At 60.4% G+C, this 43,460-nt stretch carries 44 protein-coding genes and 1 tRNA gene; 16 read left to right on the top strand and 29 right to left on the bottom strand.

The window, feature by feature from the left end; all coding sequences use genetic code 11:
* From JO015_12600 to JO015_12625, 6 genes are all read right to left on the bottom strand, one after another.
* Positions 1-316: ISKra4 family transposase (locus JO015_12600; protein ID MBV9999937.1), on the bottom strand; the 316-nt coding region annotated here is incomplete at its 3' end.
* A gap of 838 nt (positions 317-1,154) precedes the next feature.
* Entirely contained in the window at positions 1,155-1,712 is a 558-nt protein-coding gene (locus JO015_12605; GenBank protein MBV9999938.1) for a hypothetical protein, read from the bottom strand.
* A 79-nt stretch (positions 1,713-1,791) separates the two neighbouring features.
* Entirely contained in the window at positions 1,792-2,160 is a 369-nt protein-coding gene (locus JO015_12610) for a hypothetical protein (GenBank protein ID MBV9999939.1), read from the bottom strand.
* A 403-nt stretch (positions 2,161-2,563) separates the two neighbouring features.
* Complete coding sequence (locus JO015_12615) at positions 2,564-2,824, bottom strand: helix-turn-helix transcriptional regulator (GenBank protein ID MBV9999940.1); 261 nt, start codon at positions 2,822-2,824, stop codon at positions 2,564-2,566.
* Between the two features lie 7 nt (positions 2,825-2,831).
* Entirely contained in the window at positions 2,832-3,071 is a 240-nt protein-coding gene (locus tag JO015_12620) for a helix-turn-helix transcriptional regulator (protein MBV9999941.1), read from the bottom strand.
* Between the two features lie 15 nt (positions 3,072-3,086).
* Positions 3,087-3,335 (bottom strand): helix-turn-helix transcriptional regulator, encoded by a 249-nt coding sequence (locus JO015_12625; GenBank protein MBV9999942.1) that lies wholly within the window; start codon positions 3,333-3,335, stop codon positions 3,087-3,089.
* Between the two features lie 796 nt (positions 3,336-4,131).
* Here JO015_12625 and JO015_12630 point away from each other — a divergent pair.
* From JO015_12630 to JO015_12650, 5 genes are all read left to right on the top strand, one after another.
* Positions 4,132-4,383, top strand: a complete 252-nt coding sequence (locus JO015_12630) for a hypothetical protein (protein ID MBV9999943.1) — start codon at positions 4,132-4,134, stop codon at positions 4,381-4,383.
* A gap of 54 nt (positions 4,384-4,437) precedes the next feature.
* Entirely contained in the window at positions 4,438-4,671 is a 234-nt protein-coding gene (locus tag JO015_12635; GenBank protein MBV9999944.1) for a hypothetical protein, read from the top strand.
* A 56-nt stretch (positions 4,672-4,727) separates the two neighbouring features.
* On the top strand, positions 4,728-4,970 hold the full coding sequence (locus JO015_12640; GenBank protein MBV9999945.1) for a hypothetical protein: 243 nt from the start codon (positions 4,728-4,730) through the stop codon (positions 4,968-4,970).
* A 488-nt stretch (positions 4,971-5,458) separates the two neighbouring features.
* The gene (locus JO015_12645; protein MBV9999946.1) at positions 5,459-5,911 is read left to right on the top strand and encodes a hypothetical protein; all 453 of its coding nucleotides are present in this window, start codon (positions 5,459-5,461) and stop codon (positions 5,909-5,911) included.
* A 372-nt stretch (positions 5,912-6,283) separates the two neighbouring features.
* Complete coding sequence (locus JO015_12650) at positions 6,284-6,571, top strand: hypothetical protein (GenBank protein ID MBV9999947.1); 288 nt, start codon at positions 6,284-6,286, stop codon at positions 6,569-6,571.
* Between the two features lie 353 nt (positions 6,572-6,924).
* On the opposite strand, the gene JO015_12655 is transcribed toward JO015_12650, so the two are convergent.
* Positions 6,925-7,012, bottom strand: a tRNA-Ser gene (locus tag JO015_12655).
* A gap of 214 nt (positions 7,013-7,226) precedes the next feature.
* On the opposite strand from JO015_12655, the gene JO015_12660 reads away from it, so the two are divergent.
* From JO015_12660 to JO015_12675, 4 genes are all read left to right on the top strand, one after another.
* A complete protein-coding gene (locus tag JO015_12660) occupies positions 7,227-8,330 on the top strand; it encodes an RDD family protein (protein MBV9999948.1) in 1,104 nt (367 codons plus the stop codon).
* A 252-nt stretch (positions 8,331-8,582) separates the two neighbouring features.
* The gene (gene glgX / locus JO015_12665; protein ID MBV9999949.1) at positions 8,583-10,655 is read left to right on the top strand and encodes a glycogen debranching protein GlgX; all 2,073 of its coding nucleotides are present in this window, start codon (positions 8,583-8,585) and stop codon (positions 10,653-10,655) included.
* A gap of 199 nt (positions 10,656-10,854) precedes the next feature.
* Positions 10,855-12,150, top strand: a complete 1,296-nt coding sequence (locus JO015_12670; GenBank protein MBV9999950.1) for a citrate synthase — start codon at positions 10,855-10,857, stop codon at positions 12,148-12,150.
* A gap of 827 nt (positions 12,151-12,977) precedes the next feature.
* Positions 12,978-13,649, top strand: coding sequence for an HAD family hydrolase (locus JO015_12675; GenBank protein MBV9999951.1), 672 nt, complete (start codon positions 12,978-12,980; stop codon positions 13,647-13,649).
* Positions 13,650-13,728: 79 nt separating this feature from the next.
* Here JO015_12675 and JO015_12680 read toward each other — a convergent pair whose 3' ends face one another.
* The 3 genes from JO015_12680 to msrB form a co-directional block, all read right to left on the bottom strand.
* The gene (locus tag JO015_12680; protein ID MBV9999952.1) at positions 13,729-15,582 is read right to left on the bottom strand and encodes an ATP-binding cassette domain-containing protein; all 1,854 of its coding nucleotides are present in this window, start codon (positions 15,580-15,582) and stop codon (positions 13,729-13,731) included.
* A gap of 186 nt (positions 15,583-15,768) precedes the next feature.
* On the bottom strand, positions 15,769-16,317 hold the full coding sequence (gene msrA, locus JO015_12685; GenBank protein MBV9999953.1) for a peptide-methionine (S)-S-oxide reductase MsrA: 549 nt from the start codon (positions 16,315-16,317) through the stop codon (positions 15,769-15,771).
* Between the two features lie 78 nt (positions 16,318-16,395).
* Positions 16,396-16,830, bottom strand: a complete 435-nt coding sequence (gene msrB / locus JO015_12690) for a peptide-methionine (R)-S-oxide reductase MsrB (GenBank protein ID MBV9999954.1) — start codon at positions 16,828-16,830, stop codon at positions 16,396-16,398.
* A 218-nt stretch (positions 16,831-17,048) separates the two neighbouring features.
* Here msrB and JO015_12695 point away from each other — a divergent pair, with 218 nt between their 5' ends.
* The gene (locus tag JO015_12695) at positions 17,049-17,489 is read left to right on the top strand and encodes a hypothetical protein (protein ID MBV9999955.1); all 441 of its coding nucleotides are present in this window, start codon (positions 17,049-17,051) and stop codon (positions 17,487-17,489) included.
* Positions 17,490-17,638: 149 nt separating this feature from the next.
* Here the strand turns inward: JO015_12695 and JO015_12700 are convergent, their stop codons facing one another.
* The 3 genes from JO015_12700 to JO015_12710 all read right to left on the bottom strand — a co-directional run bounded on the left by JO015_12700 (position 17,639) and on the right by JO015_12710 (position 20,689).
* A complete protein-coding gene (locus tag JO015_12700; GenBank protein ID MBV9999956.1) occupies positions 17,639-18,154 on the bottom strand; it encodes a DUF4142 domain-containing protein in 516 nt (171 codons plus the stop codon).
* Positions 18,155-18,405: 251 nt separating this feature from the next.
* Positions 18,406-19,149 (bottom strand): hypothetical protein, encoded by a 744-nt coding sequence (locus JO015_12705; GenBank protein MBV9999957.1) that lies wholly within the window; start codon positions 19,147-19,149, stop codon positions 18,406-18,408.
* Positions 19,150-19,672: 523 nt separating this feature from the next.
* Positions 19,673-20,689, bottom strand: a complete 1,017-nt coding sequence (locus JO015_12710; protein MBV9999958.1) for an ADP-heptose--LPS heptosyltransferase — start codon at positions 20,687-20,689, stop codon at positions 19,673-19,675.
* 138 nt (positions 20,690-20,827) lie between these two features.
* On the opposite strand from JO015_12710, the gene JO015_12715 reads away from it, so the two are divergent.
* The 4 genes from JO015_12715 to JO015_12730 are packed head-to-tail and all read left to right on the top strand — an operon-like array spanning position 20,828 to position 24,806.
* A complete protein-coding gene (locus JO015_12715) occupies positions 20,828-21,886 on the top strand; it encodes a glycosyltransferase (GenBank protein ID MBV9999959.1) in 1,059 nt (352 codons plus the stop codon).
* 16 nt (positions 21,887-21,902) lie between these two features.
* Positions 21,903-22,691: a nucleotidyltransferase family protein gene (locus JO015_12720; protein MBV9999960.1), complete on the top strand. Its 789-nt coding sequence runs from the start codon at positions 21,903-21,905 to the stop codon at positions 22,689-22,691.
* A gap of 28 nt (positions 22,692-22,719) precedes the next feature.
* Positions 22,720-23,784 carry a glycosyltransferase gene (locus JO015_12725; GenBank protein MBV9999961.1) on the top strand — a complete coding sequence of 355 codons (1,065 nt, stop codon included), beginning with the start codon at positions 22,720-22,722 and terminating at the stop codon, positions 23,782-23,784.
* The gene (locus JO015_12730) at positions 23,781-24,806 is read left to right on the top strand and encodes a GNAT family N-acetyltransferase (protein ID MBV9999962.1); all 1,026 of its coding nucleotides are present in this window, start codon (positions 23,781-23,783) and stop codon (positions 24,804-24,806) included. Before JO015_12725 ends, JO015_12730 begins: the two co-directional genes overlap by 4 nt.
* Positions 24,807-25,034: 228 nt before the next feature.
* On the opposite strand, the gene JO015_12735 is transcribed toward JO015_12730, so the two are convergent.
* The 8 genes from JO015_12735 to JO015_12770 form a co-directional block, all read right to left on the bottom strand.
* A complete protein-coding gene (locus JO015_12735) occupies positions 25,035-25,703 on the bottom strand; it encodes a UdgX family uracil-DNA binding protein (GenBank protein MBV9999963.1) in 669 nt (222 codons plus the stop codon).
* Between the two features lie 7 nt (positions 25,704-25,710).
* The gene (locus tag JO015_12740; GenBank protein ID MBV9999964.1) at positions 25,711-26,652 is read right to left on the bottom strand and encodes a beta-xylosidase; all 942 of its coding nucleotides are present in this window, start codon (positions 26,650-26,652) and stop codon (positions 25,711-25,713) included.
* Positions 26,618-27,385, bottom strand: coding sequence for a TIGR04290 family methyltransferase (locus JO015_12745; protein ID MBV9999965.1), 768 nt, complete (start codon positions 27,383-27,385; stop codon positions 26,618-26,620). Before JO015_12745 ends, JO015_12740 begins: the two co-directional genes overlap by 35 nt.
* Before the next feature lie 16 nt (positions 27,386-27,401).
* Positions 27,402-28,535 carry an inositol-3-phosphate synthase gene (locus JO015_12750; protein ID MBV9999966.1) on the bottom strand — a complete coding sequence of 378 codons (1,134 nt, stop codon included), beginning with the start codon at positions 28,533-28,535 and terminating at the stop codon, positions 27,402-27,404.
* A 32-nt stretch (positions 28,536-28,567) separates the two neighbouring features.
* Positions 28,568-29,659: a glycosyltransferase gene (locus JO015_12755; protein MBV9999967.1), complete on the bottom strand. Its 1,092-nt coding sequence runs from the start codon at positions 29,657-29,659 to the stop codon at positions 28,568-28,570.
* On the bottom strand, positions 29,656-30,660 hold the full coding sequence (locus tag JO015_12760; GenBank protein ID MBV9999968.1) for a glycosyltransferase: 1,005 nt from the start codon (positions 30,658-30,660) through the stop codon (positions 29,656-29,658). Before JO015_12760 ends, JO015_12755 begins: the two co-directional genes overlap by 4 nt.
* A gap of 68 nt (positions 30,661-30,728) precedes the next feature.
* On the bottom strand, positions 30,729-31,850 hold the full coding sequence (locus JO015_12765; protein MBV9999969.1) for a glycosyltransferase family 4 protein: 1,122 nt from the start codon (positions 31,848-31,850) through the stop codon (positions 30,729-30,731).
* Positions 31,851-31,920: 70 nt separating this feature from the next.
* Positions 31,921-33,039, bottom strand: a complete 1,119-nt coding sequence (locus JO015_12770) for an NAD-dependent epimerase/dehydratase family protein (protein ID MBV9999970.1) — start codon at positions 33,037-33,039, stop codon at positions 31,921-31,923.
* A 283-nt stretch (positions 33,040-33,322) separates the two neighbouring features.
* Between JO015_12770 and JO015_12775 the strand changes: the two genes are divergently transcribed.
* Positions 33,323-33,709, top strand: a complete 387-nt coding sequence (locus tag JO015_12775; GenBank protein ID MBV9999971.1) for a response regulator — start codon at positions 33,323-33,325, stop codon at positions 33,707-33,709.
* Between the two features lie 296 nt (positions 33,710-34,005).
* On the opposite strand, the gene JO015_12780 is transcribed toward JO015_12775, so the two are convergent.
* Both JO015_12780 and JO015_12785 read right to left on the bottom strand, forming a co-directional pair.
* Complete coding sequence (locus tag JO015_12780; protein ID MBV9999972.1) at positions 34,006-34,467, bottom strand: cyclic nucleotide-binding domain-containing protein; 462 nt, start codon at positions 34,465-34,467, stop codon at positions 34,006-34,008.
* A 110-nt stretch (positions 34,468-34,577) separates the two neighbouring features.
* Complete coding sequence (locus JO015_12785) at positions 34,578-35,672, bottom strand: alcohol dehydrogenase catalytic domain-containing protein (protein MBV9999973.1); 1,095 nt, start codon at positions 35,670-35,672, stop codon at positions 34,578-34,580.
* A 620-nt stretch (positions 35,673-36,292) separates the two neighbouring features.
* On the opposite strand from JO015_12785, the gene JO015_12790 reads away from it, so the two are divergent.
* Complete coding sequence (locus tag JO015_12790) at positions 36,293-37,375, top strand: sugar-binding transcriptional regulator (GenBank protein ID MBV9999974.1); 1,083 nt, start codon at positions 36,293-36,295, stop codon at positions 37,373-37,375.
* A gap of 262 nt (positions 37,376-37,637) precedes the next feature.
* Here the strand turns inward: JO015_12790 and JO015_12795 are convergent, their stop codons facing one another.
* The 6 genes from JO015_12795 to JO015_12820 form a co-directional block, all read right to left on the bottom strand.
* Positions 37,638-38,147: a hypothetical protein gene (locus JO015_12795; GenBank protein ID MBV9999975.1), complete on the bottom strand. Its 510-nt coding sequence runs from the start codon at positions 38,145-38,147 to the stop codon at positions 37,638-37,640.
* A gap of 687 nt (positions 38,148-38,834) precedes the next feature.
* Positions 38,835-41,285, bottom strand: a complete 2,451-nt coding sequence (locus JO015_12800; GenBank protein MBV9999976.1) for a PAS domain S-box protein — start codon at positions 41,283-41,285, stop codon at positions 38,835-38,837.
* A gap of 710 nt (positions 41,286-41,995) precedes the next feature.
* The gene (locus JO015_12805; protein ID MBV9999977.1) at positions 41,996-42,448 is read right to left on the bottom strand and encodes a hypothetical protein; all 453 of its coding nucleotides are present in this window, start codon (positions 42,446-42,448) and stop codon (positions 41,996-41,998) included.
* Positions 42,449-42,563: 115 nt separating this feature from the next.
* Positions 42,564-42,770 (bottom strand): carbon storage regulator CsrA, encoded by a 207-nt coding sequence (gene csrA / locus JO015_12810; GenBank protein MBV9999978.1) that lies wholly within the window; start codon positions 42,768-42,770, stop codon positions 42,564-42,566.
* A gap of 92 nt (positions 42,771-42,862) precedes the next feature.
* On the bottom strand, positions 42,863-43,267 hold the full coding sequence (locus JO015_12815; GenBank protein ID MBV9999979.1) for a hypothetical protein: 405 nt from the start codon (positions 43,265-43,267) through the stop codon (positions 42,863-42,865).
* A gap of 41 nt (positions 43,268-43,308) precedes the next feature.
* Positions 43,309-43,460 (bottom strand): FliA/WhiG family RNA polymerase sigma factor (locus tag JO015_12820; protein MBV9999980.1); only part of this gene is annotated, 152 nt, incomplete at its 5' end.

A 43,460-nucleotide genomic window follows, 5' to 3' on the forward strand; every position in this document is an offset into this window, starting at 1 on the left:
CTAAGCGCTCGAGCGCCTCTTCGGCGTTGCCGTGCCAGAGCAGGTGCTTCACGCTCTCGAGCTGTTTTGCCACCTTTTCGCCGACCTCTGGCTGTTCGGCCTGGAGCGCCTTCCTTTGCTGCAGCAGCACGGTGAGCCGCATCGTGAGGTGGAACCAATCGATCAGATGCTCGCTGAATGGATGAAGGTACTCTTGCACCCGGCGGACATTCTCGCCGCCATCCGACATGAACACCACCTGCTGGTTTTCTTGCATTCCTTGCGCCTTCATCAGCTCCCACAAGCGCCGGCGGGGCTTTTCGTCGTAGGTTTGCACGAATCCGAAGCACTTCGCCCTCATCCTGCCGCCGGAAAGCAACGACGCTTTTGCCCGCGATCACCTCAAACCATCCCTGCTTGTGCGCCCCCCGGACGTAACCGCCATCGATGCCCACCGTGATCGGACCATCGGGTAGCGGCTGTTGTTCCCCCTCCTCTTCCGAGCCCTCGAACAGACAAACGGCTTCGTCGCCCAGCGCCTGCTCAATCCGCTCCGCGGTCGCGTGCAGATGATTGCGCACGGTCTCTGGATTCAAGGTCTCAGCAACGGGCAGCACGTCTTTCAGAAGCTGGGCCACCTTGGCGTAGGGAATCAGCGAGGCCCACTTCGTCTCCAAATACCGCAGCTCTGGACTGGCCTGTGCATTGAGCCAGTTTGTGGTGGGCCGAAACGTGTGGGGGCCCATGGACTGGCATGCACACCGATGCCAGCGGGGACTGGGCACATCGACGGGACCAAACACCGTCTTCACCTCGATGCTGCCTTGGCCTTTGCTCGTGTGCCGCTTGCCGCAATGCGGACAGGGACGCCGTCGTTCAAGCTCATCGGCGACTTGCTCCACGACCACGAAGTCTTGCACTCCCCGTAACAGCGCTTTGCTTTCCTCGAGACTGAGCCCGAGCGTCTCCATCGCTAGTCTACTGTCTCTCAGTTAATTGTGATTTCTTCTGGGGTACGCAACGCTGCCTCCCACGCCCGCTGAATTTTGGCCAGCACCGCTGCGCCGTCCGCCCGCCACACGTAGCGTTTGGGTGCCAGATCTCGCGCGCGATTTCGAACACCTGCTGGCGCCGCTCGGCAGCTTCGGAGACACAGATCACCTGCACGAGGAACTTCATAGCCGGCTCCTCCCGCGCCGAGCGAGCATCGCCAAACGCTCGTTGGCTTCTTGCAGGCTGAAACGGCCTGGTTGCAATGGCCCGTGCTGCTCGAGTCGCCGATCGACGCTCTGCCACCCCTTCCCAACGGCGTCTCGAAGCAAATCCCACGTGCTGGCTGGTTGATCGGGATGAGTAGCCACCAGCAACTGTATCGTTGCCTCAACAAGCGCCGGATCATTAACGGCCGCGCCCTGTTGTCGACGTTTGAGCATCAGCCGATAACCCCGACGCCCGCCGCAACCTTCCGGGGGCGGCGCACCGCGGTCGCCGAGGCCAAGCGGTTCTGGGTCTTCTGCCACGCCTTCCTGAATGTCCAGGACGCGGAGGTCCCATTCCCACAGGTCCAGGAAATCGTAGCGGTAGAGAAACTTCTCTTGGCGATGCAGGCGAAAGGCTCGCAGTGGCTTAGAGCGTGAGCGACGCCGGAAGCTGTTGAACTCCTGGCCGTGGATCCGAAAGGCGTACCCAAGCTGGCCGCCCCAGCCCAATACCTGCTGGAGGACGTCGTGCAAATCGGTCAGTTCCGTGTCGTCGCTTACAGGCGCATGAATTGATAATCGGGCGGCAGCAAAAGTTCAGGCTCACGCGGCCTTAAAGGGCGCCTTCAGGGTCTGGCCCCTGCGCCCACCGGTTCCGTCGAAGCATGAACAGCCACCGGTAGTTGCCTTGTTGCTCGCCTTTGGTGAAGATTTCGGCCCACCCCTCCAGGGGGCCATCTATGGGGCACGCCTCGCCGGTCCAGAGGAAGAACAGCAGGGTGTTCTCTCGGCGCAGCTCGGCGAGCGCCCACTGCCTGATGAGACGATAACGCACGTGGAAAGCCGCAAAGATCGCCATGAGCGCGGCGCCGGAATTGCCGTTGAAATACTCGAGCAGCCGTTCGTGCAACTCGGGCGTGTAGTCCTCCAGGTTGCGTAGGGTGCGGAGTTCGAGAATGCCGGGGTCAGCAGGGGTGTTCATGGGTATGGATAAGCAGGGTGATGTACACTTGAAGGCCGATCAGCGTGAAGGAGGGAAAAGAGAATTCTTTTCCCGATCTATAGCCGCCCCCTGCCGCCCGAGGTCCCGGTCACGGCGCCAAGGGAGGAACCCGGCAAATGGAGGGGACCCGCCGAAGGCGGGGCGTAGGCCGTTTAAGGAGGGTAACGACCTTGCGCCTGTCGGGCCGAGGCGGCCTAAATCCCCAACCAGGGCTACCCTCACGGGTGGGGCGTGAAACTAGGGAAAAGCCCCGAGGTCGCGTCGTGACCGCACCCCCGGTGCGGGAACTCAGGGCGCCAGGCGGCCGGCGCGAAGCTCATGCCCAGCGCGAGGATCGAGGCCACCCTGGCTTTTTCTCTTTCCAAGCCGTTTCCGGGTGAGGTCAGGGTCGATCAGGTGATTCTGGCTTTTGGGATTGTCGCGCTTTGAGAAAGGCGATGAGTTTTAACCCAATGGCCAGGGACGGTTCAGTCCGCCCGTTCAGCCAGTCAGTGATTCGGGACGGCTTTACCCCAAGGGCGTTGGCGAGTTCGATTCGCCGCCCGTATTTTTCTTCGCACCACTCCCGGACTTCTCCCAAAAGCTTGGCGACTTTCGGATCTGGTTTTCTCGGGAGTTTCGGCGGCATGTTGATGGCTGCCATTTAGGGCTCACTCGGACGTTTCCGAACTTGGAGGTTGTTGCGCTCTCAAGAATTTCTGGATTCGAAGCGCGATTCCTAACGACGGCGCCGACCTCCCTGCGAGCCACTCGCTTACCCGGCGTTCGTCCACGCCGAGCGTATTCGCCAGTTTTCTTTGCCGTCCGTACTTTGCCTTACACCACGTCCGCAGCTCGTTGATGAACTGTTCTACCTCGGGGTCGTGGCCTCGGGGGAGCTTGCGCGGCATGTTGGTGGCTGCCGGTTAGGGCTGATCGGGGGTTTCCGGATTCTGGGCTTGCTGCGTTTGGAGAAACCTCAGGATACGCAAGCCCATGCCGAGTGACGGCTCCGTTCTTCGTGCGAGCCAGTCATTTATCCGTTTCCTGTCAACTCCCAGGAAGCGCGCAATCTCGCTTTGGCGTCCATATTCTTGGTCGCACCAAGCCTTCAAATCGTCGAGCAGGCGGGTTACTTCCGGGTCGGGTTCCCTCGGGAGTTTTTTGGGTGACACCGCGGGAGTGTACGGAAGATGAGGACGGTCTTTCAATCCTCGGGCGGGATCAGTTTGGGTCACCATTTTCCTGGATATTCTTGGTTTGCTAAGAAAAGTACTTGCATTTGTCCTTATTATAAGGACAGTATGCCGTAGAAGCAAAACGGCCCGAGCTGGCGCAGTCAACGCCAAACCCGGGCCTAAACCGACCCATGAGGATAATTCATGCATCGATCGGCAATTCTTTGTAACGCCGTCCGTGCGGATGGCAACTTTAACGGTTCGCTAAAGGCGAATAATCCTAACGGCTGCCGTTTCCCCATCGGGAGCATCGTCGTCAGCAAGAACTTGAATTTTCTCCAGGTGACCGGCCCCCACAACCGCCCGGCGCCTGGCCGAGCGGGAATACGACACGGTAAAGTTCCACGACTTGGGCAAAGGCGTGGTGGTCGACTTACCCAGGTCGAACGCACGCCCGTCCCCGGCCTTTTTTTGCCCGGTTCGAAGTCCAAAAAAATCCGGCGCACCTATACCCCTTGGAACGGTTGGCCCTTGCCGAGCGGGCGTTTTGTCCCCACGGTGGTGTCCGATTCCAATAAGGCGTTTCTGTTCTCGATCGGGAACGTTGCTGTGGGCGCATTTTCAGGTTCCGCGCGAGAGGCTTGGGAGGAGGGAGACGGGCGATGAATCCTGGTATTTCCCTTTATCAGCCCGTCTCTTCTCTGGAAGGGAAGTCCCCTGACCCCCTCCGGTATAAGGTTGGGACGTCCTAACCTCCCCCCACTCGACGTTTTACCAAGTCATTTCTCCGGGCGTGGCTCGGCGGCTGAGGACGTTGATCGATTTTGAGCCGAACGTGTTCGACCTGGGTCGGGGCTTGCGGTTTGTTTTTCGGGGCCACGAAAACCCCCTTCCCGGGCTTTTTGACCCAAGCCGCCGTCCGGTCAAGGTTCGGCCCTCCTATGCCTTGTGGGACGGGCGGGATGTGGTCCAGGAGGTATCCCGGGGCGTTGAACTGGTTCGGCAAGCCGTCGAACCCGTGCAGGGGCGCTACCAGGCGTTTTGAAAAGCGGGGCGCGGTTGGCTGATCGCCCTTATAGCGGCGGCGGTAGCCCTCCTGGTGGCCGGTGCCTTGCTGGGGTACCACGCGGCCACCGAACGGTTCGAGGCACGGGTGGTCGGGACGGCCGGGACGGATCGCCTGCAGTCCATGCTGGCTCAGGTGGGCGGCTCGGCGCGGTACGCGGGCGGTGGCCAAGTCGTGCTGGACCCCGGCCGGCTTGCGGTGAGCGGCGCGAGCGTTCGGGACGGGAAAGCCGTCATCGCCCTCTCGTCTCCGGGGTTGACCCGGTGATTTACGGTAAGGCACAAAAGGGGGATGTATCGGTATTGTCTGTGATGCTATACGTTGTGTGGAAACCTGTCATTCCCATGAAAGCCCTCGTGCAAGAGCTTCAGACCTACCGAGAAAAATTGCCCAGCTTGCTCCCGGAGGAAGGCAAATTCGCCCTCATCCGCGGCGACAAAGTGGTCGGGACGTTCGACACCTACGCCGACGCCCTTGGGGAAGGCTACCGGCTTTTCAAGCTCGAGCCGTTCCTGGTTAAACAAATCCAGGCTGTTGAGCAGGCGCACTTCATCGCCGCCGCCTGAGTGGCCCTTCTGCTCTAAGCGTGCCGCACTTTACGCTTCAATTCCAAGCCGGCGGTCCGCCGTTGCAGCTTTTCGTCGGGGCAAGCCAACCCCGGCAACAGGCCTTGCAACAATCGGGCCTTGTCATCCCGCAGCCTGGTTGACACGGGGGGCCTCATCAACGGCGGTTGACCCGACGATCATTCAACAATTAGGGCTGCAATCCACCGGATCCATACCGATCGTCACCCCCTCGACGGATGCAACGGCGGTTCAGGTTAACACGTACGACGTCAGTTTGATCATCCCCCCTTGGCGCGGTAGGATCGACGTTTACGCTTGGCGCCATCCAGGTGTTCGAGTCATCGCTCAACGTTCAAGGTTTCCAGGCCCTGATCGGACGCGACGTGCTCAAGCATTGACTGCTCGTTTACGACGGCCGCAATAGCCTCTTCAGCTTGGCTTTCTAACGCAGGGGTCAATGCATGTCACCTCGCGCGAGACAAAACATGCAAAATATCGGTGCTGCGCTGCTGGGAATCCAGCTGGTCGAACACCATTTGGACGTTTGCCTTCACCTTGCCTTCCGGGACAAGGATCACCTTTCAGCTCAGGAGATAGAGAATTTAGGTCGCTTGGAACGTCACGAGACGCTCAGGAACCTGCTTAAACAACTCCGGGCCAGGACCACGGTGCCGACCCAACTTGACCTCGTTTTGAGCAAATTCCTGGATGAGAGAAATAAATTCGTGCACCGCCTCTTTGAGACTGGATTTCACCTGGACGAAGATCCGGGCGCCGCGTGCCTGGGACAATTTCTTGAGGAGATGATCAAAGAGACGCGCAGGCTGATTGAGCTCTTCACGGCGGTTCTGGACCATAAAATGGTACGCTCTGGGGCGCCCCTCGAGCAATGGCCTCCGGACGTTAAATGGCTCTTTGATGGCCCGATCCGGGATTAAGACGTTTTGGGAGCGGTGGAGGGTTGATGGATTTCCATTTTTCCAGGGGCGGCGCGAGGATTGGTTGTGCCCTCCCGCGAGAAGGCCTTGAGGGTTTTGGCGGGCTTTTTGCTTTGGCGAAGGTAAGGACAGCGGGCAGTTCCGCAGAATGTGCCGGAACGGCGAGGGGTTCTCACGGGAAAAATTCCTGGGGGTGGGGAGCGAGGCGAGGTGCCCGGCCGTCTGGGGCTGCGCCTCCATCCATTTGTGGGCGGTGCCCCAAAAAGAAGGCTTAAGATGTCTTGAGTAATCGGGTGCCAAGCCACCGGCCACGGGTGACACGACGGGCTCACTCGTGTTAAGCTTCCCGGCGTGGGCACCGGGACAAGGCGCGTGATTTTGAAGCGTTGGAGGGACAGACCAACGGCCGACATCCTGGCGTGCGTCCGCGTGTTGCTGTTCTACCTGGGCGTGCCCGTGCCCCCACCCGACCGGCACGGTCCGGTGCGGCCGTTGACGTCCATGGCGATGAATCAGGCCAAGGTGCTGCTGAACGTGCGCGGCAGGGCGGGCGCGTGGACGCTCAACCCGAAGTGGCGCGAACGGCTTGAGCTTGCGGGCGTTGACCCGGACGGCTTGCGGGTTATCGATGAACGCCGGTGGGCCTGGGCTTGGGTTTAGTTAAAGCGCGCCCACTTTCGAATCGGTGAACAGCATCGCAACATTGCGTTCGGGAAGCTACCGCCCGAGCCGGTGCCGGACAGTTACGAACGCAGCGCCATGGTCACGATCGACCGGTCAGAACCCCAACCCGAACCGGCGTTTGGCAGCACGCACCTGGGGCTGGCCGAGCGCATGGCGGCATTGCGGGGAACCTGGTAGCCGGGAAGAAAAAAAGGCGCCTGCCTAACCCCATTCACCGGCATCCAAGGGTGGACTTCGGGAGACACGGTAGCCGATTTGTTAGCAGGTTGAGCCGGAGCCCGTCGCTTGGAATGCGCAATATGCTGGCGATGAAAAGGTTGCGATAACCACGGTGAGGGCGGGATTCGAACCCGCGGTACCCTTTTGGGGTACAACGCTTTAGCAAAGCGCCGCTTTCGACCGCTCAGCCACCTCACCAGCGGGAGGGACCAAGGCTAACCGCACCCACCAGGGACGTCAAACGAAACCTCACCGGCCGGTACGGCAGGGCTTGTCTCGGTCACTTCATCAGGTCCAACCGGGCTGCGTACAGTTCGCCTTGCTTCCGCCACTTTCGACGCCAGGCTTTTTTGGTTATATTTTCTCGCCTGAGCGCTGATATGATTATACACCGGTTCTCCCACGCAAAGCTATGAGTTTGCGTTTGCTCGCTCTAGCCTGGCCCAGGTTGGGCAACGGGGCTGCGGGTACCGTCCACCTGGTACCGTCCCTGCCGTTGCCGGATGTCTTCTCGTGGCCGGTGGGGTTGGTCGTAGTCCTGGTCTGCCTTTTGGCCGGAGTGACCTGTTCCCGTGCGCTCGATGGCACCCGCGCGGTCTTCGCCAGGTCCGCCCCGGCTACCCTCCTGACCGGGATTGGCCTCGTGGCCGGCACTCTCCTGCTGTGCATCTTCCTTTTACTAACCGGTGTGGGAATCATCGGCCTGCCGGTCGTGGTCGGCATCGCCACCGCCTTCATGGTCGTCGGTAATGCGGCCATTTTCCGGTTTATCGGACAGCGGCTGGCCCCCGGCCTGTCTGCCCACCCCCGGGGTGACCTTCTGACGATATTGCTGGGCGCCCTGGTCTGCTGGGTGCTTTACTGCATTCCGCTCATCGGCTGGCTGGTCGGCGGCTTGGTTTCGACGGCAGGTTTGGGGGCGTTCGCCCTTTACTTGCTCGATTCAGTCGACCCGTCCCGGCGGCTCCGGCACCGCCTGCAGCGATATTACCCTAAACCGATACGGCGGCTGCCGGTCACCAAGCCCGATGCAACCCGACGGGCCGAGGCCGCACCCCTCGATCCCGTCACCCTGGCAATACCACGTGCAACGTTCTGGCCGCGCCTGCTTGCCAACCTGATCGACTTTGCCGTGGTCTATTCCCTTTTGTCCTTCCTCGGGATTACCCGTGTGCTTTTGCCGGCGTGGGTCTTTTACCGGTTCACAATGTACGTCTCACGCAGTGCCACCCTGGGGAACATCGCGCTTGGACTGGACGTGATCAAAGCCGACGGAAGTTTTCTGACCGGCGATTTTTCCACCTCCCTGGTCCGGGCCCTGGCCAGCTTGCTTTCTTTGCTGCCCTTCGGGCTCGGTTTTGTCTGGATCCTTATCGATCCGGAGAAGAACGCGTGGCACGACCGCATCAGCCGGACGTTCGTCGTGCAAATACAGTTGCCCCCAAAGCCGCGGACGCCCCGGCTTCCGGTGCAGGCACGGGCGGGTAACGCGTATCCGGCAGCAGGCAACGGGTAATCGAATCGACCCCGGTCGTTACGCCCTGAGGCGCCGGCGAACAAACAAAAACAGACTTAACCGCGTCCCGGGAAGGCCGAAATCAAAAGACAAACGTACTTAACCACTAATATACCATTGCCAAGTTGCATTCCGAAAGCGCGGCGGGCTGCAAGCCTGGCGCCCCTCCCTAATCCACATTCGCCCGGCTTTGCTTCTCTCATTGACCGCGCCCATGCAGGGCGATAGGAAACTGGCGCATCACTGTTGAATCTGCCCGACGTGCTCTGGACACCGAAAAGCGTTAACTGGCCTGCAGTCGAAGGCTCCCCCACCGTACTTGGCGTTTCGTACATTCCGGAGCAAAGGGCGTTGAACTTTGCGCTCTATTCCCGTTACGCCCAAAGGGTCACTTTGCTGCTTTACGGCGCGGATGATTTTGTGACGCCGCTGCGCGAGATCTGGCTGGTTCCGCTCGTGCACAAGACCAAACGGGTGTGGCACTACCGGGTGCCCGAAGATGAGCTCCAGGACGCGGTGTACTACGCCTACCGCGTCGATGGGCCTTCTCCCCAGGAGCCGTACTGCTGGCATAGCTTCGATCCCGAGAAAATTTTACACGACCCGTACGCGAAACGCATTTTCTTTCCGCCCGACTTCAGCCGTGAGGCGGCCAGGCAGAAGGGCAGCAACGCCGGACGCGCCCCGCTCGGGTTGATTCGCGCCCAGGATGAACCGTTTCAGTGGTCTCGGGGTCCCCGTCCACGGCGCTATTCGGATGCCGTGATCTATGAAATGCACGTGCGCGGCTTTACGGCGAGCCCGACCAGCGGCGTCGTGGCGCCGAAGGCCGGGACGTTTGCCGGGGTAACGGAGAAAATCCCGTTCCTCAAGGAACTGGGCGTTACCATCGTGGAGCTCATGCCGGTCTACCAATTCGACCCGCAGGAGAACAACTACTGGGGATACATGCCGCTCAACTTTTTCGCCCCTCACCTGGGATACGCGGCGGACCAGCAGCAGCCCCTGAGAGAGTTCAAGCAAATGGTCGACGCGCTGCATCAGGCCGGCATCGAGGTCATCCTGGACGTCGTCTATAATCACACGGCGGAAGGGGATCACAACGGCCCGGTTTATTCGTTTAAAGGCATCGATAACGCGAGCTTTTACCTGATGACCGATGAGCGGGCGCAACCGTACGCAAACTTTTCCGGGACAGGCAACACGCTCAACGTGAGCGACCCTTGCATTACGAGCCTGATTCTTGACAGCCTGCGGTACTGGGTCACGGAAATGCACGTGGACGGTTTCCGGTTTGACCTTGCGTCCATTCTGACCCGGCGGCCGGACGGTTCGATCGTGGATGACCCGGCGATCCTGGTCGCCATGCGCACCGATCCGATCCTGAGCCAGGTCCGAATGATTGCCGAACCGTGGGATGCCGGGGGCGCCTACCAGCTCGGCACGGCTTTTCCCGGCATGTTCTGGCACCAGTGGAACGGCAAATTCCGCGATGACCTGCGGCGGTTCGTGCGCGGCGATCCCGGCATGGTGCCGAGCGTCATGCAGCGGCTCTACGGCAGTGACGACCTGTTTCCTGACCGGATCGAAGAATCGCGCCGGCCATTCTACAGCATCAATTACGTCACCTCCCACGACGGTTTCACGTTGTATGACCTGGTTTCCTACAACGAACGCCATAACGAGGCCAACGGGCACGACAACACGGACGGTCCGTCGGATAATTACAGCTGGAACTGCGGGGGCGAAGGCGACGAGGTGTCCCCGGAAGTCTTCAAGTTGCGCCTGCAACAGGCCAAAAACCTGTTTTGCCTGCTCATGCTATCCAACGGTCTGCCCATGTTTATGGCCGGGGACGAATTCCTGCACACGCAGCAGGGCAACAACAACCCTTATAACCAGGACAACGAGATCAGCTGGTTGAACTGGAATCGCCTGCGCAAACACGCCGATTTTTTCCGCTTCTGCAAAGGTATGATCGCCTTTCGCAAGGCGCACCCGACGCTTTCGCGGAGCCGGTTCTGGCGGGAGGATGTCCGGTGGCGCGGGGTCGGCAACGCCGTCGATCTGTCGTTTCCGTCCCGATCGCTGGCGTTCTACCTGCAGGGTGGTGAATACGACGACGTTGACCTCTACGTGATGATCAACGCGTACACCGAACCCCTCACCTTCACGATCTGCGACGGTTTCTATAAACCTTGGTTCCGGGTCATCGACACCAGCCGGCCGTCACCGTTCGACATCCTGGAACCCGGCCACGAAAAGCAGGTCGCCGGTTCGCAGTACATTGTACCGGCGCATTCGGTCACGGTCCTGGCGCAGTGAGGCAGGCAGGGCCTGGGGGCGGCCGCGAGGGCACCTTCAAACGTCGCGCCGGACGGGTGGTGCGCTGCGGTCTGAGCCGGCTGATCTGCCGTGGTGACGCCGCCTCGTTCATTCAGGTCGGGCCGGTCAACATTAACTCTTCACACCGGAGCGGTGAACTCATAATTGATAATCGCAGCATTACGGAAGAGATATCGCTATGAGTCAACAAGCTGAACTCTCTTGGGACGGACACCAAGCCAAGCTCCCCCTGGTCGAAGGCACTCTCGGTGAGAAAGCCATCGATGTCAGTAAGCTTCGTGATCAAACCGGTCTGATCACCCTCGATGTCGGTTACGGGAACACCGGGTCCTGTCTGAGCGCCATCACGTTCATCGACGGAGATCAGGGAATCCTTCGTTACCGGGGGTTCCCGATCGAAGAACTGGCCGAACACTCGACGTTCATCGAGACCGCTTACCTCCTTATTTACGGGAAGCTGCCGACCGATTCCGGGCTGAAGTGCTTCTCCGATCTGCTTACCAAGCATGAACTGATCCACGAGGACATGAAGTTTCATTTTGAGGGGTACCCGCCCAACGCTCACCCGATGGCGATCCTCTCCTCAATGATCAACGCCGCCGGCTGCTACAACCCGCAGCTGCTCGCCCCCCAGGAGACCAAGGATTTTGACGATGAAACGGCGTTCCTCATTTCTCAAGTTCGTACGATTGCGGCGTTTGCTTACCGCAAGTCGCGCGGGCTGCCCTTCATTTATCCTGATCCGAAGCTCAAATATTCGGCAAATTTTCTGCACATGATGTTCTCCGAGCCGAACGCCGACTACGACCTGAAACCTGAAGTCGTGCGTGCGCTGGACCTGATTTTCCTGCTCCACGCCGACCATGAGCAGAATTGTTCAACGTCCACGGTACGAATGGTCGCGTCCAGCAAGGCCAACCTCTTCGCCAGCGCGGCCTCCGGCGTTTGTGCCCTCTGGGGACCGCTCCACGGCGGCGCAAACCAGGCGGTGATCGAAATGCTCGAACAAATCCGCCGCGAAGGCGATGACGGCTCCCGCTTCCTGCAAGCGGCCAAGGATAAAAAGAGCGGGCGCCGCCTGATGGGTTTCGGGCATCGCGTTTACAAGAACTACGATCCGCGGGCCAAGATCATCAAAAAACAGTGCGACGACTTGCTTGCCGCGCTGAAGATCGATGACCCGCTGCTGGATATCGCGCGGCAACTGGAGCAGACCGCCCTGCATGATTCGTATTTCATCGAGCGTAAACTCTATCCGAACGTCGATTTCTACAGCGGCATCATGATGCGTGCCCTCGGAATCCCGGTGGAGATGTTCACGGTGCTCTTTGCCATTGGCCGTATGCCGGGCTGGATCGCAAACTATCGCGAGGTCAGTGAGAGCCAGGGCGGACGCATCTGCCGTCCCCGGCAGATTTATACCGGCACACCACTTACCCACTACGTGCCCGTCGACCAGCGCAAAGACGGGTAAGCCGTCTGAAGGCCGGCCCGCCGGGGATGGCCGGCAAGCTATCCCCGGCAGCGGATTGGCAGTTTCCCGCTTCCTTCCCCACCCGCTTGCCCGACGATAATCTGAGGCGCCGGGGTGCCGTTACCCCGGCAGAAGGGATGATGACGATGAAGCCAGGCTTTTGCGGGCCTGTTCGATGGCGGCTTTACGCGTCGGGAAACCTCGCACAGGGTCGCGGCCCAGTAGCCAAAAACACCAACCGCCGGCGTGCATTCCGCTCAGGCGCCCCTTGAAGATATAAACCGTCCGGCCACAGATGCGATACTGCTGTGGCGAACGAGCTTCGTGCTTCATGGCATCACGCCGACGGTTAACGCATTAAGTCTCCACCTGCAGCAGGTATTTCTCCTGCAAGAGGGTACAAAAGACTTCCGTGCGACGGTATTGATGAGGCGTTCACGCGCGATTGTCAAAGCCTGTGTGAAAAAGGGGACGCATTTTTGATAATTTCCTTCCCTAAGCGGCACGCGGCGTGGAGTTCGGAGTTCGGAGCGGCAGAGAATGCCACAAATAAAGAGGCGCCGGGCGGCATGGCTTTCCGCCGTGTTCGCCGTGGCCCGCCGTGTTCGCCGTGTGAACTCTTACGTTGTGCCCGCCTTTTCGCCGTGCCCGCCGCGTGACCGTGTGAACTCTTACGTCGTGCCCGCCACCCCTGCCGTGTGACCGTAATCTGTGGAATCTGTGTAATCTGTGGATGTTTCCTCTTTTCTGCGTCCTTCTGCGTGTTCTGCGGATGATTCTGTCTTCCGGCACAGCCGGGCTCAGCGGTCTATGCGAACTTTCGCCCAGTGCGTAAAAAGGCAGCTATTTTCGACATTGACGGCACCCTGGTGGATTCGGTCGACATTCACGCGGAAGTCTGGCAACGGGTCCTCGCCAAGTTTGGCAAGAAGGTAAGTTTCACGGACGTCCGGAGCCAGATCGGTAAAGGTTCCGACACCCTGCTTCCCGAATTTTTGACCAAGGAAGAGCTGGAGCAAAAGGGAAAGGCGATTTCCGAGGACCGGGCAGAGCTATTCAAACGTGAGTACCTCAGCCGGGTACGGCCTTTTCCAAAGGTGCCGGATCTGCTGCGCCGGATTCGCCGTGAAGGGATCCGCATCGCCTTGGCCTCATCGAGCAAGGCGAACGAGGTGGCGCATTACAAAAAGCTCTGCGGCCTCGAGGACTTGGTGGATGCGGAGACGTCCGCCGACGAAGCGCAAAAATCGAAACCGCACCCGGACATTTTCGAAGCGGCGCTGGGGAAGCTGCCGGGCGTGGCGCCCGGTGAAGCGCTTACGGTTGGAGACACGCCGTACGACGCGGAAGCGGCGGCCAAAAGCGGGATTCAGACGATAGGCCTGCTCAGCGGCGGGTTTCCGGAAGAGGATATCCGTAAGGCAGGTGCGATCGCGATTTACCGCGACTGCGCCGATCTGCTGGAGCACTTTGAGTCCTCGCCGTTCATGGCTGAGTAAGGACAGGGACCCCCCGGGCCGGTTCAGGAACCGCGCCCGGCTGGAACCGGCCACGCTCCGGGATCATAAAAGCTATCGCTTATACTTCCTGGATGGCTTCCGCCAGTTCATCCCATTGTGCGGTGAGTTGTTTTAGGGTGCCGGTCACCTGCGCAAGTTCCAGCGCCGCCCGGCCAGCATCGGCTGCCTGGAGACGGTCGATAAGCGATTTCTGCCGGTCCTCCAACTCCAGGATTTCGGCTTCCACCCGGCTCAATTGTTCCTCCAGCGCCTTACGCCGACGGGAACGCTCCTGGCGCGCCTCGGCTTCCTGACGGCGGCGCTCCTTCTCACTCGTGCGCGCCCCGCGCGAAACCGGAAGTTCAACCGGATCCGGTTCGCCACGGGCGCTCTCGGCATCCGCCCGTTCCGCCGCGAGGCGATCCTGGAAGTATTCGTAACCGCCCGGGTAAAAGCGGACTCGCTCTCCATCGAGGTAAAGGACGGAGGTCGCCAGTTGTTGGGTCAGGTAAAGGTCATGGCTCACGAAGACCATCGTACCGTCGTACTGCCGCAACGCGGCCACCAACGCCTCGACGCTCTGGATGTCCAGATGGGTGGTGGGTTCGTCCAACAACAAGAAATTGGGTGGATCGAGAAGCAATTTCACCAGAGCCAGACGGCTCTTTTCACCGCCGCTGAGCGCTGAGACCGGTTTGAATGCATCTTCTCCCTGGAAAAGGAATGCGCCCAGCACATTTCGTGCGGCCGCCTCAGCAGGCGAACGCGACAGATCAAGCGCCTCCTCCAGGACAATGCGGTCAGGATGAAACATCTCCATCCGTTGTTGGGAGAAATAGCTCAGCTCGACGTTATGCCCCACCTTCCGCTCGCCGCTGCTCAGCGGCAGCGAACCCGCCATCAGTTTGAGCAGGGTGGATTTGCCGGTGCCGTTCCGGCCCAGCAACGCCAATCGCTGGCCACGGGGGATTTCCAGCGTCAGATCCCGGAAGAGCACCCGATCGCCATAGTTGAAGCCGGCGCGATTCAGGCGCAGCACTTCCGCGCCGCTGCGGCGCGGTTGCGGGAATTGGAAAGCGATCCCGGCCGCCTGAGCCTCCGGTGCGTCAAGGGTCCGAATCTTTTCAATCTGTTTTAACTTGCTCTGCGCTTGGGACGCCTTACTCGCCTTGGCCCGGAATCGGTCCACGAATGTCTGGAGCCGCTCCACTTCGCGTTCCTGGTTGCGATAGGCGGCCGCGAGTTGCTCCCGGCGCGCCGTCTTCTGGCCCAGATAGGCGTCGTAATCGCCTTTGTACTGGGTCAAAGTCCCGCGTTCCAACTCGATGATCCGCGTCACCAAACGATTCAGAAAGGTCCGGTCGTGCGAAATGATCAGCAACGCGCTCCGGCTGCTTTGCAGGTACTGCGTAAGCCAGGTAACCGAGTCGAAGTCAAGGTGGTTGGTAGGCTCATCAAGAAGCAGCAGATCCGGTTCACTGACCAGTAGACGGGCCAGGTGAGCCCGCATGACCCAGCCGCCGCTCAACTCGCGTGCCTCACGCCCGAAGTCGGTTTGCTGAAACCCCAGGCCGCGCAGGATGCGTTTGGCTTCCGCCTCCCGGGCCGGATCATCAATCAGGTCTTCCGCTTCCGGGGTTCCCGAAGCGTGTAAGGCATCCCTGCCCGCACCGGACAAAGCCATCTCCAGAACGGTTTCGGCAGATGCAGGCGCACTTTCCTGCGGGAGATAGCCGAGGGTGGCGCCGCGGTCGCGAGTCACCTCACCGGCATCGGCTTCCTCCAACCCCCCGATAATCTCGAGCAGGGTTGATTTGCCCGCCCCGTTCGGACCAACCAATCCGATCCGGTCACCAGGATTAACCTGGAAGGAAATCGCCTGGAACAGGGCATCGCCCCCGAACGCCTTGCTTAAACCCGTTACCGTCAACATTTAAAATGCCAGAAGCCGAAAAACGCCGCGAATGCCACAAATGAAAAGGAAGTGGCGGCATCTTACGCCAGTTTCGACGTCTGTGCCTCTCTAGTACGGTCACACCGCAGAAAAGGAACTCATCCCCGCCGTGTGACCGCGTGAGCGAACGTCGAACCGCCTTTGGCACCTGTTACGATTTACCCTCTACTCCTTCGTGGCCTTGAGGTGTTCCTGAAATTTTTTCACCTTCGGAGCGACCACCAGCCGGCAGTACCCCTGGTTGGGATTTTTGGCGAAATAGTCCTGGTGATAGTCTTCCGCCGCGTAAAAGGCTCGCAACGGAACGATCTCGGTCACGATCGGGTCCGGCCAATCCTTCTGGGCTTCGGCTTTCATCCGTTCGGCGATGGCTTTCTGCCCGTCATCCGCATAAAGGATGATCGACCGGTACTGGGCGCCTTCATCCGCCCCCTGACGGTTCAACGTCGTGGGATCGTGCGCGTGGAAAAACTTTTCCAGCAACGCCTGATACGAAACGACGGAGGGATCGAATTCAACCTGGATCACCTCGGCGTGACCGGTTTGCTCGCTGCAAACCTGTCCATAGGTGGGATTGGCGGTGTGGCCGCCAGCGTAGCCGCTGGTAACCTTTTTCACCCCATTGACCAGCTTGAATTGTGCGTCCAAGCACCAAAAGCAGCCGCCGCCAAAAACGGCCGTCTCCGTTTTCTGAGGTTTCTGGGATGTAGTCATATCGGCAAAACAAACTGCTGCCGGACCAAACAGGCAAACGATAAGCAGCAGGCGAAGGGATGCGCGCATCGAAGTTCGTTATTTGAAAAGCTTCTCGTACTCGCCGTACCCCTCCTCAGCGAGCTTTTCCCGGGGAATGAACCGCAACGACGCTGAATTTACGCAGTACCGCAAGCCCGTCGGCTCGGGTCCATCGTCGAACAGGTGACCGAGGTGGGAATCACTACCGGCGCCCCGGACCTCAGTCCTGATCATGCCGTGAGAAATATCCCTCTTTTCGGTCACGGCTTCTTCCTTGAGGGGGCGAATAAAACTCGGCCACCCGGTGCCTGAATCGAATTTGTCGGTCGAGCTGAAAAGCGGTTCACCCGAAATTACGTCGACGTAGATCCCTTCAGCGTGGTTATTCCAATACTCGTTACGAAAGGGCGGCTCAGTGCCGTTCTGGCACGTAACGCGGTACTGCTCAGGTGTAAGCTTTTGTTTGAGTTCTTGATCGGACGCTTTGTTCATATCGGAAAGTCTGGGTAAAGCGATCTGGCCGGCAACCGTTGCCATCCCGGCTGGGCAATCAATCTGACGCCAAGCCGGCCAAAAAGCGAATTTTCTAGGATGCGAATCCTGCCGTATGAGATAGCGCCGGCCGCAAATATTCCCGGGATCACATTTCGGACGGCTTGACGCCGGATTGTCTGCTGACAAAGACGCCGGCGTTGTTCTAAATTTGTCAGATGCGAATTCTCCCTGGACTTCTCGCCCTGGTTACGACCGTCTCAGCCCTGGCGGCACCTGCAACGACTGAACCGCCGACGTTTCATGTCCGGTCTCAGGGCGGCGACCGAGTGTATCACTTTGAAATTCCGGCCGGCCGGAGCAGTACCGGCCAGCCGATCTCGCAGCAGCAGGCCATGCTGGCGGCGCTCCAATGGGCAAAAGGGTTCTACAGCGCTACCAACGTGAAGGTAACCTCGATCCAGTATCAAAACGGGCCGAACCCATATTACCTGGCTGAATTGACCGGCGATACGGGAGGCTCCTCTCAGATCCTGTACGCGGCGGTGTTGCCGGACGGCAAAATCGCCCGTCCTGTTGCAGGCCCGGCCCCGAGCGAAAGGAACGTGGGCGGACCGGCAAAGAAAAAGGGTCATAAAGTGGACCAGCACAATGCCTGAGGACTCCACCTGCCGGACTCCGCAGGCTGCCATCCCAAAAGGTCCTTTCCGATCGAGAATCGGTTAAACGACGGCGGCCGGCCCTCCAGGGCCGGCCGCGGTTTTCTGTTCAGTTCTGATGGGGTTGCGGCCGCAGATCAGGGGCACGCCTACATCTTGGAAGCTTTCTCGCCGTGGCTGAGCTGTTGGGCCATGTCGAGGTGATGCTTCACGATGGGCTCAACGGTTGCGACAAATTCCTTCAGTTTCGCGTCCTGGACTTTGCCGGACGCACTCTGAAACGCCTGGAGAGTACTTTGATGGTCAGCAACCATCGTCTGCATATACGCCTTGTCGAAGGCTTTGCCTGACTTGCCTTCCAACGTCCGGTACTTCGCATCGTTCGCCGGACCCGGGTTTTCAGGTATCGCCACGTTGTGGCGCGCTGCGATCGGCTTCAAAAGGGAGGTCGACTTGGTATGGTCGGTGACCATCATCTCCGCAAACTGCTTGATCTGCGGATCGTTGCTCTTCTGCAGAGCCAACTTAGAGAGTGTAATTTCCGTCTCATCGCTCTTCGCCGCCTTGAGCACGAACTTCTGCTCTTCCCCCGTCAGACCTTGTGCAGCTAGACCGAGCGCAGCAAAACAGATGGTAAGGGCCGTTGTTAAGATTGTCTTTTTCATACCTGATTGGGTTATTTCTTAAATTAGATCGCAATCTTTTACGGCACGGTTCCTCGCCGTGATCATTGCTGATGCTCAACTAGGGAACGGCCCTGAAAATTTTTTTTGCAGCCCGGGTACGCAGCGCCGGGATGTGGGCCTAGCGCGAAACTGGGAAAAGCAACCAAGGACTTACCTATGCCTCGAGGTGCCAGTCCCAAGCGAGAACGGGAGTATAACGAGCTTAAGGAAAAATTTCACGAGGAGGGCCGCTACGAGGGTCGCGAGGAGGAAGTGGCCGCTCGCATCGTCAACAAGCAACGCGCTGAGAAGGGCGAGACGAAACAGCAAACCGCCGATAAGACAAAGGCGAAGAGCGGCTCGCCCCCAAGTGCCAAAAGCGGGTCGGCTTCTTCCAAAAAGCCGGGAACGCGAAAAAAATCGGCCTGAGCCGCCTTGCTGCGGCTATGTCCCTTAGGCTTAATCGCCGGTCTGCATGCTCCGCCTGGCATCAGCCAGAACCGCGCCCGGCCGGAGCCTGCTTTTATCCTGTTTTGGGTGGCACCGGCTCGCTTTGCGAAGCCCTCTCCGGGTTGCCGCTCTCGAGCGGCCTCAACAGCCCATTTGCCGTATTTGGTGAGAAAACGGGCGTGATGTTCAGCCAGGATCTGCTGGACCTTTTCAACCTCTGCGTCACTCTCGGTCACCACCGCCAGCACCGTCCGGCCTCGCTCGAGTTCCTGCTTGTACTGCTGCATGTACGGGTTGTCCTGGTCTCCAAAATCCAGGCCGAAGTGGCTTAACTTTGCCCAGAAGCCTTCCTCCCCGGTCGCATCCGCGAGTTTCCCGGCATCCGCGGCTCCCTGCAGCAAACCTACTTTTTCGGGTCCGAAGCCCCCCTCGTTGAGGTGCGAAGCGGCATGGCCGGCATCAGGTGATTTATCAAACACCGCATACACCTGATTCTGCGGATGACCTAACGAACGTTGGCCTTCAAAATTCCTGGCGTTTTCCATCGTCACTTCCGGGTCGTTTTCCGGGGGGAACGGCAACAACCGCCGGATGGAGCCGTCTCGGCCACATCGCAACGCGTCCGCAAATGGTGACGGGAACGGTTTTACGGCTAAGCCCTGGAGCGTTGGCACCGTTTCGGAGCGCCCGTCGCGGGCTCATTTTTCGGGCAGAACGCAAAATCCAGTACCTGCGAATCCCGCGAAGTTCATGAGGTGTCCTCGACAGAGACACCACAAACCACTCGCGCCGGTCATCCCGTTCTGGACCGACAACTTGCGATGCAAGTGTAACCGCGCGAGATGGTCGGGGGACCGTCCCGCTCCAGCGGGTCGGCCCCTCGCACCCCCCGGGTAAGAATGCCACAAATCAAGAGCTCACACGGTCACACCACGGGCACGGCGGGTATGGCGGGCACAACGTAAGAGTTCACACGGCGACCACGGCGGGAAGATAGAATCATCCGCAGAACACGCAGAAGGACGCAGAAAAGAGGAAACCTCCACAGATTACACAGATTGACACAGATTAAGGACCCGTGGGGCGAAGCCGCTCCGAACTTCGAACTTTACCCGACACCCGACACCCGACACTCACTGTCATTTCTGGCATTTTCTGCAGGTCCGCGGCGGTGCGTTCGATCACGTCCCGCCATTCTCCGGCCACTGTTTGGCGATAGAGGCGCATCGTCGGGTACCACGGGCTGTCGTCCCGATCCCGGAACCAACGCCAATCGGCTTCTGCATGCAGCAAGGTCCAGACTGGTTTTGCCGAAGCGCCTGCCAAATGGGCCACCATCGAATCGATGGTGATCACCAGGTCGAGTTCGGCCACAAGGGAACCGGTCGCGGAGACGTCCATGGTTTCATCCCCGAGGTTCTCAAACCTGAATCCGGCTTGAGCGATTTGTGCAAGGGCCGGGCCACGCTGCAGCTGCCAGAAGCGGATTCCCGGCACATTCTGCAGGGGCGCCAACGCGGCCAGGGGCACGTGGCGGCGGGCGTCGTAATCGCCTCCGGCCCAGCACAAGCCGACATTTCGATGCCCGTCGTTCGGCACCCGGCCGGCCGGTTCTGTCCAGAGGTAAGGTACGGTCTGCGGGATCGACGCCAGGGTGGTCCGCAGGGCATACGGCAACTCCGTGGATTCGATCTGGACAAACTCCGGGCCGATCCGTCGCCCTTCGTCGATCACGACAAGCTCATCAATTCCCGGCACCTTCGCGAACAGCCGGTGCAATTCGTCCGGGGCCTCAACGATCAGCCGGGTGCAGCGCGCACGCACGGGGGCCGCGTAGCGGATGTAATGGATTGCGTCGCCCAGCCCGCGCCAGCATTTAAGCCAGACGTCTGCGCCTGAGAGCGGGCGCCCGTCCCAGATCGGGCGGAAAAACCGGGGCAGGTGCGACAGGTCGACGCGGGCATGCAGGAGGCGGTCACTTTGCCGCCAGGCTTGCTCGAGGTCCCCGGCCATGGCATGCTGCCACCAGAGACGGCCGACTTCCTCCTGGAGTGCCTGATGGTCCATGCGGATGAGAGGCGACATACTTAACCGAGTCAGAACGTCAAGGTTCCGCGTCGCCAATGGGACGGCCACCTGATAAATCGGACAGAGATTATCCCTACCGTCTCGCCGGATGAACCTCGCGATCTTGTCGTGCTTGTACCCGCAGTTGCCAGTCCCATGCACGTTTCGATTTTCGGCCTCACGATCTCGTCTTCCTGGGGAAACGGGCACGCTACGCTCTGGCGGGGTCTCTGCCGCGGTTTGGCGGAGCGCGGACATCAGGTTACTTTCTTTGAACGTGACGTACCGTACTACGCGCAGCACCGTGATCTGCAGCACTGGCCCGATGGAGAACTTCAGCTTTACCCATCCTGGGAACAGCTTGTTCCAATAGCGCGGGAGCGCCTGGCGCGTTCCGGCGCGGTTATCATCACTTCGTTCTGTCCTGACGCCAATCCGGCCCTGGAATTGGCGGAGACGTACCCCGGCCTAAAGAAGGCGTTTTACGACATGGATACGCCGGTTACGCTGCAAAGCCTGGCCGAAGGTAAAGAGGTGGCTTACCTGCCGCCGGACGGTCTTCGTCGGTATGATACGGTGCTGAGTTTCACGGGGGGCCCGGTCCTCAACGCGCTGGTTGAGCGCCTGAGGGCGCGCGACGTTCACGTCCTTTTCGGCCACGCTGACCCCGAGGTGCATCGTCCGGTAGCCCTCAACGCCGCCTACCGTTCGGACCTGTCTTACCTGGGTACGTTTGCCGCCGACCGCCAGCCCGCCTTGGAGCGTCTCTTTGTGGCGCCGGCGAAACAATGCGTCGAAAAGAAATTCCTGCTGGCCGGCTCGCTCTACCCGGCTACGTTTCCCTGGACACCGAACATTTATTTTATTCCCCACCTCGCGCCGCCGGATCACCCGGCGTTTTTCAGCTCTTCGGCGCTTACTCTGAACGTGACCCGCCGCGCCATGGCGGAAAACGGCTATTGCCCACCAGGCAGGCTGTTCGAGGCGGCCGCGTGCGGGGCGCCGATCCTGTCCGACGTGTGGGATGGGCTGGAACGATTCTTCCTGCCGGGTAAAGAGATCCTTCTGGCCGAGACGACCGAGGATGTGCTTGCCGTCCTGAGCCTTCCACCGGCAAGCTTGCAACAAATCGGCGAAGCCGGCCGCCTGCGGGTGCTCAAGGAGCACACCTCGCAGGCCCGGGCCCGCGATTTGGAACAGATCCTTTTCGCATAAGATAGAACACGGACCTATGTGGGGCATCATTCCAGCTGCAGGCGAAGGTAAACGCATCCAGCCATTGGCTTTTTCCAAAGAGTTACTGCCGGTCGGCGCCACGTTAGCTGCCTCGTCACGTAATGCGCCCCGTGCGGTCAGCGACTTCATTGTCGAACGCATGGCGTGCGGGGGCGTTCACACCATCTCGTTTGTGATTTCCCCTTACAAAACCGATATTCTCCGTTACCACGGCGCGGGCCGGGACAACGTGCGTTACGTCTATCACGTGCAAGGGACGCCTAACGGGTTATGCGACGCAGTCTTCTGCCCCGCACCACTGATCCCGGCAGCCGAAACGGTACTCATCGGATTACCCGATACCGTTTGGTTCCCGATGGATGGTTATCGCCAGCTTCCTGACGGCACGCTCTCCTTTCTGCTTTTCCCGGTGCAGTCGCCGTGGAATTTCGACGTGGTTAATACCGCTGAGAACGACGAAGTGCAAAGCATTCAGGTGAAAGATCCGCAAGCGCGTAATCCATGGATCTGGGGGGCGATCAAAATGCCGGGGCACGTCTACCACGCGCTGCACCAGTTGTGGGAGCGGCGCCGGCGCATGGATGAGTACCTTGGCACGCTGGTCAATGAATGGCTGGCCCAGGGTGAGAAGGCGGTTGGAATCCGGGCCGGGACGCAATATCTCGACGTGGGGACGATCGAAGGTTTTCACCAGGCATGCGGCCTGTTGGGCGCTAACCATCAACCCTCGCCCGCGTCGACGGTGACCCAAGGCCCTGAATTGACGGAGCATGCACCGAGGTAGGATTGTATCCTCAGACGCCCGCCTGTCGGTGCTGAACGTGGCGTTCCCGTTCGCGCCCGCCGGCCCGGACGCTGTCGGGGGTGCCGAACAGATCCTCAGCCGCCTCGATCACGCCCTGGTCGAGACCGGTCACCACTCTTTGGTGCTTGCGGCGGATGGATCCCGCGCCCAAGGCATGCTCACCGAGGTATCGCACCCAAAGGGGTTGATTGATGACTCCGTTCGCGTTGCCCACTACCGGCGGTACGCCGGGGTTCTCAATGCACTCATCGAACGGCACCGGCCACAGGTGGTTCATCTCCACGGGGTTGATTTTGATCGTTACCTGCCTGAGCCCGGTGTTCCGGTGCTGGTGACCCTGCACCTGCCGTACACGTTCTACCACGTCGATTTCAATGCTGTCAGCCGGCCGTGCACGTACCTGCACTGCGTGTCCGAAACGCAGCGCGCCACGTTTCCGCCATTACCAAATCTGCTGCCCACCATCGAAAACGGGGTGCCGTTGACTATCACAACGCCCTGCCGCAACCGCGATGCTTACGCCGTCTGCCTTAGCCGGATTGCCCCGGAGAAAAACGTGCACGCCGCTCTGGATGCCGCCAAATCCGCGGGCGTCCCGCTTTTTCTCGGCGGCGAGGTTTACTCCTACCGCGAACATCAAAGGTACTATGAGGAGGAGGTGGCGCCGCGCCTGGATGAATACCGGAGGTTTCTCGGTCCGCTGGACGAAAAGTCCAAGTTTTCCCTGCTGCGGCGTGCCCGCTGCCTGCTTCAGCCAAGCCTGGCGGCCGAAACGAGTTCCCTGGTCGCCATGGAAGCGTTGGCCAGCGGAACGCCCGTGATCGCCTATCCTTCAGGTGCGTTGCCAACCTTGATCGAGCACGGACGCACGGGTTTCCTCGTCCATGACGTTCAGGAAATGGCCGAAGCCATCGGCCGGGTCAGCCGTATCGATCCGGCTGACTGTCTGTCCGCAGCCGCAACCCGTTTCGACCTCGCTCGCATGCTTCAGCGCTACTTCGATACCTACGCGGACCTGGCAAACGGCCGGGTCCGGATTCATGCCCCGTCTGCCTCTTCCTTTGAGGGATGATCCCCGCGAACCGGCACCGGGTAGAAATTCTCGACCAGATTGCCCCCTTGGAGGACCTGGTCGAGCCATGGACCGAGCTGTGGAGTTGCGCCCGGTTTGCAACGCCGTTCCAGCACCCGGCCTGGATCCTGGCGTTCTACCGGGAGTTGGCCATCCCGGAACCTCGGATCCTGGCGGCCTGGCAGGGTCCGCGACTCAAGGTGCTGGCGCCGTTTTATCTGTGGAGAACCGCAGACGGTCCGGCGAGCCTCATCCTGGCCGGAAACGGCGTGTCGGATTACCTGGACGCGCTCGTTCGGCCGGGCGCGGAACCGTGCGCCGCTGAAGCGATCCGCGTTTTCATGGCCCGATCCGGCTCGGAATGGACGACGGCTGATTTCCGTGACCTTGATCCTCAAGCCTCTCTGTGCCTTCTGCCCTGGCCGGGAGCGGTTTCAGACGCGAAATTGCCCGAGGAAGGTTGTCCGCGCCTGGCGTTAGGGTCGAGACGCCTCGATGACGCGCTCGCGACGGCCTCCAAACGGCTCCGTCGCGACCTTGAGCGCGCACGACGCAAACTGGACGACGAAGGACTGCTCGAGGTTTCCGTAGCCGGCCCTGACACGCTGATTTCGGATTACGCGGAGTTAGTCGCGCTTCACACTGCGAGATGGCAAACCGCGGGAGGGCCCGGCATTTTCGGGGCCGATTATCACCGGCGTTTTTTTCGGGCCGCTTTCGCCGGACTGATGCGCGCGGGCCTCCTCCGTCTTTTCGTGATCCGGTTGAATGGCGAACCGATCGCGGCTACCTGCGGCTTCCTGCACCACGGGCACTATTACCATTTCATCGCCGGTTATGACCCGCGCTGGTCTCACCTGAGCCTGGGCAGTTTTGCCGTGTACGTCGCGTTGCGAGCCGCGGTAAACGAAGGGGCCGCGTGCTTCGACTTCTTAAGGGGCAAAGAAGCCTACAAATACCGTTGGGGCGCACGCGATCACCAGACGTACCGGAGACAGTTACGAGTGGCGGGTAACGGGTAACGGGTGTCGAGTGCCGGGTGTCGCGTGTCGGGTAAAGTTCGGAGCGGGAGGGAATGCCACAAATAAAGAGGCGCCGATGCCGTCCTGCGGTGTCCCTTTAATCTGTGTCAATCTGTGGATGTTTTCTCTTTTCTGCGTTCTCTGCGTGTTCTGCGGATGATTCTGTCTTTCGGCCGTGGTCGCCGTGGCTCGCCGTGTGAACTCTTACGTTGTGCCCGCCGTGTGACCTTAATCGGCGTCAATCTGCGGATGATTACCTTTGAGGTGTTGGCTCACCAGCGTCAGGTCCTCGACCAGACGCGCGAATTCGGCTTCCTTTAGCCGTGGATCCGGCACGCGGAGGATTGCCGAGGGGTGAATGGTGACCAGGTTCTGCGGGGCGTAATCGCTCTCGAAGAGCCGTCCTCGGTGGGTTGAAACCTTTACCTTGGAGCCGAAGAGCGAACCTGCGGCGGTGGCCCCCAGGCAGACCAGGACGTCCGGTTTGATCAGCTTGATTTCCGTCAACAGCCAGGGCTGGCAGGCCGCAATTTCCTTCGCATTCGGTTTTTTGTGCAAGCGCCGTTTACCGAGCGGTTCCCATTTAAAATGTTTAACTGCATTCGTTACGTAGGTTAACGAGCGGTCGATTTTCGCTTGCGCGAGCGCTTCATCGAGCAGTTTGCCGGCAGGCCCGACAAACGGTTTGCCCTTTACGTCTTCATGATCTCCCGGCTGCTCGCCCACCAGGATCACCCGCGCCGTGACCGGTCCTTCCCCGAAGACGGTCTGGGTGGCCCGCTCCCACAGGTCGCAGTTTCGGCAAGTCCGAGCCGCCGCCCGGAGCTCCTCCAGACTTGACGGCATCTCCGGGTGATCGTCGTCCGTGGCACCAAACAGACCTGACTCACCACTCATCGTGCTATTATACGCCTGACGCGGCAGCGCCGGTCGCCTGGAGCGCAACCTGAAAAGGCCTTCTCGGCGCGTAGCGGGCGACCATTTCCGAGCAGAACGTCGCGAAGGTTTGCAGGTCTTTCGGCGCGCTGGTGTGGTGCGGAACCTCGCCCAGGTGTTCGGGGGTGAAACAGAATGTGATCGTGAGGTTGAAGTCCTGGAGCGCTTCCATCTGCCGGTCGAACCAGTCCAGGGCCTGGGGACGGAATGAATCGGCCCAACTCAGCCCGGTCCGCAGATCCCTGACGCCCAATTCCTTCAGCCGGATAACGGCTTCATCCAGCCGGTGGTCCTGGAAATGGAACCATTGGCAGACACCGAGATCGGGAGTAAACCGCCGGAACAGGTCGTAAGCCGGCTTTTCCGTACCGTCCTCGCGCACCAATCCCATGTAGAAATGGCGGTAATAAGCGGACCCTTCCGACTCACGGTGACGGGTGGTGGCCGGCCATGCTTTCGGCAGGTCGAACAGGCTGTACCAGAAAATCTTCGGCACGCAGCCGCGCAACAGGTTCGCGGTTCGCTCCAGGCCGAACACCTGCACCTCGTCGGCGCCGAAGGTTGAGACCCCCACCTCGGTGACCCAGATGGCCGGATCGATAACCTCCGCGACGGCCTTGATGCGCTCCGGCCATTCGTTGATCTGCCAATGGTTCCAGTCGAGCGGGAAACCGTGTACGCCGAATGCGTCCAGAAGGTCCAGGACGCCCTGGCCCTTTAACCGTAACGCAAACTGAGGATCGATGGGTGAGGTGCCGCCGAGCACCTGGGTCAGGTCCGAATTAACCTCGCGGACGGCCTTCGAAGCAGCCTCGACCATCCTCGAGAACTTAAGCCACTCAGGGTCAACCTCGAAATCCCAATGCGACTTGTTGTTAGGCTCGTTCCAGAAGGTGACTGCTTCGATCATTGTTGAAAAATTCTTGGGTACGGGCTTTGCAGAGAAAGACTTCCGGCTCGGGATGCGCCACCGGCTCGAAACCGGCGCTGCGCAGCATCCCTTCGAGGCAGGCCCGGTTCGGGATCCACCAGTTGGTCCAGTCACCTGCATAGGAATGCTCGACGAAATGGAGGTGCGGGTAGCCCGGCTGATCAAAAATCCCGGTTTGCCAAAAGGTGTAATCCTTTTCCAGCGGCAGCACCTCGGGGGACCCACGCAGCATGGATTGCACCAGCAACACGTCGTGAGCGACGTGCTTGCGGATCAGGTCCAGCGCCAGCAGCGGGTAACGCAGGTGATAAAGCACGCCCAGAAAGAGAACGTAATCGAAAGACTCCCCAAGTTCTCCCACGTCGTAGACGGAGAGCTGTTTGAACTCGACCTCGAGCCCCAGTTGGCCGGCCATGAACTCAGCCTGCCGCAGGTAGCGGTCGTCCGTGTCGATGCCCACCACCCGGCCGGCCCCCCGCTTTTTCATCTCGAAGCTGTAAAAGCCGGCGTTGCAGCCGATGTCCAGCACGGACGCGCCCTCGAGCCGCTCGGGCACCGCGCTTCGGAATCCGTTCCACTTGATGGCGGGATAATCGCCCAGGGGGTGGAGCGGCGCCGTCTGGACTTCGCCTAAATGAAAGTTCTGAAACCAATCCCCAAGGCGCTCGATTTCCTGACGCACCACTTCGGGATCACTCTTAACCGTATCCATCATCTCCTTGTTAAACTTAAACACGCATGAGGTTCACGCCGTCACCGCTGGGCTCGGCCGGGGTGTGCCCCGCCCATTGCTCCCCGGCGATGAATGCTTCAACCAGGTGGCGCGCCTCCTCATCAGAATACTGCACCGGCGGGCTTTTCATGAAGTAGCTGGAAGGCCCGATCTGCGGGCCCGACCAGCCTCGATCCAAAGCCAGCTTCGCGCAGCGAATCGCATCGACGACCACCCCGGCCGAATTGGGCGAATCCCACACTTCAAGCTTGAGCTCGCACATGATCGGCGAACCGCCGAAACCGCTTCCCTCCATGCGGATGTGGCAAAATTTGCGATCTTCCAACCATTCCACGTAATCGCTTGGGCCGACGTGAACGTTGCTTGCGGCCACCGGCCCTTCCATCTGGCTGGTGACGGCCCGGGTCTTGGACACCTTCTTGGAAGCCAGGCGATCGCGCTCCAGCATGTTCATGAAATCGGTGTTGCCGCCGAAATTGAGCTGGTAAGTCCGATCGACGTGCACCCCGCGTTTCTTGAACAGATCCACGAGGAGCCGGTGAAGAATCGTCGCCCCGACCTGGGATTTGATGTCATCACCGATGATTGGTAGTCCGGCCTCGATGAAACGCCTCTTCCATTCCGGCGATGAAGCGATAAACACCGGCATGCAATTGACGAAAGCGCAGCCCGCCTCCAGGCACCGTTCGGCGTACCAGGCAGCCGCCTGCTCGGAGCCGACCGGCAGATAAGACACCAGGACTTCAGTGCCGGTGTCATTGAGAATCCGGCCGACGTCATCGCACGCCTGCGCATCGACCGGGATGATCTCGCGCGGGTACTTGCCCAACCCGTCCAACAGGTTGCCCTGGTGCACCGTAACGCCGAGTCGCGGAACCTCCGCGAAGCGCCTCGTGTTATTGGGCGGGGCAAAGATCGCCTCGCTCAGGTCACGGCGCACTTTGCGCAGGTCAACGTCGAAAGCCGCGGAAAACTCGACGTCGCGGGGCAGGTAACTGCCGAGGTCGGCGTGCATCAGGCCGGGCACGACATCGTCACTGGTGACGCCACGATAATAATGGATGCCCTGCACCAACGCCGAAGCACAGTTGCCAACGCCTACAATAGCAGTTCGAATCGGTTTGCTCATGCCTTCAAGGAATCCTTCCTTTTCAAAGATGATTAAGGATGATGGTTGTTCAGCGTCCGCGCCCCTGGGCTGCACCCCAAAAGCCGCTCCAAAACGATGACGCGTTGCTCGGCGGTGTGGCTGGCTAAAATGCGCGCCCGGGCCCGCGAAGCCATCGCGGTGCGTTCGCCCTCGGGCAGTTCACGCAGAATCCGGATCACGTCATCCATGGAATCAACGATCAACACCTCACGGCCGGGCTCCAGGAACTGGTCGATACCCTGCCACCGGTCGGAGATGATCGGTGTGCCGCACGCTGCGGCTTCGAACAGCCGGGTACTTGGCGAGTAACCGTTCGACGTCATGGCCTGGCGGGTCAGGTTCAGGGTGAACCGTTGCGCCGCATAGAAATCCCGGTGCTGACCCGGTGAGACGTGTTCGAGGTGAAGGACGTTGGGCGGCCAGATGGTGGTTTCCGGGTACATGGGACCGGCCACCACGAACGCTCGGCCCGGGAGTTTCGTCGCAGTGCCGAAAAGCATCGCGTCCAGCTTGGGTTGGCGGTCAGGGCTATAGGTACCAAGGTAGCCCAGTTCCCAGCGGTTCTTGGCCTGCACCGGGTAATGGACCGCCGGATCCACGGTGCACCAGAACGCGACCGGCCTTTTCACCTTAAACCGCTTAGCCAGTTTATCGAGGACGGCACCGCCGGCAAAGGAGAGGTAATAATCAAACGCCGGGATCAATTCCGGAGCAAGGTACTCGTAGTCCTCGTTTTCCAGTTTCGACAGCGTTACCGGCGTGTCCAGGTCGTAGAAGATTCGGCACCCGTTGCTGCCGGTACGGGCAATCCATCGAGCAACCTCAACTCCCTGGGGCACATAGGACCCCTGGATGAGGCAATCGGCCTGGCGGACGTCGTTTTCAAAACGCGTAAACAGGGTATCGAGATCCTGATACAGCTCGATCCTGCCGTAAGCGCCGTTTAACTCGTCCCGGAACGGCCGGTACCACGGCGTATCTCTCTCCAGGAACAGCACCTCGTGGCCGCGGGCGACCAGCGCTTTGGACAACGCCCGGAACGTCACCGTGTGTCCGTTGCCCCATGCCGAGGTGATTGATAACCCCAGGATGACGACCCTCATGGCCGGCCTCCTCCCTCCGCCACCGCCGCCTCGAATTGAACGGCCCGCTGCGCATAGGTGTGCTGCGTCAACGCGCGTTCCCGGGCCCGTGCACCGATGTTCCGGGCTTGTTCCGGGGTGAGTTTCTCCATCAGGCCGGCCACTTCGTCTCCGTTGCGGGCCACCAGAATCTCCTGTTCCGGGGCAAAGAACTGCTCGATGCCCACCCAATCGTCGGTGATGATGCAAGCACCCGCTCCCGCGGCTTCAAATACCCGGGTAGCCGGCGAGAACCCGTTTTCAGCCATGCTGTTACGACAAATGTTCAAAACGGCCCGTGCGCTGCAGTTGAAAACGTTGTGAAGCGCCGTGGGCAGGTGGCCGAGGTAGCTGACGTTTTTCGGCCGCGGTTTGTCGGCCCAGCCATTACCTGCCAGCAGCAGGTGCAGGCCGGGGCTCACCTCGGCCGCCCGGAAAAAGAAACCTTCCACCCTCTGTTCACGATCGGGTAAACGGTTGCCCAAAAATCCAAGGTCACACTCATATTTTCCGTCCATCTCCACCGGGTGATGCGTTTCGGGATCCAGGCCGTTGTAGATCGGGTGGCAGGATTTCGCCCCCAATTTGAGGTAATCCCTCACCACCGGGTCACCGCCCCCGTAGGTCAGCACAAGGTCAAATGACGGCAGCGTGGCCCGAAGCGGTCCGGGCCGGTCGCTCCGGAGACGGGCAATGGTAACCGGCGCGTCGACGTCCCAATAGATTACCCGGTTGCCGCCGGTGCGGGCCGCCGGGATTCGCCCTTCGAAAAAATCATCCAGAACGCCGATCCCGCTCGTTTTGATCAGCAGATCCGCGGACTGCGCCGCCCGCACCAACCGGTCCGCCTCTTGCTCCGACGGCTCGTAAACCACCACCTCCGCCCAGGGCGGCGGCTCGATGTCCCGGTGTTCCTGGCGCTGGTACGCGTTGGGCTCGTAAAACGTCACTCGATGGCCGCGGCCAGCCAGCGCCTTGACCATGCCGCGGTAATAAGTCGCAGCGCCGTTCCAATACGCGGACACCAGGCTTGAACCGAAAATGGCGATCCTCACGCCACGACTCCTGCGGTTATTGGGCCGGGGGCAGACCGTTTCAACAGGGATCCGTAGAGCTCGAGGTAATGCGTCACCATACGGGAACTGGAAAACTGCTGTGCCCTTTGGATGGCGACCGAGGCAAGCCGCCGGCGCCGGGCTTCATCCCCGGCCAACCCGTTCAGCGCGTCCCGCCAGGCTGCCGGATCGTGTGGCTGGACAAACTCCGCCGCGCCGTCCCAGTTCTCGCGCAAGGACGCGAGGTCACTGAGCACCAGCGCGCAACCGGCCCCGGCAGCCTCCAGGATAGAAAGGCCGAAAGGCTCGTAACGAACGGGCGCCGCATAGATCGAGGCATCCGCGAACAGGGCGCGCGTCCGGCGAAGCGACAATGGTCCCAGTAACCGCAGGTTCCCGACCCGGGTCTCCCCGGCGTCCGCCTCCCGGCCGGCGCCGGCCACAACCAGGGGCCAAAGTAGTTTCGGCGCAACGCTCTCCAGCAGGCTTATTCCTTTGGCGGCGTCCCACAAACGCCCGGCAGACGCAATGACCGGCTTTTTCGGCCCGGGAGTTACACCCGAAGACTCGATGCCATTCGGGATCACCGCACCCCTACCCATCCACTCGTACGCGTCGCGCAAAGCGGCCAGCATGGCCCGGGTCGGTGCGACCACCGCGCCGGCAGCGTCCAACCCGGCCCGTACGCGCCGCCCGTACTCAGCATATTCGTCCCGAGGGGGCCGGCAGCCGTGCACGGCCTGCCACCACGTGAAGACGCACGAGTGCGCTACCACCACCGCCGGAGCCGGCCAGGGCAAGGCCGCGTGCGCGTACCCGTTGAGGTGCACTACGTCCGGCTCTTCCGCCCGGGCAAGCCCCTGGAGGAACCTGCCCGCCTCATCCACGTCGGACCAGGGGTCAGGCATCCACTCAAGCTTGTACCGGGTCTCAACCAGCGTGATGCCCGCAACCTCGGCAACTTCGGCCCGTTGCGCCTCGCCGGCGGGTGCGCCGAAAGTCACCAGGGTCACCTCGCAGCCGCTTGCCGCCAAACCACGGCAAAGACCCAGGGCGTAAGTCCAGACGCCGCCCACGGTATCCGCGGTCATCAATACTTTTCTTGGCGCACTTAACATTGCTGACGGCAGCCGCCGCTGAACGGGTGAGTCGTGCCACTGCACGCTTACCGGGCTGCAAGCGATACGTTTACACGGTCAACCCGCGCCGGGACAACTCCCGAAAAGCTTCCGCCACGTTGTCCTTTGCCGTCTGGCCGTCCAACCAGGGCACCATCTCTTCCAGACCGGAACGCAGGTCGTACCTGGGTTCGAACTTCAGGAGGGTTCGCGCCCTGGTGATGTCCGCGTAACAGTTGCGAATGTCACCCACCCGGTATTTACCCGTGATCTCCGGCTCAAGTTCCGGGTGCCCCAACAGCCTGGCCAGATCCATGGCCAGATCCGAAATCGCGTAAGGTTTGCCGCTGCCGACGTTGAATACCTCGTTATCAACGTTCGGTGATTCCAGCGCCAGGCGGCACGCCAGGGCGATGTCCTTGACGTAAATGAAATCGCGTTGCTGACGGCCATCTTCGTTGATGAGCGGTGGCTGCCCGTTCAGGATACGCGAGGCGAAAATGGCCAACACCCCGGTGTAAGGGTTCGATAAGGCTTGCCGCGGGCCGAAGATGTTGAAGAAACGGAGGGCAACCGTCGGGACCCCGTAGGCGGGCCCTACCGTCAGGCAAATGCGTTCCTGATAATATTTTGTGAGCGCGTAAACCGAAGGGGCGGAGGGGTACTTTGATTCAGGCGTCGGCACGGGCGTCAACTCGCCGCCGTCCGGCCCCAGGACCTCCCAGTGGCGCCCTTCGAGCTGGCGGCGGGACCTTCCGGTGGGTTCCACGGTTTGGCCGTTACGATCGCGGTAGCGCCCTTCCCCATAGATGCTCATGCTGGAAGCAACGACCAGCTTCTCGACGGGACTTTGGGAGAGTGCTTCCAACAAGGCGGCAGTTCCCTGGCAATTCACGTCGGTGTAGTTGCAGATCTGGTACATGCTCTGGCCCACACCTACGGCTGCACCGAAGTGAACCACGTAATCCACCCCGCGAAGCGCCTCTTTCAACCGCTTGGCGTCCCGTACGTCCCCGTGGATCAATTCGACCTCGTCAGCGAGGTAATGCGGCCGCTTACACCGCTCTCCGTGCACTTGCAGAACGAGGGCATCGTAGGCCCTGACCCGGTAACCCTTCGCCAACAATTCATCTGCGAGATGAGATCCAACAAAGCCTGCTCCGCCAGTGATAAGGACTTGACCCGACATGACAAGTAATTGGGAATGGGTAGAAAAGGTGTTTACTGTGGGGCTGTTCGCGAAGGTAAGTAGCTGCGCACGTACAGGGTATCCCTGATATGGCCATAAGGACAAGGCATTACCCGGCGCCAAGGCAGGGAAAAATTGATCTTCAAGCCATGTTGCCCACCTAAAGTTATCCTTTCCGAAAGCAGTCGCATTCTCGTCTTTGACGTGTTAAAAAGCTTCACGGGAGGTGGAGTCAAATCGTATGGGTTGTAGATTGGCGAACAATCCCAAGCAAGTTCAAGGTATGACCAGACAAACTGGCCACCTCAGCATTCTGCTCGTTGAGAATCACGAGGATACCATCACCTACGTACGCCGCTTTCTGGAACATTACGGGCATGAAGTCCGCGTCGGGCGGACCATGCAGGAGGCCATCAGGCAAGTGGAAGAGAAAGAGCCTGACGTGATCCTCAGTGATATCGGGTTGCCCGACGGCGATGGGTGGAATCTCCTGCAGCAGCTCCGGCTTAAGACGAAGGCCTACGCCATCGCGATGAGCGGGTTCGGCGCCCGGGCAGATCTGGATCGCAGCCTGGCGGCCGGCTACCAGGATCACCTCGTCAAGCCGTTTGCCCCCAATAAACTTTTGGACGCGTTACGACGGGCCGAACAGCGGCGGCAGAAGCAGTAAGGATTCGGTCACACGGCGGGCACGACGTCACACCACGATCACAGCGGAGGAGACTAACACGGCGCCACGGCGGAACACGGCGACCACGGCGGGAAGAGGAAGCGTTCGGAGCTCGGGGTTCGGGGTTCGGAGCGGCAGAGAATGCCACAAATGAAGAGGCGCCGGGTCCGATAATCTTTTTTCTGCGTTCTCTGCGTGTTCTGCGGATAATTCTGTCTTTCCGCCGTGGTCGCCGTGTTCGCCGTGTGAACTCTTACGTTGTGCCCGCCCCACCCGCTGCGTCCGCCGTGTGACCGCTAATGGGAAAGCGCGGCGAATTTTTCGTCCACGATCCGCAGCCGCCGGGAGAGGTCGCGCGCGATGTTCAAAATCACAATCGCGTACTGGTCAGGGTAGCCCTGAAAGAGGCGATAGAGGTCAGTGCCCTTGAGGGCAAACAGAACCGTGTCTTCCAGGGCTCGAACCGAGGCGGAACGGGTCACGCATTCTATGATGGACATCTCGCCCAGGAAATTGCCGGGACCCAAAACCGCCAGGACAGTTTGATGGGGTTGCGCCAGGTGCTTGATCACTTCCACCTGTCCGGAGCGGATGATGAACATGCGGTTGCCGGCCTCGCCCTCCCTGACGATAATCTCGCCTGCACGGAAAGCGGCTTCTCCGGCTGACCGCGCGATTTCGGCCAGCGCGACGCGGTTGAGGCCGGCAAAGATCGGGATGGTTTCGAGAAAATCCTGGCGCGCTTCGGTTGTGGTCATAAGGCGTGGAAGCCGTGGCGGCCGTGCCGGGAACCGTCCTGCGGACGATGCGCCCATCATCACCGGCCGGCCACCCGGCTCGTCGCGTTTCCGACGTGATGTTTCGCCGGTTACGGCTCGAGGGTCACCTTTACGGAAGTTACCCCGGACAAGACCATATCGATCCCCTTCTGATAATCGCTGAGCGGCAACCGGTGCGTCACGATTTCGTCCATCGGCAACAAGCCTTGCTCGATCATGCGAATGGCAACGGGATAACAGTTTGGTCCAAGGTGCGACCCGTGGACATTAAGCTCTTTGCTGTCCCCGATGATGGTCCAGTCAACGGTGACCGGTTCCCGCATGACGCTGAATTCAACGAACGTCCCAAGTTTCCGGATCATGAGCAAACCCTGTTCGACCGCCGGCGGAGCTCCCGTGGCCTCGATGTACACATCGCAGCCGTAGCCGCCCGTCAACTCGCGCACCTTGGCCACGGCGTCCTCCTTCTTCGGATTGATTCCGAGGTCAGCACCGGTTCGTTTGGCAACTTCGAGCCGGTCATCGCTCAGATCCAAAGCGATGATGCGTTCCGGCCCCTTCATTTTGGCGGCTGCCACCATCCCAAGCCCAAGCGGGCCGCACCCGGCGATAACGACGGTATCCTGATACCGGATGTCACCCCGTTCCACTGCATGGATTGAACAGGCCAGCGGCTCGATGAAGACCGCGTGATGCAACGGAAGCGATTTCGGCACCTTGTAGTTCAGGGCCCCGGCCGGGAAAAGCATGTACTCGGCCCAGGCCCCAAAAGTCCGCTGCCGAAAACCGTAGATATCGTGCACTTCACACATCCAGTAGGCCCCCATCTTGCAGTACTTGCACTTCCAGCACGGAACGATCTGTTCGCTGACCGCATGGTCGCCGATCGCCAGACCGTAAGCTTCGGCCGCGCCGTCACCGAGCGCCACAACTTCGCCGACGAACTCGTGTCCCGGAGTGACGGGCGCCTGACAGTACCCGACCCGCTTTTTGTCACCCCAGAACATCGCGGCGCCGGTATAACATTTGATGTCGCTCGCACAGATCCCCGTACTCCTGACCTTGACAAGCACTTCTCCGGGACCCGGCTTCGGCACATCCCGTTCTTCCAGGCGATAGTCTTCCGGCGCGTGACAGATCACGGCGCCCATGGATTTCGGCAATTTATCGGTTACAGCGCTCATAATAATAGATTCTCGGTATGGTCCGGTCAGGAGTTGCCTGCGGCGGGCAGAAGGGATCGGCACGGCTTGATTACCTTCAGGTTGGAAAAGGCGGCCTGTGGGTCGCCTCCGGCTCCCAATTCATTTCCGGCCAGGAATTTAACTCCTCGGTTACGATGGTTTTCGAACGTTCAGAAATTCGCTCCTCAAAGAGGCAGCCGGGGGAGACAGGCACCTAAGCAGTGACTCCCCGGGTAGGCAGTCACTAACTTCCGTGTAGGCCCAGGGGTTCCGTGCGTCAAGCCGAATATGGGATTCGAGCTTGCCTCCGGGCTGCACGGGTAAGCGGTGGTCAACCAGCGTTCGCGGAGGTGTGCATGGATCGGCACGAATCCAGGTCCGGCACGCAACGTTTCATGTACCGGCGGCCGGGGTGAATCGTCCTGACCGGGTCAACCTTGTGTTTTCGATGAACGGCGCCCGCCGCGGATACGCTTTTGGTTGAAAGCTCGCGCGGTGAAGAGCAACCTTGCCCTGACTGGGCGTCCTGGTAATGGAAGGGACCTTATCCCTGATTGATGGCGCCGGCGCATGGACATCCACGGTCCACACCCGATCAGGCGTGAGCAGCTGAGGGAAGAATGAACCAGAACGATACCCACCTCAAAATCGGGGGCGGCAAGCGGGGCCGCAAACCGACGGCCCACAAAGCCGCTCGGACTATTCTGCTGGACGAACAGGACGCCTTGGCGCGGGTCACCTGGCTCTATCATCACCGTAAACTGACTCAGGCTCAGATCGCCCAGGAACTGGGGTTGTCGCGGCCCACCATCGGCCGGCTGCTGCGCCAGGCGGCCGCCACCGGCCTGGTGACCGTGTCATTGCGCCTGGACGTGTTGCGCCGGCTGCAAACCTCGGCCCAATTGGCGCAGCGTTTCGGTCTGCGCGAGGTCTTCGTGGTGCCCACCTCCGGCCTGGATGCCCCGGCTGATGTCACCCGTGCAGTGGCCAAGACCGGCGCGCTGTATTTGGAAGCCGTTTTGCAACCCCGCCAGATCCTGGCCGTTTCCTGGGGCCAAACCATGTTCGAGGTTGCCCGTGCCTTGAGTGATACGCCGGTCGAAGGCCTCGTGGTGGCCCAGTCCATGGGCGGGCTCAACAGCGGCGGCACTTTCAACCCGTCGCGAGTGGTGTCGCTCGTCGGCGAGAAACTGCACGCCCGCGTGTACCATCTCTATGTGCCGGCGATCGTCGCCAGCCCGGAACTGCGCGACGTTCTCCTTGCGGACCCCGGGATCGGCGCCGCGCTCGACGTTGCCCGTCAGGCATCCTGTTTCATGGCAGGAATCGGCAAAGTCGAACCGGGCGCCACGGTCCTGCAGACCGGGTTTCTGGATCTGGCCAGCATCGACCGGCTCCGGGCCCGGGGCGCCGTCGGCGATATTTCTTCGCGTTACTTCGATCTGCTGGGACGCCCGGTGCCCGGCGACGTCGAGGAACGCACCGTGGGGCTGTCATGGCAGGACCTGCGCCGCTTGCCGAACGTGGCCGCCGTGGCCTGCGGCCTGGATAAAACGCAAGCCATCGTCGGCGCCTTGCGAAGCGGCCTGCTGCACGTTCTGATCATCGACGACCGTACAGCCCTCAACGTGCTCGATTACTGCGAACGCGAAAAAGCCGGCTCAAATCCTGACGCCATTTCCCCGGCCAGTCCAGGGAACTGACGTTTGCATTTGAACCGGCCACGGCCCAGCGGCCGCCTCAACGCCTAACCCTCAATCATTGCCCCTCATCCTTTTTTTCAGGGGCTTGCTCCCGCCGCTTTTCGAGCGGGCTTGGCGCGGCCTTGCCGCTATCCGCCGGCGGCCGCTGGCCCGATTGGTTCGTGTCCTCTTTTTCAGGGTGATCCTGAGTCGGGCCAGGGTAGTCTTCAGTGCTTAACATAAAATTGTCTGCTGCAGAATTCCGAATGCGCGTGAAAACGCATCAGTGCTTGACCTCCGCCGGATGGACCGGTGCAGCCGCCTGAGTCTTCAACAGGGCGTCATGGATTCTGGCCGCTTCCTGATCGGAACTGGCCGTGACGATCATTATCGGTCTCTCCGCTGCCGCACTCTCGTTGACCGGGCTGACCGCCAGCTTGTTCATCCCGATGCTGAAGAGCGCACCAAAAATGCCGAAAAAGACGATGCAGAGGATGTTCAGCCAGACGACCTGCCCGAAATCGGCGTTTTCCGGACGCAGCCAATGCCGCATCATTGACGCGTGACCTCCGATGAGACCGATGAGCAGGCCGATGATCGCGCCGGCGATCAGACCATAGAGCCCGGCCTTTTTCCAACTCTTCGCCTTGGATTTGGTTTCACGCGCATTCTGCGCCGGAGGGGGCTTCTCCACGCGCACCTGCTCGCGTCTGATGCCTGCCTGCGTCAGCGCCTGAATCACCCGATCCACGTCGGCTTCGCTGTAGATTATCGCTCGAATCTCTTTCGCCATAGAAGGAAGGGAACCAGGTTAGGGGTTTTTCGGCTGAGAGGGCGCCTTCTCCGTTTCCGGTTTCCGGTCCGCCCCCGAAAGATCGGACGAAGAAGGCTGCTGCTCAGCCGGCTGATTAAACCTCTGATCTACCTCACTCCCCTGCTCTCTGTCTTCAAAATTCTCGTCTTCTTGGTGATCACGCACACTTAAGGATCGCGTAAGTACCGATCAGCGGATGGTAAGAGTTCACACGGTCGCACGGCGGCCACAGCGGGTGTGACGGGCACAACGTGAGAGTTCACACGGCGAACACGGTGAGCCACGGCGACCACGGCGGGAAGAAGGGGGAAAGAGTTTGGAGTTCGGAGTTCGGGGTTCGGAGCTCGGAGGCGTCGTAGAACCGGGTCCGATCTCCCGCGAGGGTCACGTTCACACGGTGCGAAGACCGAAACATCCGCAGAACACGCAGAAGAACGCAGAAAAAGATCCACGAAACCGGAGCTTGACATCGGCATCTCGCCCCCATGCTGCCGCTCCGAACTCCGAACTCCGAACTCCGAACTCCGAACTCCGAACTCCGAACTCCGAACTCCGAACTCCGAACTCCGAACTCCGAACTCCGAACTCCGAACTCCGAGCTCCGAACTCCGAACTCCGAGCTCCGAACTCCGAGCTCCGAGCTCCGAACTCCGAACTCCGAGCTCCTTATGCATGCAGCATGCGCTGCAACATCAGCAAAAGGGGTCGGGCCGTGTACGGTTTGGCCAGAAAATCGTTCGCCCCGGCTTCCGATGCCGCGGCCGTCTGGGTTTTGGTGGCCAAGCCGGTGACGGCGATGATTCGCACCTGGGGATTAAGCCGGCGTAATGCGCGCATGGTGGCGATCCCGTCCAGGATCGGCATCATCAAGTCGGTCACCACGACGGCAATCTCGGACTGGTGCTGCACGTAAAGTGCCAGCGCCTCCGAACCATCGCCCGCCAGGAGCACCCGATAGCCGGCGCCCTGCAGCACCCGCCGGGTGCTTTCGCGAATCGCCACTTCATCATCGACCACCAGCACTAATTCGCCATTGGCAGTCGACAGATCGATTAATTCGCTCACCGGATCCGATTCGGCGGCCTGTTCGTGCTCGACCGGAAAATACACGCTGAACGTGGTACCTTTGCCAATCTCGCTATAGACGTTGATAAATCCGCCGTGACTCTTGACGATTGCCGCCGTCGTTGACAGGCCCAAGCCGGTACCCTTGCCGATCTCCTTGGTCGTGAAAAACGGTTCGAAGATCTTCTCGCGGATTTCGGGTGTGATTCCCGTGCCGGTGTCGATGACGCGAAACAGAACGTAGGGTCCCGGTCTGGCGTCCAGGTGCATCGCCGCGTGGGCTTCGTCCACCACCACGTTCTCGGCCGAGAGCGTCAGCAGGCCGCCCGTCGGCATCGCATCGCGCGCGTTCACGCACAGGTTGAGCATCGCCTGCTGCAATTGCGTGGAATCGCCGACCACGGACCAGGTATCACGCCCCACACGCAGATGAATCTGAATCTGTTTCAGAAAAGTGGTGCTGAGGATTTTATCCAATTCATGCAGCAGCTCTCGCGGTTGAATGGGTATCCGCCGGCCTTCAACCCCGCGGGCAAAACTCAACACCTGGCGTACCATCGCCGCTCCCCGCTGCGCGCTGTGCTCCAGCAACTCCAGAAACTCGCGGTCTTCCGGGTCGGACACCTTCGCTTGCAGCGCCTCAATCGCCAGCAGCATCGGCGCCAGCACGTTGTTGAGGTCATGGGCGATGCCGCCGGCCAGCGTGCCCAGGCTCTCCAGCCGTTGCGCCCGAAAAAATTGCGCTTCGAGCCGTTTGCGGTCGGTTACGTCGGTGTTGATCGACAGAATGGCTTTGGGCTGGCCTTGGGCGTCGTGGACCAGCGTCCAACTGGTGCGCACGGTCAGGCGACGGCCGTCTTTGGTCCATTTGGCTGTTTCGCCGGTCCACTCGCCTTTCTGCAGTAACGCCCGGCGCGCCTCGGCAAATTGGGCGCCGTCAACGTAGAGGAAGTCCGCGGCCGAACGCCCCAGCACCTCGTCCGCTTTCCAGCCATGAACGCGTTCGGAACTCCGGTTCCAGTACACCAGGCGGCCTTCCAGGTCTTTGACGTGAATGGCGTCCTGAGCCTTATCCAACAGGGCCGCCTGCTCGCTTACGCGCGCTTCGGCCTGACGCTGCATCGTAACGTCGCGCAGCGAGCCCACCAACCGCACCGGCGTGCCGTGAGCGTCCCGGAGAGCTTTCGCAACCGAAATAAAATGGCCGTAGCTGCCGTCCTTGCGTTGCATGCGCAACTCAACCCGATAAGGGACCTGCGTGGCCAGGTGCGCGCTCAAGCCCTGCTGCATGCGGTCTCGATCGTCGGGATGCACCAAAGTGAAAAGCTCTTCGAAAGAACGCAACTGGCTGGGCGGGTAGCCGAGCATTTCTTCAACCTGGCGGTCCGGCCAAGTGATCACTCCGGTCACCAGGTCCCGTTCCCAGATGACGTCCTCACTGGCCTCAATGACCGTTCGCAGCACCTGCTCGCTGCGGCGGATCCGCTCCTGCATCGCCTGCGGCGAGGTAATGTCGACGTGTACGAGCACCGCGCCTCTTATGCGCCCGATGGTGAGGGGACGCACCACGAGCCGGAACCACCGTTCTTCACCGGGTGAATGGCACGTGTGTTCCAAGGTGAAATCCGGGGTCTGACCCGACAACACGGCACGGATGCCGTCCGCCACCATCCGTGCCGGGCCGGCTTCGTCCCCTTGTACCCGGTCGCAGATGTTCAAGTAATTTTGGCCCACGTCGGCCTGGGGGTCCGCAAAGGGATTCTCCTGCGCGAAACGGCGCCAGGCGTCATTCACGGCCAGGATGATTCCCTCAGAATCCAGCACGGCGATGCGGGCCGGCAGCGCGTCAAATATTGCACGCTGCTGATCTGCGGCTTGGCGCAGCACCTCCTCGCTCTCGCCCAGTTCCGGTTGGGTGCGGGCCGACAGGCGGATCTCGTCACCTGCCAGGCCCAGCAAAGAGCAGCGCCCAGCCAGAAACTGCTCAACCGCCTTCGAAACATCCGCGTCGCGGAATCCCTCTTGAACCAAAGTTCCATCCGGCTCGCTCATAATTCCTGAAATCGGCTCGCACACGGGAACGCAAGCACCGGATTCGCGGCATCGACCGGTCCAGGAACCCGGAGCGGGGGCTGAACCGATGGGCCGGAGCATACTACTGAGTGCTCCGGCGAACGCGACGCGCGGGGAAGCAGAATATGGGCTTGCCTCTCCATAATGTCTATTACCTACGACACTATAAGGGTATTATTGAATCCACTAGAAAAATTAGTTCGCGAGCGGTCATCCGATTGGATTGACAAAGCGCCCCGCCAACGCGCAAGAAAGAAGAAGGCCGGTGCGGTTAGAAACGGTCCGGGTACGCTCCGCCGCAAGAGTCGCGTCCTGACATGGCGGAGGAACGCAGCCCGGAGCCGCCGGGCATTGAACTTAAATCGTCAAGCGACAAATTATCACGTGGTTGCCTTCATCTATTTCCATTTCCTGGGTGATCGGAACCTATTCCCTCCACCCCGGCTTGACGCCGCACCGAACGTCCTGATCTCACCGGCTGCCGGCGAGCATCTTCATGATCTTCTGACCGGACGTCTAAAACGTGTCGAACCCTCAACTCTCTCCTCGGACTCCTCCGCTTCTGAGGTCACGAGGCCGGCCTCGCAGAGCACGACAAACCTGGCGCCCTCCGAAGCCGCTCGTCGTGATGAAGGAAAGCCGGAGCCGAACGGTGATGAGTGGTGATGCAGGTTTCCTGGAGGGCCGGGTCAAGCCTCAACCCTTTGCTCTGTCTGCCCGCTGCGCTGTAAGCTGGTCCCTTGGCTGTAGTGGCGCCTGATCCGCCGGAGCCATTCCCGGATCGGCAGGGGCGATGCGGTTTCCTGTCCCGGGTTCCAAAGTTCGACGCACTGGTGAGCTATCTGCCGGCTCAAGCCGTGCTCGACCAGCTTGCGCACGAGTTGTTCGGGCGTCATCAGCAAGGTCGAGCCGCTGTCGATTTGGAGGCTTCGAATGGTTTCGCAGACCACGTGGAGCACGGCGCACCCGTAAGTTCGGGCAGGCAGCAGGTCCCAGGTCCGCACCGGGAGCACTTGTTGGTCCGCCGATGAACTAACCAATACCCACGCGTCTGAGCCATCCAGCGCAACGATCCGCGCGCGAGTACCGGGCTCCAGCCCCGGCTTGTAGGAAATGATGAAAACAGGATCACCGACCTTCATGGCGCGAATGGGGATAGATAAGCGGCGGGATTCCCATCAACGTCCGGCGGGTCACCGGCTGCGGTAAGGAGCCCCGTATCCGATCGAAAGATCCCGCCCGCTATTAAGGCGTAATCTACCTGATTTGATCCGAGCGACCGGAGCCATTCGGGCGGTGTTGGGACTGGTCGCGGCCCGGATAAATTTCCGTGCGGAAAATCGGAATCTCTTTGGGCGCTTCGATGCCAATCTTGACAACGTCACCGTCAATCCGAGTCACCTTCAACCGGATGGAGTCCCCAATGATAAGTTCTTCGTTGACCTTGCGGGATAGAATTAACATCTGCTGTACTTTCAGGTTTAAAGAGAAGCTTCATCCACAGGTCTCGGACCCTCCGAAGCGTTTAAAGCATCATCGGCATCGGCCGCCTGCATTTAAGAGCGCGGTGTGATTTCAGTCAGGAAATGTTCCTTGAGCTGCTGGTTCTGCCGGAGCCTCTCAACTAAGCGCCCGTTCAGACACTCCACTTCAGTGCAAAGCGCCTCAAGCAAAGGTTGCACGTACATCGGAAAGTGAGCGAGAATCGTTTCAGAGGAAGCCTCCTCCCCAAGCGCAAGGCTGCTGGCGGTCTGCCTCAGGATCGTCTCACGGGATTGCCGGCAGCGAATGGCGATCCGGATCTGGCTGCGGATCTGGTCTTCCAGACGGGTATTTTCGTCCCTGTCGTACCGGTACAGGGCCTTGGTTTGCTGGTTCAACAATCGGATCAGGCCGCCGTTCTCCTGCAGTTCATTCCTCAGCGCGGCCACCAGGTCGTTCCAGGCCAGGGTTGAATCCATAGGTTAAAGGCAAAGCTCAAGCTCGCAAGCTGTGTCCACCGTTAAGCCATGACGCTCTGGAGGTAAGCGCGCAGCTGTTTGACGGCTTGGGTGTGGATCTGGCAGATGCGCGACTCGGTGAGCCCGAAGGCGGCGGCGATGTCGGCCAGCCGCAGGTTTTCGTAGTAGTACATGGCCAGCACCTTCTTTTGCA

The organism is Verrucomicrobiota bacterium (assembly GCA_019247695.1).
In the GTDB taxonomy this organism is placed as follows: domain Bacteria; phylum Verrucomicrobiota; class Verrucomicrobiia; order Chthoniobacterales; family JAFAMB01; genus JAFBAP01.

What these genes read in the sequence shown, in the direction of transcription:
- JO015_12620 (MBV9999941.1), bottom strand. Translation starts at nt 3,071, where the DNA reads ATGCCGCGCAAGCTCCCCCGAGGCCACGACCCCGAGGTAGAACAGTTC.
- JO015_12695 (MBV9999955.1), top strand. Translation starts at nt 17,049, where the DNA reads ATGCGAATTCTCCCTGGACTTCTCGCCCTGGTTACGACCGTCTCAGCC.
- msrA (MBV9999953.1), bottom strand. Translation starts at nt 16,317, where the DNA reads ATGACTACATCCCAGAAACCTCAGAAAACGGAGACGGCCGTTTTTGGC.
- JO015_12790 (MBV9999974.1), top strand. Translation starts at nt 36,293, where the DNA reads ATGAACCAGAACGATACCCACCTCAAAATCGGGGGCGGCAAGCGGGGC.
- JO015_12770 (MBV9999970.1), bottom strand. Translation starts at nt 33,039, where the DNA reads ATGTCGGGTCAAGTCCTTATCACTGGCGGAGCAGGCTTTGTTGGATCT.
- JO015_12680 (MBV9999952.1), bottom strand. Translation starts at nt 15,582, where the DNA reads ATGTTGACGGTAACGGGTTTAAGCAAGGCGTTCGGGGGCGATGCCCTG.
- JO015_12615 (MBV9999940.1), bottom strand. Translation starts at nt 2,824, where the DNA reads ATGGCAGCCATCAACATGCCGCCGAAACTCCCGAGAAAACCAGATCCG.
- JO015_12780 (MBV9999972.1), bottom strand. Translation starts at nt 34,467, where the DNA reads ATGACCACAACCGAAGCGCGCCAGGATTTTCTCGAAACCATCCCGATC.
- JO015_12710 (MBV9999958.1), bottom strand. Translation starts at nt 20,689, where the DNA reads ATGTCGCCTCTCATCCGCATGGACCATCAGGCACTCCAGGAGGAAGTC.
- JO015_12610 (MBV9999939.1), bottom strand. Translation starts at nt 2,160, where the DNA reads ATGAACACCCCTGCTGACCCCGGCATTCTCGAACTCCGCACCCTACGC.
- JO015_12760 (MBV9999968.1), bottom strand. Translation starts at nt 30,660, where the DNA reads ATGGTCAAGGCGCTGGCTGGCCGCGGCCATCGAGTGACGTTTTACGAG.
- JO015_12815 (MBV9999979.1), bottom strand. Translation starts at nt 43,267, where the DNA reads ATGGATTCAACCCTGGCCTGGAACGACCTGGTGGCCGCGCTGAGGAAT.
- JO015_12720 (MBV9999960.1), top strand. Translation starts at nt 21,903, where the DNA reads ATGTGGGGCATCATTCCAGCTGCAGGCGAAGGTAAACGCATCCAGCCA.
- JO015_12670 (MBV9999950.1), top strand. Translation starts at nt 10,855, where the DNA reads ATGAGTCAACAAGCTGAACTCTCTTGGGACGGACACCAAGCCAAGCTC.
- JO015_12705 (MBV9999957.1), bottom strand. Translation starts at nt 19,149, where the DNA reads ATGGAAAACGCCAGGAATTTTGAAGGCCAACGTTCGTTAGGTCATCCG.
- JO015_12735 (MBV9999963.1), bottom strand. Translation starts at nt 25,703, where the DNA reads ATGAGTGGTGAGTCAGGTCTGTTTGGTGCCACGGACGACGATCACCCG.
- JO015_12755 (MBV9999967.1), bottom strand. Translation starts at nt 29,659, where the DNA reads ATGAGGGTCGTCATCCTGGGGTTATCAATCACCTCGGCATGGGGCAAC.
- JO015_12785 (MBV9999973.1), bottom strand. Translation starts at nt 35,672, where the DNA reads ATGAGCGCTGTAACCGATAAATTGCCGAAATCCATGGGCGCCGTGATC.
- JO015_12800 (MBV9999976.1), bottom strand. Translation starts at nt 41,285, where the DNA reads ATGAGCGAGCCGGATGGAACTTTGGTTCAAGAGGGATTCCGCGACGCG.
- msrB (MBV9999954.1), bottom strand. Translation starts at nt 16,830, where the DNA reads ATGAACAAAGCGTCCGATCAAGAACTCAAACAAAAGCTTACACCTGAG.
- JO015_12660 (MBV9999948.1), top strand. Translation starts at nt 7,227, where the DNA reads ATGAGTTTGCGTTTGCTCGCTCTAGCCTGGCCCAGGTTGGGCAACGGG.
- JO015_12715 (MBV9999959.1), top strand. Translation starts at nt 20,828, where the DNA reads ATGCACGTTTCGATTTTCGGCCTCACGATCTCGTCTTCCTGGGGAAAC.
- JO015_12775 (MBV9999971.1), top strand. Translation starts at nt 33,323, where the DNA reads ATGACCAGACAAACTGGCCACCTCAGCATTCTGCTCGTTGAGAATCAC.
- JO015_12700 (MBV9999956.1), bottom strand. Translation starts at nt 18,154, where the DNA reads ATGAAAAAGACAATCTTAACAACGGCCCTTACCATCTGTTTTGCTGCG.
- JO015_12740 (MBV9999964.1), bottom strand. Translation starts at nt 26,652, where the DNA reads ATGATCGAAGCAGTCACCTTCTGGAACGAGCCTAACAACAAGTCGCAT.
- JO015_12805 (MBV9999977.1), bottom strand. Translation starts at nt 42,448, where the DNA reads ATGAAGGTCGGTGATCCTGTTTTCATCATTTCCTACAAGCCGGGGCTG.
- JO015_12765 (MBV9999969.1), bottom strand. Translation starts at nt 31,850, where the DNA reads ATGTTAAGTGCGCCAAGAAAAGTATTGATGACCGCGGATACCGTGGGC.
- JO015_12750 (MBV9999966.1), bottom strand. Translation starts at nt 28,535, where the DNA reads ATGAGCAAACCGATTCGAACTGCTATTGTAGGCGTTGGCAACTGTGCT.
- JO015_12745 (MBV9999965.1), bottom strand. Translation starts at nt 27,385, where the DNA reads ATGGATACGGTTAAGAGTGATCCCGAAGTGGTGCGTCAGGAAATCGAG.
- csrA (MBV9999978.1), bottom strand. Translation starts at nt 42,770, where the DNA reads ATGTTAATTCTATCCCGCAAGGTCAACGAAGAACTTATCATTGGGGAC.
- JO015_12730 (MBV9999962.1), top strand. Translation starts at nt 23,781, where the DNA reads ATGATCCCCGCGAACCGGCACCGGGTAGAAATTCTCGACCAGATTGCC.
- JO015_12645 (MBV9999946.1), top strand. Translation starts at nt 5,459, where the DNA reads ATGCAAAATATCGGTGCTGCGCTGCTGGGAATCCAGCTGGTCGAACAC.
- JO015_12795 (MBV9999975.1), bottom strand. Translation starts at nt 38,147, where the DNA reads ATGGCGAAAGAGATTCGAGCGATAATCTACAGCGAAGCCGACGTGGAT.